Raw genomic sequence first — 52,425 nt, 5'->3', positions numbered from 1 at the left:
ACGTCATGGCCGAAATCCGAGAAACACACCCCCGAGACGAGCCCCACATAGCCCGTGCCGATCATCGCGATACGCATTAATCCAAGCCCTCCGGTCGCTTTCGCGCCCGGTTTAGCGTGCCGCGGCCCGCGGGGAAATCGGAATCTCTGCCACCCTCAGAAGATGAAATTGTCGGCCGTCAGCATGTCGGCCTCGAGGCGCCCCCATTTCGGCTCCACGCGCAGCATGTCGCCGGCATAGCTGACGGAAACGCCGTAGGAGCGGTCGACGATGTTCAGTTGATCCATCCCGTGCAGCCGCGGATAGGCCGAGAGATCGATCCGGTCGTCTTGCCGCATGAAATCGCGGATCACGTCCAGGTCGCGGTCCGGCGTCATCGCGAAGACGTCTTCCCCGCGTCCGCCGAAAAGCAGGTCCGCGCCGGGGCCGTCGATCATGCGGTCGTCGCCCACATGCCCCCGGATCACGTCGTCGCCGCCGAACCCGGTGATCAGGTCATCAGCCCAGATCCCGTTGAGCCAGTCGCGTTCGCTGGTCCCGCGGCGCAGCGGGCCGAACTCTTCGAGATCGACGTGAAACCGGCTGATCCCCGGCTCGGTCGCGGACCCGGCCAGCAACTCGAGCCCGTCGAACGGATCCGGCCCGGCCGGTGCCAGCGCGATCGCCGACACGTTCTGAAGCGCCGTCTCGGCCGTATCGACGGTATGGGTGAGGTAATGCAGGCGGCCGTCCGGCGAAAGCTCGAAGAGCGTGACGCCGTCGTCGCCGCCGCCGGCCGCCACCAGAACCCGGTGGCCGATCTTGATCGTGTCGAGCGCCGTCGGCGCGCCGAAGCGGGTCTCCCCGGAATCGATCAGGTGATCGGTGACCGAAAGCCCGCCCCAGGGCACCACCTGAACGACGGAAAGCGACTGCGAGTCCGTTGCGGCGAGCACGAGGTAGGTGATCCCGCCCGACACCGCCACGTCCAGCGCGGCAGGCGCCGCGACGTAGAGACCATCTTCCGGCGACACGGTATCGGCCGCCGACAATTCGCCCGACCCCCAGACCCGGTAGGAGGTGACCGCGTTCCGGCTGCCGGATGCGGCGAAGACGAAGTCATGCCCGTCGATTCGCCCGGACGCCAGCGTCGTGACGTCGGTGGCATCGGTCATGCCCAGGTCCCGCGGGGCCATGTCGGGCGTCAGCTCCAGCCCGCCGATGCCGTCGCCGTTGCGATCGGTGTGGTATATCCGCGCCCCGTCTCCCGACGGCAGGACCGCGAGCCCGGCGAGCCCTCCCGGCAGGTCGGCGCCGGCGAAGCCCTGGACGGGCGCGAAACTGCCGGCCTCCGTCAGCGGGTGGAACGCGATCCGGTCATCGGCGCGGCCGGCGGGGATCACTGTCTCGACACCGTCGACCGTCGCCACGCCAAGCCCGGCCAGCCCCGCCGTCCCGGCTTCGGGTCCTGCGCCGCGCTGGTCGAGCATCCGGGCCGGGCCGCCGGACTCCAGCGCGATGACGCTCAACCCCCCGTCCGCGCCGGATCCCGCGAAGACGCGGAGTTCCGCCTCTGCCGGGCCGGTCCGGACCTCCAGCGCGGAAATCGAGGCCATGTAAGGCAGCGTGTCGCCGCCGATCGTCTCGCGATGCGTGATACGAGCCACCCCAGCCCCCATTACCCTTTTCCCCGGCACCAGCGTTGCGCGTGCGGCTTAGCGAAACCCTACCGGCCCTCTCCCCGGATAGGGTGCAGTTCGCGGTGGATTTTACCGGTTCGCGCGCCTGGGGGGGGGTGCGGCCGGTGGCGCACCGCCAGGACCCGGCCGGGCACGCCCGCGGCGGCTCAGGCCGTCAGGAAGGTAACCGTGCCGCCCGGCCGGATGGCCGCGGCCGTCAGCCGCCCGGTGAAGACCGCCCCGGTATCGACCGCGATGCGCCCGCGCGCCGCGACGGGTTCGGGCACGACGTCGTGACCGTGGACGATCCAGATACCGTCCCGCCGCCGGCGACGGGGGAACTCCGGATGTCCCCAGAGAACGGCCTTGGCCGGTTGGGCCGCGGGGGGGCGCCGGGGATCGGCCCCGGCATGAACCGCGCAAAGCGTGCCGCTCTGCCAGAGCAGCGGACGCGCCCGCAACCATGCCTCGGTCCCCGCGGGCAGGGCCTGTCGCAGATCCCGGGCGAGGGCGGCCAGCCTGCGGGCCGTGGGTGCCGCGCCCGGGGCCGTGCGCACCCCGAAGCTCGCCAGGGTCTGAAGCCCGCCATGCCGGAGCCAGCGCGCCCCGCGTCCCGTGGCATCATCGAGGAAATCGAGCAGCATGCGTTCGTGGTTTCCCATCAGGCAGACCGCCTGGCCGGGCCGGGCGGCCTCCAGTGCACGCAGGCGGGCCAGGACCCCGGCGCTGTCCGCGCCGCGGTCGATGTAGTCGCCGAGAAACACGATCCGTGTCGGTCCGGGCGCGGTGGCCGCGATGTCCGCGTCGATCCGCGCAAGCATCCGGTCGAGCAACCCGCTGCACCCGTGGAGATCGCCGACCGCGTAGACGGGCAGCGCCGGGGCCGGCGGCACGCTGTCCGGGCGCCGAAGCCCCAGGATCTCGGCGAGCCGCCGCATCCGCTCAGCCACGATAGTAGTCACCGGCGGCACCGTAGCCGTCATCGCCGCGCGACGCGGCCTGTGTCAGCACCATCCCGGTCACCTCGAGCCGCGCCGTCTGGAAAAGACGCAGCCCCTCGGCCACGCTCTCGCGGGGGGTGCGGTCATATTGCACCGCGTAGAGGATCGCGTCGGCCGCCCGCCCGATCACCCGCGCATCGGGCACGAGCAGCACCGGCGGGCTGTCGATCACCACGATATCGTAGGCGGCACGCGCGGCATCGATCAACGCGGCGAAACCCGGCCCGGAAAAGAGATCTGCGGCATTCCCGCCGGGCTCGCCCCCCCTGAGCAGGTCAAAGCCCCGCCCGCCCGGGTCGTGCTCCACCGCGGTGTCGAGCCCGCCGCCGTCAGCGTCCAGGGCCGCCACAAGGCCCCGCTCACGCGGGTCCCCGAAATACTGTCCGAAGACGCGCCGGCGCACGTCGCCCTCGATCAGCAGCACGCGCCGATCGAGCCCGGAGAGATTGCGCGCCAGCGCGATCGCCAGGGTGGTCTTGCCCTCTCCCGGCAGGGACGACGTGCAGAGCACCACCTGCGGCTGACGGATGCCCGCCATCATGAGCGAGGTGCGCAGGTTGCGCACCGCCTCTGCCGCGGCGGATCCGGGCCGGGCGACGATGTGGTCGAATACCCGGCGGCGCCCCTTCCGCCGAATGCGCGGGATACGGCCCAGTACCGGCACCCCGGTCGCGGTCTCCAGATCGGCTGCGCTGCTGTAGCCGCGGCGCAGCATCGCGCGCGCGACGACCGCGCCGCCCCCGAGACAGAGCCCGAGCATCCCGGCCATCACCGTCAAGAGACCGCGCTGCGGCGCGGACGGCACACGCGGCGGGACCGCCCGCGAGAGGATCCGACTGTCGGGTTGCTGCAGCCCTTGCTGAACGCTGGTCTCTTTCAGCCGCCCGAGGAAATACTGGTATATCGTCCGGCTGGCCTCGGCCTCGCGGCGGAGTTGTTCCAGTTCCACGAGGTCGGCGGACTGACGCGCGATCCGCGCCTCGAGCGGCGGGACGGCCGCGGCGAGGGCCGCGCGGCGGGCCCCGCCTGCACCGGTGCCGGGCGGGATGGCGTCAATGCGCTCGCGCAGCGCCTTCAGCCGGCGGCGCTGGGTCTCGAGCGCCGTGGCATCCACGAGTTTCGTGCCCGTCGAGAAGGTCTCGAGCCGCTGCGACCGGGCCACCAGGTCGCGACGGAGCCCTTCGACCTGGTCGGAAAGCCAGGCGGTGGCCCGCGCGGTCGCATCGGCCTTCACGGCCAGTTGCGCACCCATGTAGGCGTCGGCGATCGCGTTGGCGATCCGGGCCGATTTCGCGGGGTCCGTCGTCGTGACGACGACCTGGAAGACGACGCTGCGGGGCAGGACGGTGATGCGCGTTCGCCGGCGAAGCGTGTCGATCCCCGCCTCGCGCGGGGCAACATGCGCCGCCCCGAGGCCGGGCCAGAGCGGCCGGCCGAACTGCGCCGCGCTCCAGTCGGACAGTCGCGCGGCCAGACGGGCCAGGCGCCCGGGGGGGCGCAGCGCCGGGTTGAACTCCGGGTCGCGGCCAAGCTCCAGGTCATCGACGACGCGTCCGAGCAGCCCGCGCGAGCGCAGCACCTCGATCTCGGAATTGACCACCAGATCGTCGCCCGACAGGCCCGACATGACCGATTGCAGGTCCACGACCCGCGCGGTGCGGGTTTCGATCATCACCACGGCGGCCGCCTCGTAGCGGGACACCGACACGAAGGTCAGCCACGCCCAGGCCGCCAGCGCGGCGCAGAGACCGCCGGCCAGCACCGCACCCCGGCCGCGCCAGAGAAGCTGCGCGATACCGGGGGCATGCGACCCCGGCCGCGCGCGCGGCCGCGGCGGGGCGATAGGTGCGGGGCGTTGGTTCACGGCGGCTCTCCGGTCTGCGCGGTCGCTGCCAGTCTGCGGGGCAGGGCTTGTCGCCCGGTTAGCGGCCCGGCCGTGCTTGACCTCCCTCGCCGATAACGCCCGGTTCAGGGCACGGGCGCTATGCCTTGGTAAATGCTGCCCGGTCGCGGCGGCGCCAGCCCGGAGATCGCCATGCACCCCCATGCCGCAGCCGACCGCCTGAGCCTCGCCCCCGGCCGCCGGACCGCCCGCTCCCGGGGCTATGCCGGCAAACGCGTTTTCGATATCTGCGTCGCCGCGGTCCTGCTCGGGATCGCGGCGCCCGCCATCGCGCTGCTCTGGGCGCTGGTGCGGGCCGATGGGGGGGGCGGCTTCTTCGGACATGCGCGAGTAGGGCGCGATGGCCGCGTCTTCCGCTGCTGGAAGCTCCGCAGCATGGTGCCCGACGCCGAGTCGCGCCTCGCCACGATCCTGGCGACGGATCCCGCCGCGGCAGCGGAATGGGCCCGGCGCCAGAAACTGTCAAACGATCCGCGGGTGACCGGACTCGGCCGGGTCCTGCGCCGTACGCGTCTCGACGAACTGCCGCAGCTCTGGAACGTGCTGAGGGGCGAGATGAGCCTCGTGGGCCCCCGTCCCGTCACCCGCGCCGAACTCGGCCGCTACGGGTCTGCGGCGCCGCTCTACCTGGCCTTGCGCCCGGGCCTGACAGGGCCCTGGCAGGTCTCGGGCGAGGATGGCGGCGACTACGCCGCCCGCGTGCGCCGGGACGCGGCCTATGCCCGGCAATGCAGTCTCGGCGGCGACCTCTGGCTGCTGATCCGGACCTGCGCCGTGGTCCTGGCCCGGACCGGCGAATGACCCACAGGCGAAAGGACAATCACATGGCACCTACGGCACTGGTTTGCGGCGCGGGCGGGTTCATCGGCCATCACCTGGTCCGCCGCCTGAAATCCGAAGGGTTTCGGGTGCACGCGGTCGACCGGAAACATCCGGCATTCTCGCCCAGCGCGGCCGACGCATTCGTGCTGGGCGATCTGCGCGATCCGGACGTGGTGGGCGCGGTCGTCGACCGGCCGTATGACGAGGTCTACCAGCTGGCCGCCGACATGGGCGGGGCCGGGTATATCTTCACCGGCACGCATGACGCCGAGATCCTGCGCAACTCCGCCACGATCAATCTCAACGTCCTCGAGGCCTGCCGCCGCCAAGCCGTCAGCCGTGTCTTCTTCGCGTCCTCGGCCTGCATCTACCCCGCCCACGGCCAGGCGGACCCGGGCGCGGCCGGCTGCCACGAAGACAGCGCCTACCCGGCCGATCCCGACAGCGCCTATGGCTGGGAGAAGCTCTTTTCCGAACGCCTTTATCTTGCCTATGCCCGCAACCATGCAATGACCTGCCGCATCGCGCGCTACCACAACGTCTTCGGTCCCGAGGGCACCTGGCAGGGCGGGCGCGAGAAGGCGCCGGCCGCCATCTGCCGCAAGGTCGCCGCCGCCCCGGAGGGCGGCAGCATCCGGATCTGGGGCGACGGTCGGCAGACCCGATCCTTCCTGCACATAGACGAATGCATCGAGGGCACGCTGCGGCTGATGCGATCCGATGCCGACCTGCCGCTGAACATCGGCTCGGAGGAAAGGATCACGATCAACGATCTGGCGCATCGGGTCATCGGCCTGTCGGGCAAGACGCTCTCGATCGAGAACGTCTCCGGATCGCAGGGCGTGCGCGGCCGGTGCTCGGACAACGGCCTGATCCGCGCCCGGTTGGGCTGGGCGCCCACGCGTCCCCTGGCCGAGGGCCTGGCCGACACCTATGCCTGGATCGCACGCCAGGTCGCGCAGGCCCGCGACCCCCGGGCCGCCTGAGCCGGACAGCCGCATGCGGATCCTGGTCCACGACTATGCAGGGCATCCCTTTCAGGCCGGTCTCTCGCGCGAACTCGCGCGGCGCGGACACCGGGTCACACACGCATGGTTCGCGGGCGATCCGGGGCCCAAGGGACGCCTGGCCCGGCAGCCGGACGATCCCCCCGGGCTGGCGTTCCGCCCCGTGACGATCGCGCGGCCCTATTCCAAGGCCCGGCTGCTGCGCCGTCTCCTGGCCGACCGTGCCTATGGCAGGGCTCTGGCCGACACGATCCGCGCGGTCGCGCCGGAGCTGGTGCTTTCGGGAAACACCCCGGTCGCCGCGCAGGCCGGCGCGCTCGCCGCCGCGCGGCAGGGCGGCGCGGGATTCGTGCACTGGGTGCAGGATCTGCAGGGGCGCGCGGCGCAGCGCCTGCTGGCGGCGCGCCGGCCAGTGCTGGGCCGGGTGGCGGGATACGCGCTCGGCCGCTGGGAGGCGGACCAGATGTGCCGGGCCGACCACGTCATCCTGATCGATGAGGCGTTCCGGCCCGCCGCGCAGGCCATGGGCGTTGCCCGGGCCAGGACCACCGTGATCCCGAACTGGGGGCCGCTCGAGGACGTTCCCGCCGTCGCCCGCGACGCCCCGGCCGTCACGGCCTGGGAGCGGGACCGCGGGATCGGACCCCGGCCGCGGTTTCTCTACGCCGGCACCATCGGGCTGAAGCACGACCCCGCCCCCCTGGCCGCGCTGGCACGCGCGCTCGAGCTTCGGGACGCGGGACACCTGGTCGTCGCCGCGTCCGGGACCGGCGTCGCGTGTCTGGAAAGGATCCGGTGCGCCCGGCTGCACCTGCTGCCGCTGCAGCCGGCCCGGGATTTCCCGACAATGCTGGGCGCGGCCGACGTCCTGCTGGCGATGATCGGCCCCGAAGCCGCCGACTGCGCGGTGCCCTCCAAGCTTCTGAGCTATCTCTGCGCCGGCCGGCCCGTCGTCCTGGCGGCACCGCCGGACAGCCCCGCAGCCCGGATCGTCGACAGCGCCGGCGCCGGGTGCGTCGTGCCACAGGGCGACACGCGCGGCTTCACCGAGGCCGCGCTCGGCCTGGCACGGCACCCGGCCGCCGCCCGCCGGGCCGGTGCGTCGGGACGTGCCTGGGCCGAACGGCATTTCGCCATCGGCCCGGTCGCCGACAGCTTCGAGGCCGTGTTCCGCGCCGCGGCCGCCCGCCGGGGGCGGGTCGCATGAGCCCGCGCGTCGCCATCGTCGCCGGCCAGTGGGGCCAGAATGTCGGAAACGCCTTTTTCAATCTCGGCGGGCGCCACCTGCTGGGACAGGTCTTCGGCCCCGCGGAGGTCGGCTTTTTCCAGGATCAGCCGAACTATCGAACGCTGCACGACAAGCGCCGCGGCAATCCTGCCAACCACGCCGAGCTGGTCGCGGATCTCGACATCGACTGGCTGGTTCTTCAAGGCCCGGTGCTGAATGCCTGGATGGCCGCCAGCTGGGAAAGCGCCTTTCGCCGGCTTGCCGCGCGCGGCGTGCGGGTGATGCTGCACTCGGCCGCCTTCTTCAAGTTCACGCCGCGGGAAATCGCCGCCGTCCGGGCTTTTCTCGAGGCCTATCCCCCGGCCCTGATCGTCACCCGCGACCCGCGCAGCCACGCGATCCTCCGGGACCGGGTCCCGGGGGTGCCGAGCCATGACGGGATCGACGCCGGGTTCCTGCTGCCCGAGGTCGCGCGGCCCTTCGCCCTGGCCCCGGGGACGGCGCCGCACATGGCCTTCACCTTCGACCGCTACCCCGAACCGGCGATTTCGGACCGGCCCTTCGACCCGGCACGCCACACCACGCGGCAGGTCACGCTGCTGGGCAAGCCCCGCCACCTGGGCGTCCCGCGCCGGCTGGACCGCTTGGCGCACGCCTCGAAGATCCGGGCCTATCTCGGCGACCTGACCGATTTCCGGCGCCTGCCCGCGACGCTGGACGGTCACCGCATCCTTCGGCCCGAGCATCGCTTCTACCCGCATGTCACGCACAAGATCTACCGCCGCCCCGGCGCCCTGGCGTCCGACGAACCCTGGAGCTATGCGACCGTCTATGCCGGGGCACGGCTGACCCTGTCGGACCGGGTGCATGCCTGCGTGGCAGCACTTGCCTATGGCAACCCGGCGATGCTCTTCACGCCCTCGCCCCGCGCCGCCCTGTTCGAGCGGCTGGGGCTCGACGCGATCCGCCGGCAGCCGGTCTCGCTGCCGCGTGAGCGGCTGGACGCGGCCGTCGCCGCCCAGATCGCCTGGCTCCGCGCCAATGTATAGCCGGCCGCGGCTTCACATGGCCGTGGTCCTGCCGCCGCCGGTCACCGGCCAAACCCTGGCGAGCCGTGCCCTGGTGCGGCACCTTGGGCAGGCCGCGCCGCCGGGCGCGGTGGCGATCCACCCGGTCTCGGGCGGGGGCGCGGCCTGGCGTGTCCACAAGCAGACGGCGCTGCTTGCCGCGATCCTGCGGGCTGCTGCAGCCGGCAGGGGGCGGGACGCGCTTTATCTCGTGGTCGACTCGGGCGCCGGGCTCTGGGCCCAGGCGGCGGCAGCGCCGGTTCTGCGAACCGGGTTTTCGCGGGTCGTCCTGCATCACCACGGTTTCGCGCCGCTGCGGCGTCGCGATCCCCGTCTTGCGGCGCTCCTGTCCGGGCTCGGCGACCGGGCGCGGCATATCGTGCTCTGCCCGGGGATGGCCACGGCGCTTGTCCGGCACTACGCCGTCGCACCCGACCGGATCCGGGTTCTCGGCAACGCCGCCCTGATCCCGGCCCCGCCGCGGGCGCCCGCACGCCCGGCCGACATCCCCCTGACGCTGGGTTTTCTCGGCAACATCACGCGGTCCAAGGGCATCGGGGCCTTCATGGCGACCCCGCGCGCACTGGCGGAGGCGGGCCGGCCCGTGCGCGCCCTGATCGCCGGTCCGGTCACCCGGCCGGACCTCGAAGCCGAGATCGCCTGGTTCCTGGCCGAGGATCCCGCCGGCCGGTCGGCGCTGGGGCCGGTTTCCGGCCCGGCCAAACGCCGCTTCCTCGCCGGGATCGATGCCCTGCTCTTTCCCTCCGCGTACCCCAACGAGGCGCAGCCCTTCACGATCTTCGAGGCTCTGGCAGCCGGGCGGCCGGTCCTTGCCACGCCCATCGGCGGTATTCCAGGCCAGATCGAGCGTGCCTGGTGCCTGCCGGCGCCCGGCTTCGCCGCCGCCGCGGCCCGGATCGTCGCCGGCTGGCAGGACCGCCCGGAGACCCATGCCGCGGCCTGTGCCGCCGCACGCGCGCGCTTCGAGGCGGCGCAGGCACGGGACGTTGCAGCGCTCTGGTCCGTGACCCGCTGGCTGCTGGAGGGCGCGGAATGATCTTCACCTCCGAGGCGTTCATCATCTTCGCCGCGGTCTTCTTCCCGGCCTATTTCGCGATGCCCGGCGCGCGGTCGCAGAACGCGGTCGCGCTGGCGGGCTCGGCCGTCTTCTACGGCTGGTGGGACTGGCGGTTCCTGGGCCTGGTCGGGGCCGTGACGCTGGCGAACTTCCTTCTGGCGCCGCTTGCCCGCCAGGGGCGGGCCTGGCTCTGGGCCGCGGTGGCGTTCAACCTCGGTCTGCTCGGGCTCTTCAAGTATTTCGGCTTCTTCGTCGAGCAGGCGGTCGCCGGGCTTCAGGCGCTGGGTCTCGCCGCGCACCGCCCGGCCCTGTCCCTGATCCTGCCGGTCGGCATTTCCTTTTTCACCTTCCAGGCGCTTTCCTACACGCTGGACGTCGCGCGCGGCCGCGTGGCGCCGGAACGCGACCCGCTGCGCTTCGCCACCTATATCGCGCTTTTCCCGCAACTCGTGGCCGGCCCGGTGGTCCGCGCGCGGCGGCTCTTGCCTCAGCTGGCACGTCACCGTCGCTTCACCTGGGCGAATTTCTGGCTCGGCACGGAACAGGTGCTGACCGGCGCGGTGCTGAAGATCGTTATCGCCGACCGGCTGGCGCCGCTGGCCGACAGGGTCTTCGTCGGCCCCGAGGCCTACGGCCCGGCCGGGATCGCCTTCGGCGTGCTTTGTTTCGCCGTGCAGATCTATGCGGACTTCGCCGGCTATTCGCTGATCGCCATCGGGCTCGGTCGGATCATGGGGCTGCGCTTTCGCGTGAATTTCCGCCGGCCTTACATGGCACGCGATCTCCGGGGCTTCTGGCGGCGCTGGCATATCTCGCTTTCCACCTGGCTGCGCGACTATCTCTACATCCCGCTCGGCGGCAGCCGGCGCGGGGCGGCCCGGCGCGATCTCAATCTCGTGCTGACGATGGGGCTCGGGGGGCTCTGGCACGGGGCCGGCTGGCCCTTCGTGACCTGGGGGCTGCTCCACGGGGCCGGGCTGGTCGCGACCCGCCGCCTCGGCATGGCGCCGGTGGCGCGCTGGCCCGCGCGGCTCGGCCTTTTCGCAACCGTGTGCCTGGCATGGGTTTTCTTCCGCGCCCCGGACCTGGCCACGGCCGGGGCGGTCCTGGCCGGGATCGCCGGGGCGGGACCGGGCCAGGGCCTGCCCGGCGATGCGGTTTCACGCGCCCTGGCGGCCGGCCTGATCGCGTCCCTTCTCGCCGCCGAGGCCCTGACCGAGGACAGCGCAACCGCGCGGCGGCTGACGCGCCATCGCGCCGTCCGCCTGGTCCGGGCGGGCGCCTTCGTGCTGGCCCTGCCGCTGCTCGGCGTCTTCACGGGAGAAGCCTTTGTCTATTTCCGGTTCTGAAAGGCCCCGTCCGCTGGCTCCGCTGCTGCTGCTGGCGGGCGTCGCGCTCGCGGTGCTGATGGTCGACCGGGCGATCCACGCGCTGGCGTTCCGGCTGCTGGCGGCCAGTGAGCAGCCCCATGCGCGGCTCTACCTGGGTGATCCGGCAGGCGCTGAACCCGGCACGCTCCTGGTGCTCGGTCACTCCCGGGCGCGGCACGCCTTCCCGGCCCGGCTGCTGTCCCGTCACCTATGCCGGCCGGTTCTCAGCCTGGCCCATGACGGCCTCGGCATGGAGAGCGTCGCGGCGCTCGGTGCCGATGCGCTGGAACGCAGGCCCGGGCTGGACGCCGCCCTGATCGAGGTGTCGGCCCTTTTCGGCCGCGACCTGAGCCGCACCGATCTCGCGCTTTATGCCGGGCAAAGCCCGCGGCTCGCGCGGCTGGTCGCGGAAGGAACCGAGGCGCGGTTGCCCTGGACCCGGCTTTTCCGGTCGGCGGTGCTGAACGGCCAGTTGTTCTGGCGTGGTCTTTACCACATCGGCCGCGGCGCGGAGCCGGCCAGGCCTGCCGGCGCCGCCCCGGCGCCCGGTGTACTGGCCGCGTTCCGCGCCGCGCCCCCGCGGCGGCTCATCCCGGCGCCCGACGCCGTCGCGGCGCTGCGAAGCCTGGTGGCGCGTCTGGACGCTGCGGGGGTCCGGACCGTCCTGATCGTCGCGCCGCTTCACCCGGTCGCGCGGGCGCATTGGGGGCCGGCCGACTGGCCCCGGACGCTGGCAGCCCGGCTTGGCCGGCCGGTGCTGGATCTGGGCGGCGTGCTCGATGCCGTGCCCGCGGGGTTCACGGACCCGCTGCACACGAGCGTGCAGGGCGCGCGGGCCACGCTCCGTCACCTTCCGGGAGATCTTTCGCGCTGCGGGGACGGGCCCGGGTGACGGGCCTGCTGGCAAGTCTCGCCCGGACCGGCGCCGTGGCTGGGCTGGCCCGTGTCGCGGGCCTTCTGGCGGCCCTGGTCCTGGCCCGGCGCCTCGGCGTGGAGGGATACGGGCTTTTGGCGGCGACACTCGGCGCGGCGGCGCTCGGCGGCCGGATCGGGACGCTTGGCTGGCCCGCCTTGCTGACCCGTGCCCTGCCGCGCTACCGGTCCAGGCGCGCGGGCCGGGCGCCGGCCCGTTTGCAGGCGACCGGCGACCGCATGGTGGCCCGCGGCAGCCTGGGACTCGCCGCCGGGATGGCGGCCGCCGGCGTCCTGGCGGGTGGAACGGTCGGGCTGGTGCTGGTCGGCGCGGCGGTGCTTGTCCCGGTCATGGCTTTCCGGGCCATGTCCCGCGCCGCGTTGGCCGGCCTCGGGCGACCGGGACGCGCCATCGCCGCGGATGAACTCCTGCCCCCGCTCGGCGTCCTGTGCCTGGCAGTGACACCGCTCCTGTCCAGCCCGGCCGCGGCGGTCGCCGCCCATGCGGCCGCGGGACTGGCCGCGGTGGCCTGGGCCAGGCACACCCGCTGGTCCCTTGCGCCGCGGGCGCCCGGCGACACCCCCCCGGCCCGGCTGAGACGCGCCTGGCAGGTCGCCGCGCTGATCGCCCTGACCGGCCTGTCCGCACGGCTCGCCCTGCTGCGGGCCGATATCGTCATGCTGCCGCTTCTGGCCTCTGTCGCGGAAACCGGCCTCTACGCGGCGGCGCAGAAACTGAGCCTGCTGCAATCCGCGCCCGTCGCGGTGCTGGTGACCGTCGCGGTGCCGCGGATCACCGCCGCGCTGGCGGCCGGGCGGCTGCGCCATGCGCGTCGGCTCTACCGCGGTGCGGTCGCCGCGGCTGCCGGCAGTGCGGCGATCGTCGGCGCGGTCCTCTGCCTTGCCGGGACACCGGCCCTGGTCGCGGTCTTCGGCACCGAGTTCGCCCTGGCGATGCCGGCACTGACCTGGCTTGCAGTTGCCCAGGTGGCGGCCGCACCGGGGCTCGTGGCCACCGGCATTGCCCTTGCGCTGGGCCGGGGGCGCGCCGCGGCCGCGCTGGCCTGGACGGCGCTGCTCTTCGGCGTTGCGGCGAACCTCGTGTTGATCCCCGTCCACGGGGCGGCCGGCGCCGCCGCGGCGACGGCAGCGGCGATGACGCTGCTGACGGCCGGTCAGCTGATGCTCACGGCGCGGGTGCTCCGGCCCGCCGAGACCAGAGCCGGCCGGAACAACAGCGCCAGCCCTAGCACGAAGGCCAGCAGTTCCGGCAGGGCATAATTCCCGCCCTGTCCGCCAAGCTGGCTGCGCAGCAGCGGCAGGATCGGCAGCGCCGCGAGCGCCAGCAGATCCGGCCGGCGTCTGAGGACCGCCACCCGCCCGAGAAGCAGCCAGAGCGCGGCCAGGGTCATGGCCAGCGCGAGCGCGAGACCCGCGGCGCCGGCCTGGACCCAGGCCCCCAGCAGCAGGTTGTGCACCATGTTCCGGGCCCCGGGGCGAAACTCCTCCACATGGCCGGTGCCGTGCCCGGTGAGCGGCGCGGCCGCGATGCTGTCCAGCGTTCGCGCATATTGGTGAAGACGGCCGTCGGCGCCGATGTCCCCGTAGCGGGCGCCGAGAAGCTCGAAGATCCCGGCGGTCGCGCCGGCCAGCCAAGCCAGCCCGACCCCGGCGGCGACCACCAGCCCCGCGAAAAGAGCTGCCTGCGCCCGGCTTCGGACAAGCCCGGCCGCCACGAGAATCCCCGAGAGCACGAGCACCAGCGCGAGGCTTCGGCTCAGGCTTGCCAGGACAAGCAGAAGCGCGGCGCCGAGCCCGGCGGCACCGGCCAGGCGGGCCGCGGTCCCGCGCGCCGGTGCGACCAGCGCCGCCGCCGAGAAGAGGCCGGTGATGCAGAAGAACCCGAGCGAGACCTGCCGGAGCGACGCCGGCGTGCGCGCCCCGCCCGCCGCCCAGTCGCCCGCGTTGAAAAGCGTCAGGAAAAGCCTGAACTGCAGAGGCGCCGGGCTGCCCGTGGCGAGGGCCTCCGCCACGAGGCCCGGCAGGGACTGTCCATGCGCGGCAAGTGTCATCCAGGCCAGCGCGACAAAGACGCCCGCGCCCATCAGGCCGCCCGCGACCACGCTGTCGCAGATCCGGCGGACCGGCAGGCGCAACAGGTAGAGGAACACGCCCGCCGCGAGGACCGCCTGAAGCCAGAGCTTGGCGACCAGCGCCGCCCCGCGCCCGGGATCATCCGCGGGGAAAACCCCGGTCAGAAGCACGGCGAGATAGGCGACGTAGACCAGCGCGAGCGGCCCTGCGGCGGCGACGCTGGCCCGCGCGGCCGCACCCTGGGCTCGCCCGGCCCGCGCAAAACCAGCCAGGGCGCAAAGGATCACCGGCAGATGCACGGGCTTCAGCGCGAGCCCGGTATCGACCAGGGTGACCCACTGCACCGGCCCCAGCACGAAGACCATGGCGAGCGGCCAGTCGATGGCGGACGCCCGGATCACGGGGGGGCGATCCCGTCGGGCAGGGCGATCTCGGCCGGGACGGACATGCCGCGGCGGAGCGCCCCGGCCCTTTCCCCTGCCCGCACCGCCAGCGCGTCGTCGGCCAGCGCCGCACGCAGCGCCGCGGCCGTCGCCGGGGCAAGCCCGGCACGGGCTACGGCGGCCGGCGCACGCGGCAGCGCGACGGCTTTCAGCGCGGCGTGGAGCCGGGGCGGCAGGCGCGGCTTGACCCGGTAGAGATAGCTCCGCGACCGCGCGACGCGACGCAGGACCGAGCCGGGCCGCGTCACGCGCCGGCACGCGCTCGCGTTGGCGGGGAGCGCCCCGGCCGGGACGGCGTCGACGCCCAGGAAAGCGCAAACCCGGTCGAGCCCCGCCTGCCGGCGCGCGGCATAGACCTCGAAACTGAGGACAAGCACCTGCGCGGGACCGAGCCGCGCCAGCCAGGGTTCGATCTGCCATCCGTAACGGCTATAGGCCAGGTAGCTCGGATCGGCGCGCACGGCGATGTCGGGTGGCCGGGTCTCGTCCCCGAGGCTGGCGGCATGGCGGAATTGGCTGGTGATCCGGTCGACCGGATCGCGCACCAGGTAGATCACCCGCAGCCGCGGGCCGAGGACCCGCACCGCGCGGTGCGCGACGCCCTCGTGGTCGGGGCGCTTCGCGTAGGCGGTGGTCGCCTCGCCCGGACGGCAGCCTGCCGGCGCCGCGGCGAACTTGGCCGCGTAGCGCGCCCGCCCTTCCGGCGTCTCGACGGCCGGGTCCAGCAGATCCCCCGGCTCTTTCTCCGGCGGCAGCCAGAGCCCCGGCACCCGGCGCAGGTCATGATAGAGCGTCGTCGTTCCGGCCTTCATCGCGCCGATCAGCAGAAAGGCCGGCAAACCCATCGCTCAGGCCCCGACGATATCGGCACCGAAGGCGGCGCGCGCCGCTTGGGCCCGGGCGCGGGCGCGGGCCGCCCCGGGCGCCGCGATGGCCGCACGGGCGGCGCGCAGGCGCGCGCCATGCGCGGCGTCGTGGCCAAGGGGGTTGGACCGCGAGGCGGCGCCCCGCGCCAGACCCGCGGCACGGGCATGCGCATCCATCGCGGCCAGCACCGCCGCGCGGGTCGCGGGGCAGGCATCGTCGAACGGCGCCAGGCCCAGCGCGAACCGTGCCTCGAGCGCCGCCACCACCTGGCTCATCGCCCGTGTGACGGCCGCGAAATCGGCGACCAGCAGTCCAGGGCCGCGCCAGGACGCCAGGGCCTCGTAGAAGGCGGCGTAGTCGAGGAACGCCCCGCGCACCGTCACCGCGCCCGTGCCCATCGCCAGGCGCGAGGCCACCGCCGCATCCGGGTCGCGGATCACCACCAGCACCGGGATATCCCGCGAGAGCGCCCGTTTGACATGGGCGGCGGCATGGGAATGATGCGCGAGCCGGAGATCCGGACGGCACCGGCGGAGCGCGAATTCGGCCCAGGTGTTGCCGCAGCGGGGGGCGCCCTCGATCACCAGATCGGTCCGGGCATCCAGCACCGTGCCCGGCCGGCGGCACGCGCGGATCGGCAGGTAGACCGCGGGCCGTGCAGCCACCACGCGGCGCAGGGACTGGCGGATCCCGCCCAGGGCCGGCGGTCGCGGCAAAAGGATCGGGGACGGCACCGGGATCATATCCGCGCCCCGGCGGGGAGATGCGCGGCCGCGCCCTGCGCCTTGGGCAACGGCAGATGCAGGATCAGCACGTTGCAGCCCGCCACGCGCAGATAGCCGAACTCGCTGGTCAGGCCGCGGATCAGGCGCCAGCCGAAGCCGCGTTCGGGCAGGGCATGGGGGCGCAGAGGCGTCGGGCGCGGCGGCGCGCCTTGGGGCATCGCGAGGCCATCATCGAAGACGACGCAGGAGACACGGTCGCACCGGATCCAGAGGTCCAGGCCGATGCGATGATCGGCGCGGTCGGTACAGGCATGCTCGAGGATATTGTTCAGAACCTCGGCGAGGACCAGTTCCACCGTCAGCCGCGCATGCCGCCGGTCGATCCGGTCGTCCAGCGCATCGGCCACCGCGGCGAGCGCGGTCCGGACCGCGGCGGGGCCTGCGGCGAAGCGGCAACTGAGATCCGCGGCCGCTGTCACTGGCCGTTCCCGACCCCGAGCGCGGTCGCGAGATCCGGGTGAATCCGAAACACTTGGTCCATGCGGGTCAGCCGGAAAACCTTGTCGACCGCGGGGGTCAGGCCGGCCAGGGCAAATCCGCGGTCCGGGCCCGCGAATTTCATCACCGCCACCACCGCGCCAAGCCCGCTGCTGTCGAGGAACTCCACGCGCGACAGGTCGAGGATCACACGCCGCGTGGCATCCGTCAGCCGCGCGCGCACGGCGTCCTTGAACTGAATCGCCACGGCCGCGTCGAGCCGCGGTTCGGCCGGGCGAAGGACGAGCACGTCGTCATGTTCTTCGCTTTCCAACTGCATCCTGTCACCTTTCCACAAGGTCGGGGCAATCTAGGCACACCGGGGTTACCAAGCGGTGATCGCGACCCTTGCGAAGCCGCGCGAAGGCTGGAATAGGAAAGGGAACACCGGGAAAGGGAGGTAAGCGCATGGACGAGGTAGTCATCGCGGGCGCGGCACGCACGCCGATGGGCGGTTTCCAGGGGGCGCTGGCCGATGTGCCGGCGGCGGACCTCGGCGGCACCGCGATCCGCGCCGCGCTGTCCGATGCGGGGGCCGGCGCCGGAACCGTGCAGGAACTCCTGATGGGTTGCGTCCTGCCGGCCGGCCAGGGCCAGGCGCCGGCGCGCCAGGCCGGCTTCGCCGCCGGGCTGTCCGAAGACGTGCCCGCGACGACCGTGAACAAGATGTGCGGATCGGGCATGAAGACGGTGATGATGGCCCATGACCAGCTGGCACTCGGGGCGTCGGACCTGCTGGTGGCCGGCGGCATGGAGAGCATGACCGGCGCACCCTACCTGCTGCCCAAGATGCGCGGCGGAGCGCGGCTGGGCCATGCGCAGGTGATCGACCACATGTTCCTCGACGGGCTGGAGGACGCCTATGACAAGGGCCGCCTGATGGGCACCTTCGCAGAGGACTGCGCGGAGAAATACCAGTTCACCCGCGCCGCTCAGGACGGCTACGCGCTGCAATCTCTCGAGAACGCGCTGGCGGCGCAGGAAACCGGCGCCTTCGACGCCGAGATCACGCCGGTCACGGTCACGACACGGACCGGCGCGCGCGTCGTGGCCGCGGACGAGCAGCCCGGCCAGGCCCGCCCCGACAAGATCCCGCAGTTGAAACCCGCCTTCCGGAAGGACGGCACCGTGACGCCGGCCAACGCGTCGTCGATTTCGGACGGGGCGGCGGCGCTGGTGCTGGCGCGGCGCGCGGCCGCGGACGCCGCCGGGCTCAAGACCCGCGCCGTGATCCGCGGGCATGCGAGCCACGCCCAGGCGCCGGGCTGGTTCACCACCGCGCCGGTCCCGGCGACGCGGAAGCTGCTCGACCGGCTGGGCTGGACAGTGGACGATGTCGATCTCTGGGAGGTGAACGAAGCCTTCGCCGTGGTGCCGATGGCCTTCATGGCCGAGATGGGCGTCCCGCGCGAGAAGCTCAACGTCAACGGCGGGGCCTGCGCGCTCGGCCACCCGATCGGGGCCTCCGGCGCACGCATCATGGTGACCCTGCTGTCCGAGATGGAACGCCGGGACGTCAGGCGCGGCGTCGCGGCGATCTGCATCGGGGGCGGCGAGGGCACGGCCATCGCGCTGGAACGGATCTGAGCCGGCCCGGGCCGGGGTCCCTTTCGAAAGGAGCGTCATGCGCGTCGACTACCCGACCCTTCGCAAGACCGTCGCGGCCCTGACCGCGGGCGAGACCGACACCGTCGCATTGATGGCGACCGTCACCTGCGAAGTCTTCCACGCCGACGACCGTTTCGACTGGGTGGGGTTCTACCGCAATGTGGGCGGCGAGACGCTCAAGATCGGCCCCTACCAGGGCGGGCATGGCTGCCTGGTCATTCCCTTTTCGCGCGGGGTCTGCGGCGCTGCCGCGCGCAGCGGCGAGACGCAACGCGTCCCGGATGTCGAGGCCTTCCCCGGCCATATCGCCTGCGCCGCCTCGACCCGGTCGGAACTGGTCCTGCCGGTGTTCGACGGATCGGGCGGGCTGCTGGGCGTGTTCGACCTGGACAGCGACCGCCCCGACGCGTTCGACGAGACCGATGCACGGGAACTGGCCGACATGCTGGCGGATGTTTTCGCCCGGGCGTCACATGGCTGACACCGCCGCGCCCGATCCTGCCGTGCGGATCGGCTTGCCCCGGCCGCGCGAGACGTGAAAGACTGCCCCATGGACAAACGACCCCCGATCAAGACCTGGGCCGAGGCCGCGCCGCGACTGGTTGCCGTGGCCGCCGGCCGTGCGCCGGCCGACATGGTGATCACCGGCGGCACCTGGGTGAACGTCCACAGCCGCGAGATCCTGCCCGCCCAGGATATCGCCATCGCCGAGGGACGCTTTGCCTATTGCGGCCCGGATGCCAGCCACTGCATCGGCGACGAGACAGAGGTGCTCGACGCCGACGGGCTTTACCTGGTGCCCGGTCTCTGCGACGGGCATATGCATATCGAGTCGGGCATGCTGACACCGGCGCAGTTCGCCCGCGCCGTGATCCCGCACGGCACCACCACGATGTTCACCGACCCCCACGAGATCGCGAACGTGCTGGGCCTGCGCGGTGTGCGGCTGATGCATGACGAGGCGCTGCTGCAACCGATCAACATCTTCACGCAGATGCCCTCCTGCGCGCCCTCGGCGCCGGGGCTCGAGACGACGGGCCATGAAATCACCCCCGAAGACGTGGCCGAGGCCATGTCCTGGCCCGGCATCGTCGGGTTGGGCGAGATGATGAATTTTCCCGGCGTGGTGGCCGGGGACGGGAAGATGCTGGCCGAGATCGCGGCGACCCAGGCCGCCGGCAAGACCGTGGGCGGGCACTACGCGAGCCCCGACCTCGGCCCGGCCTTCCACGCCTATGCCGCCGGCGGGCCCGCCGACGACCACGAGGGCACGCGCGAGGAAGACGCCATCGCACGCGTCCGGCAGGGCATGCGCGCGATGCTGCGGCTCGGCTCGGCCTGGTACGACGTCGAATCCCAGATCACCGCGATCACCGAAAAGGGTCTCGATCCGCGCAATTTCATCCTCTGCACCGATGACAGCCATTCGGGCACGCTGGTCGAAGACGGGCATATGAACCGCGTCGTGCGTCACGCCATCGACTGCGGCTGCGATCCGTTGGTGGCGCTGCAGATGGCGACGCTGAACACCGCGACGCATTTCGGGCTGGAACGCGAGCTCGGCTCCATCGCGCCGGGCCGGCGGGCCGACGTGATCCTGACCTCGGACCTGCGCGCGCTGCCGGTCCACGGCGTCATCGCCCGCGGCCGGACCGTGGCGGTCGACGGCCGCATCACCGTCGAGACGCCGCATCTCGACTGGCCGGAAGACGTGCGCTCGACGGTGCATCTGGGCAGGACCCTCGCGGCGGCGGATTTCGAAGTGCCGGCGCCGGCCGACGCGGCACGGGTGACGGCCCGGGTGATCGGCGTGGTCGAAAACCAGGCGCCGACACGGGCCCTGACGGCGGATCTTCCCGTGCGCGGCACCGTCGACTGCGATCCCGAGAACGACATAGCCCAGATCGCGCTGGTCGAACGCCACCGCGGCACCGGGGGCGTGGTCAACGCCTTCGTGTCGGGCTTTGGCTACGGTCCGGGCATGGCGATGGCCTCGACCGTGGCGCATGACAGCCACCACATGATCGTGGTGGGCACCGACCGCGAGATGATGGCCGCCGCGGCCAACCGGCTGGGCGAGGTCGGCGGCGGCATCACCGTCTGGAAGGACGGCGCCGAGCTGGCGCTGGTCCCGCTGCCCATCGCCGGGCTGATGTCGGACGCCCCCGCCGAAGACGTCGCCGCCGCCGCGTCCCGCATGGGCGAGGCGATGGCGGCATGTGGCTGCACGCTCAACAACGCCTACATGCAGCACTCGCTGCTTGCGCTGGTGGTGATCCCGGAACTCAGGATCTCCGACAAGGGGCTCGTGGATGTCACGCGGTTCCAGCTGACCGATCTCTTCGAGGCCGGCCCGGAGTCCGGATCGTGAAGGCGCCGCTCCAGAACCTCCCCGTCGAGAGCCCGCCCGCCGAGCCGCCGCAGAGCTTCCGGGACGCGGAAGCGGCGGTCGCGCATCTGAACGCGCTTTACCACGCCGCCACGGCCTTCCTGCGCGAGAAGTTCATCGACAGCCTGACCGGACCGGCGCCACAGACGCGGTTCCGGGCCTTCTATCCCGAGATCCGGATCATCACGGCAAGCTTCGCCCATGTCGACAGCCGCCTCGCCTTCGGCCACGTGGCCGAGCCGGGAACCTATTCGACCACCGTCACGCGGCCGGATCTCTTCGAGACCTACCTGCGCCAGCAGATCGGGCTCTTGCTGGAAAACCATGACGTCCCGGTCGAGATCGGTCTTTCCGACACGCCGATCCCGGTGCATTTCGCCGTCGCGGCCGAGGACAACATCACCGTCCCGCAGGAGGGCGTGCTGAACTTCACGCTGCGCGACGTGTTCGACGTGCCGGACCTGACCACGACGGACGACGACATCGTCAACGGCTACGGGTTCAAGAACCCCGACGGCTCGGGCGCGCTGGCGCCGTTCAAGGCGCAGCGGGTGGACTACTCGCTGGCGCGGCTGGTTCATTACACGGCCACGGCGGCCGAGCATTTCCAGAACCACATCCTGTTCACCAACTACCAGTTCTACGTCGAGGAATTCGCCGCCTTCGCCCGCGAGATGCTGGCCGACCCGAATTCCGGCTACACGGAATTCGTGATGCCGGGGAATGCCGTCATTTCCGCCCCCGACGATCCGCTGCCCGAACCCGGCAAGATCCCGCAGATGCCGGCCTATCACCTGAAGCGCGACAAGCAGGCGGGGATCACGCTGGTGAATATCGGCGTCGGCCCGTCCAACGCCAAGACCGCCACCGACCATATCGCGGTGCTGCGCCCGCATGCCTGGCTGATGGTGGGCCATTGCGCCGGGCTTCGGAACAGCCAGCGCCTGGGGGATTTCGTGCTGGCCCATGCCTATCTGCGCGAGGATCGCGTGCTGGACGCCGACCTGCCTGTCTGGGTGCCGATCCCGGCGCTGGCCGAGATCCAGATTGCGCTGGAGGAAGCGGTCGGCGCGGTGACCGAATTCGAAGGCTACGACCTCAAGCGGATCATGCGCACGGGCACGGTAGCGACGCTGGACAACCGCAACTGGGAACTGCGCGACCAGTCCGGGCCGGTGCAGCGGCTGAGCCAGTCCCGCGCCATCGCGCTCGACATGGAATCCGCCACCATCGCGGCCAACGGCTTCCGGTTCCGGGTGCCTTACGGCACGCTTCTCTGCGTCAGCGACAAGCCGCTGCACGGCGAGCTGAAACTGCCCGGAATGGCCACCGAATTCTACAAGACCCAGGTGAAACGGCACCTGCTGATCGGCATCCGCGCGCTCGAGACACTGCGCGACATGCCACTCGAACGCATCCATTCCCGCAAGCTGAGGAGCTTCGAAGAGACCGCATTTCTGTAATCGGGCAGAAAAAACCGCACAAAATGGCGTTTTTTGCTATGCTGATCGCCACTAACGATTGTGTGACACCACGATATTCAGTTAGATTCATGGATTGTAACCCCAAGAACGAGGGGCAAGCGAAGGAGCAGTCGAATGGCACAAAAACCGATGACCAAGACCCAACTCGTGGCCGCGCTGGCCGAGAAGACCGGCATGGACAAGAAAAGCGCCGGCGGCGCGATCGATGCGCTGACCGAGATCATCACCAGCGAAGTTTCGGGCGGCGGCGCCGTCACCCTGCCCGGCGTCGGCAAGGTGTACTGCCGCGAGCGGCCGGCCCGGATGGTCCGCAACCCCGCCACGGGCGAGCAGATCCACAAGCCGGCCGACAAGGTCGTCAAGATGACCGTCGCCAAGGCGCTCAAGGACAGCGTCAACAGCTGAGCGTTGTGAGCCCGGGGGCTTAACGCCCCCGGCCCCATCGTCTAGGGTCGCCTGCGGGCGGCCTTTTCCTTTTCAGGGGGACTTCATGGACATTCGCGCGATCCTTATGGGGGTGGCCTTTGCCGTCATGTGGTCCAGCGCCTTCACCTCCGCCAGGATCATCGTCCAGGACGCGCCGCCCCTGTCCGCCCTTGCCGTCCGGTTCCTGATCTCGGGCCTGCTGGCCGTGGGCATCGCGGCGCTGCTGGGCCAGCGCGCCCGGCTCACCCGCGCGCAATGGGGCGCCACGGTGCTCTTCGGGATCTGCCAGAACGCGCTTTACCTCGGTCTCAACTTCGTCGCCATGCAGACGATCGAGGCCTCGCTTGCCGCGATCATCGCCTCCTCCATGCCGCTTCTGGTGGCCGCCGCGAACTGGGTCGTCTTCGGCGAAAGGGTCCCCGCGCTCGGGATCTTCGGGCTCTTCGCAGGGTTTGCAGGCGTCGCGATCATCATGGGCGACCGGCTCTCGGCCGGGGTGGACGGCTTCGGCCTGACGCTCTGCCTCATGGGCGTGCTCGCGCTGACCTTCGCGACGCTCGCGGTGCGCGGGGCATCCTCGGGCGGGAACGTGCTGATGATCGTCGGGGTGCAGATGCTGATCGGCAGCGCGGCGCTCTTCCCGGCGGGTCTCGCGCTGGAAAGCTGGCAGGTCACCTGGTCCTGGCAGCTCGTCGCGGCCTTTGCCTACACGACGCTGGTGCCGGGGCTGGCGGCGACCTTCACCTGGTTCGTCCTGGTCCGGCGGATCGGCGCGACGCGGGCGGCGACCTTCCACTTCCTCAACCCGTTCCTGGGCGTGGCCATCGCCGCCGCGCTCCTGGGCGAGGCGCTCGGCGCGGGAGACCTGCTCGGCGTCGCCGTGATCATGGCGGGAATCCTGGCGGTGCAGATCTCGAAACAGGCCAAGGCGGCCGAGGCCGCCCCGCGCTAGCCGATCGCGCCGCGGTTCGCGCCCACCTGGCCGCGGTGCAGCAAAAGGTGATCGAGCAGGACGCAGGCTGCCATCGCCTCGCCCACGGGTACGGCACGGATTCCGACACAGGGATCGTGCCGCCCCTTGGTGACGATCTCGGTTTCCGCGCCGGACCTAGTGATGGTGCGCCGCGGCGTCAGGATCGACGAGGTCGGCTTCACCGCGAAACGCAGGACGACGTCCTGGCCCGTCGATATCCCGCCGAGGATGCCGCCGGCATGGTTCGAGGAATACACCGGCCCGTCAGGCCCCATCGCGATCTCGTCGGCATTGGCCTCGCCGGTCAGGTCCGCCGCGGCCATGCCGGCGCCGATCTCGACGCCCTTCACCGCGTTGATCGACATCATCGCCGCCGCGAGATCGGTGTCGAGCTTGCCGTAGACCGGGGCGCCCAGCCCCGCGGGAACGCCGCGCGCCGTCACCTCGATCACCGCGCCGACGGAATTGCCGGACTTGCGAAGCGCGTCCAGGTAGCCGGCCCAGTCCTCGGCCGCCTGCGGATCGGGCACCCAGAAGGGGTTGCGGTCGATCTCCGCCCAGTCGAAGCGCGCACGATCGATCGCATGCGGCCCCATCTGCACCATGTAGCCGGTGATGGAGATCCCGGGCGCCAGCGTCTCCAGCGCCGCGCGCGCCACGCCGCCGGCCGCCACCCGCGCCGCCGTTTCCCGCGCCGAGGATCGCCCGCCGCCTCGGTAGTCGCGGATCCCGTATTTCTGCCAGTAGGTGATATCGGCATGGCCTGGGCGGAACTTGTCCTTGATGTCACCGTAATCCTTGGACCGCTGGTCGGTATTGCGGATCATCAGCTGGATCGGCGTGCCGGTGGTCTCGCCCTCGAAGACGCCCGACAGGATCTCGACCTCGTCGGCTTCGCGGCGCTGGGTGGTGTAACGGTTCTGCCCCGGCTTGCGCCGGTCGAGCCAGCGCTGCAGCCCGGCCGCGTCGAGCGCGATGCCCGGCGGGCAACCGTCGACGGTCGCACCCAGCGCGGGCCCGTGGCTTTCGCCCCAGGTCGTGACCCGGAAAAGATGCCCGAAACTGTTGATCGACATGCGCGTTTCTCCTCTGTCCCCGCGGTCTAGCGGGCGGGACGGCGCGCCTCAAGCGGTTTCACCTTGCCGAAGCCCCGTGCCGCAACTAGGTTCGCCCCTACCTCGGGGTGCCCCGACAAGGGCTGAGATGCGCCGCCGCGCGAACCCGTTGAACCTGAACCGGCTCACACCGGCGTAGGGAAGGTGACCAGGGCAAGACGCTCCACCTGACCGCGCCTGTAGCGAAAGGAGGAGCGCATGAAACCGATTTCCATCCTGGCTGCGGGTTGTTTCCTGGCATTGGCGGGCGCCGCCGCTGCGCAGGACACCCCGACGCTGACCGTCTACACCTATGACAGCTTCGTCACCGAATGGGGGCCCGGCCCGCAGGTGGAGGCCGCCTTCGAGGAGACCTGCGGCTGCGACCTCGAATTCGTCGCGGCCGGTGACGGCGCGGCCTTGCTGGCGCGCGTGCGCCTCGAGGGCGCGCGCAGCGATGCCGACGTGGTGCTCGGGCTCGACACCAACCTGATGGCGGCCGCGGCGGAAACCGGGCTCTTCGCGCCCCACGGGCAGGACGCCCCCGCCTTCGATCTGCCCGTCACCTGGGACGACCCGACATTCCTGCCCTATGACTGGGGCTACTTCGCCTTCGTCTACGACGAGACCCGGACCGGGGACGCGCCCGCCAGCTTTCGCGAGCTGATCGCCGACGAGGATCTCAAGGTCGTGATCCAGGATCCGCGCAGCTCCACCCCCGGGCTAGGTCTGCTGCTGTGGGTCAAGCACGCCTATGGCGACGAGGCCGGCACGATCTGGGAAGCGCTCGCCCCGCGCATCCTGACGGTGACGAAGGGATGGTCCGAGGCCTATGGCATGTTCCTCGAGGGCGAGGCGGACATGGCGCTCTCCTACACCACCTCGCCGGCCTATCACCTGATCGCCGAGGAGGATCCGACAAAGGCCGCCGCGCTGTTCGAGGAAGGCCACTACATGCAGGTCGAGGTCGCCGGCAAGCTGGCCGGCACGGACCAGCCGGAGCTGGCCGACGCGTTCCTCGCCTTCATGACGTCGGACCGCTTCCAGTCGGTCATCCCGACCACGAACTGGATGTATCCCGCCGTCACACCCGACTCGGGTCTGCCCGAGGGCTTCGAGACGCTGGCCACGCCGGACAAGGCCCTGCTCTTTCCCCCCGAGGAGGCAGCCGCGATCCGTGACGCGGCGCTGAACGAATGGCGCGACGCGCTCAGCCGCTGAGCCCGGCGCTCGCGCTTGGCTGGGGCGCGGCGGCGCTGCTGCTGGCGCTGACGCTCGGCACCATCCTCGCCGTCGCCTGGCGGGCCGAGGCCGCGGCGCGGCTCGGTGCGGCCGACTGGGCGGCGATCCGCTTCACCGCCTGGCAGGCGCTGCTCTCGGCCGCGATCAGCATCGCGCTGGCGATCCCCGCGGCGCGTGCCCTGGCACGGCGCCGGTTCCGCGGCCGGGGCGTGCTGATCACGCTGCTCGGCGCGCCGTTCATCCTGCCGGTGATCGTGGCCGTCCTGGGCCTGCTGGCGGTGTTCGGCAGGGCCGGGCTGGTGAGCGGGCTGATCGCGCCGCTCGGCCTCGGGCCGCTCTCGATATACGGGTTGCAGGGCGTGGTGCTTGCCAATGTCTTCTTCAACCTGCCGCTGGCGACACGGCTGATCCTGCAGGGCTGGCACGCCATCCCGGCCGAGCATTTCCGGCTCGCCGCGCAGCTGGGCATGGGACCGGCCGAGATCGCGCGCCACCTGGAACGCCCGATGCTGCGGGCCGTGGTGCCCGGCGCCTTCGCGGCGATCTTCCTGATCTGCATCACCAGCTTCGCGGTCGCGCTGACGCTCGGCGGGGGGCCGCGCGCCACCACGGTGGAGCTGGCGATCTACCAGGCGTTCCGCTTCGATTTCGACCTCGGACGCGCCGCGCTGCTCGCCCTGGTGCAATTCGGGCTCTGCGCGATCGCGGCCGCGGCAGCGCTGATCGTCGCGGTGCCCGTGGCCTTCGGTGCCGGGCTCGACCGCACCGTGCAGCGCTGGGACGCGGGGGGGCGCGCCTATCGCTGGGGCGATGCCGCGCTGCTGACATTGGTCGCGGGGTTCCTTCTGTTGCCGCTGGCCATGGTGGCGGCGGGCGGGCTGGCCGCGCTGCCCGGCCTGCCGGCCAGCGTCTTCGAGGCCGCGCTGCGGTCGCTCGCGGTGGCGCTGGCCTCCACGGCCCTTACGCTCGGGCTCGGGATCGCGCTGGCCTCGGCCATCGTGCGGCTCCGGGACCGCCCGCGCCGCGCCGGTTTCCTGGAAGCCGTCGGCTACCTCTCCATCGCGGCCTCGCCCATGGTGATCGGCACCGGGCTGTTCATCCTGCTGTTCCCGGTGGCCGACCCGGTCGCGCTGGCACTGCCGGTCACCGCGCTGGTCAACGCGGCCATGAGCCTGCCCTTCGCCTTGCGGGCCCTGATCCCCGCGATCCGCGACGTCTCGGAGACCTATGGACGGCTCTCCGAAAGCCTTGGCATCGGGGGGTGGACGCGGTTCCGGTTGGTGACGCTGCCGCGGATCCGCCGGCCGCTCGGCTTCGCGGCCGGGCTGTCGGCCGCGCTGTCGATGGGCGATCTGGGCGTGATCGCGCTCTTTGCCGACCCCGACCAGGCGACGCTTCCCCTGCAGCTCTACCGGCTGATGGCGGCCTACCGCATGGAGGACGCCACCGGCGCTGCGCTGCTGCTGCTCTGCCTCAGCCTCGCCCTGTTCTGGATCTTCGACCGCGGAGGACGCGTTGGGACTGACACTTGAAAAACTCCTGATCGAGATCGACGGCTTCTCCATCGCGGGCGATCTGACCGTGTCGACCGGGCGGCGCGTGGCGTTGATCGGGCCTTCCGGGGCGGGGAAAAGCACGCTGGCGGCCGCGATCGCCGGTTTCATTACCCCGGCGCGGGGCCGCATCCTTTGGGAAGGCCGGGACATCACCGCCCTGCCCCCCGGGGACCGGCCGCTGACCCTGCTCTTCCAGGATCACAACCTGTTCCCGCATATGAGCGTGGCCGACAACGTGGCGCTGGGGCTGCGCCCGAGCCTGCGTCTCTCGGCGGCGGAAAGCGCCCGCGTGGACCGCGTGCTGGACCGCGTCGGCCTGGCAGGCCAGGGCGCCAAGCGTCCGGGGGCCCTGTCGGGCGGACAACAGAGCCGGGCGGCGCTGGCGCGGGTGCTGCTGCGGGACCGCCCGCTCCTGCTGCTCGACGAACCCTTCGCCGCGCTCGGCCCGGCGCTGAAGGCGGAGATGCTGGCGCTCGTCGAGGAAATCGCCACCGAGGCGGGCCTCACCGTGCTGATGATCACCCATGATCCCGCCGACGCGGAGCGGCTGGCCCAGGAGACGATCCTGGTGGCCGATGGCCGGGCCGCACCGCCCGTGGCGACCGGGGATCTCTTCGCCGACCCGCCGCCGGCGCTGCGCGCCTATCTCGGCTGACCCGGTCCGGTTGGCCCGGGTATCCCCCGCGCGCCGCGGCATCTTCGAAACGAAAAGGGCGCGCCCGTCGGGCGCGCCCTCGTCTCGTCCCGGGAACCCGGGTCAGGCCTGCTTGCGCTTGACCGGGGCCCAGAGCCGCTTGTTCGTCAGGTAGAGCAGCACCGACAGGAGCGTCAGCAGGATCACGGAGCTGAAGCCCATCTGCTTGCGCGCCATCATCTTGGGTTCGGCGGTCCACATCAGGAAGGCCGAGAGATCCTTGGCCTGCTGCTCGATCGTGGCCTCGGTGCCGTCGGCAAAGGTCACGTCGTCGCCGTAGAGCGGCGGCGCCATCGAGATCCAGCCACCCGGGAAGGCCTCGTTCTCGTAGAGCACGGTGCCCGCCTCGAACTTCTCCTCGCCGGTGTAGCCGGTCAGGAGCGAGGCGATGTATTCCGGACCGCCCATCCCCTTGAGGAACTGGTTGATGCCCAGGCCATAGGGGCCGTGGAACCCGGCCCGGGCCTTGGCCATCAGGCTCAGGTCCGGCGCGCCGGCGGCGGTCACTTCCGGGAACTTGTCCGACGGCCGCGCGGTGCGCATGTCGCCGGGGAAGGCGTCGTCGCTGTCGTCCGGAACCTCGTAGAACTCGGCATACGCCCGCACCTGGTCGTCCGGCAGGTCTGGACCGCCGGAATCCCCGAGGTTACGGAAGTAAAGCTGCTTCAGCCCGTGACAGGCCGAGCAGATTTCCGTGTAGACCTGCAGCCCGCGCTGGAGCTGCATCTGGTCGAACGTGCCGAACGGCCCCTCGAAGGAGAAGTCGTAATCCTTCACGTAGCCCGCGCCACCGGCTGCCAGGGCCGGGCCCGCGCCGAGGCCGAGAGCGACAAGCGCTGCGATCGTGGTCTGTCTGATCATCGCGTGTGTGTCCTTTCGTTCACTCGGCCGGGGTCGGCGTTGTGCCCGCAGTCTCCGACTTTTCCGGATAATGCGCGTTGAAGTCTTCCTCGATCGTCGCCGGCTGCGGCAGCGGTTTCTCGATCACGCCGAGCAGCGGCAGGATGACCAGGAAATAGCCGAACCAGTAGGCCGACCCGATCAGGGCGATGTAGGGATAGATCCCCTCGGCCGGCATCGCACCGACCCACATCAGCACCATGAAGTCGACGATCAGCAGCCAGAACCACCACTTGAACATCGGACGGTACCGGCCCGAGCGCACGCTCGAGGTGTCGAGCCACGGCGCCAGCGCCATCACGAGGATCGAGCCGAACATCGCCAGCACGCCGAAGAACTTGGCGTCGATGATGCCGCCGGTGATGAAGCCGGCGAACTGCACGATCCAGACCGAGTCGTCGAAGGCGCGCAGGATCGCGTAGAACGGCAGGAAGTACCATTCGGGCACGATATGCGCCGGCGTCACCAGCGGATCGGCCTCGATGTAGTTGTCGGGATGGCCGAGATAGTTCGGCATGAAGCCGACGATCGCGAAGAAGACCAGCAGGATCACCGCGAGCGCGAAGAGATCCTTGATCACGAAATAGGGCCAGAAGGGCAGCGTGTCCTTCTCGGCCTCGGCCTTGGACTTGCGCCGCACCTCGACACCGGTGGGGTTGTTGTTGCCCGTGGTGTGGAAGGCCCAGATATGCACCGCGACGAGCGCCGCGATGATGAACGGCAGCAGGTAGTGCAGCGACAGGAAGCGGTTCAGCGTCGCGTTGCCGACGGCCGGCCCGCCCAGCAGCCAGGTCTGGATCGCCTCGCCGATGCCGGGGATCGCGCCGAAGAGCCCGGTGATCACCGTGGCACCCCAGAACGACATCTGGCCCCAGGGCAGCACGTAGCCCATGAAGGCCGTGCCCATCATCAGCAGGTAGATCAGCATGCCGATGATCCAGGTCACTTCGCGCGGGGCCTTGTAGGACCCGTAATAGAGGCCGCGGAAGATGTGCAGATACACCGCCACGAAGAACAGCGACGCGCCGTTCATGTGCAGGTAGCGGATCGCCCAGCCGCCGTTCACGTTCCGCATGATGTGCTCGACCGAGGAGAAGGCCATGTCGACATGCGGCGTGTAGTGCATCACCAGGACGATGCCGGTGATGATCTGCAGCGCCAGGCAGAAGGTCAGGACGATGCCCCAGATCCACATCCAGTTCAGGTTCTTGGGCGTGGGGATCATCAGGGTGTCATAAGCGAGGCTCGCGATCGGCAGACGCCGATGAAGCCACTTCTCGAACCCCGACTTGGGCTCGTAGTGATCGTGCGGGATACCGGACATGGGTTTCTCCCTTAACCGAGTTTGATCGTCGTTTCGTCGACGAACGCCGCGACCGGAACCGGCAGGTTCTCAGGCGCGGGACCTTTGCGGATTCGGCCCGACGTGTCGTAATGCGAGCCGTGGCAGGGGCAGAACCAGCCGCCGAACTCGCCCGCCCCGTCGCCGAGCGGAACACAGCCGAGATGGGTGCAGACACCCATCTGCACCAGCCACTCGCCGCTTTCGTCGAGCGCCCGGTTTGCGTCGGTCGCCGGCACCTCGCCGTCGATATTGGCGTTCCGCGCCACCGGGTCGATGAGATCGTCGATCTCCACCTGGTTGGCGGCTTCGATCTCTTCGGCGGTGCGGCGGCGGATAAAGACCGGCTTGCCCAGCCATTTCACCGTGATCTGCGTGCCGGGTTCCAGCCCGGCCACGTCCACCCGGATCGAGGACAGCGCCTGCACGTCGGCCGAGGGGTTCATCTGATCGATCAGCGGCCAGACAGCCGCGCCGGTCGCGACGGCGGCCGTTCCGCCGGTCGCGTAATAGAGGAAATCCCGGCGGGTGCCCGAATTGTCTTCTGCGTGGGACACGAGGCATTCTCCCTTATCTGGCCCGAGGCTTGGGCCAATGATAGATCGCAAGCCTCGGTCGCCCAAGGCTTTCCGCGCGCATACTTAGAGCCGCGGGCCGTCGGCGTCTATCGGACAATCGGGCGCAGTTGGAACAGAATGTCGCACCCTGTGGCCTAGCCGCCGCGGCCGGGCCGGTCTTGCGGCCCGCGCCGGGACCCGCGCAAGCTTCCCCGCGCACGCCATCCCGATCATTGCGCTGGACATGATAGCCCGCGCCCGACCGGAGTCGAGGCCTTCCCGCGATCGGCCGCTCCCATGCCCGGATCGCGCCCGCAGGCGGCCGGCCGGCAGCGGCGGCGCGGGTCAGGCCGGCAGGGTCGCGGCCATGCTGTCGCGCTCGGAGATCTTCAGGAACCAGGCCGCGAGCGACTCGCGCCCGCCGCGCCAGTCGCGGTCGCCATGGCGGAAATCGAGATATCCCAGCGCGCAGCCCACCGCGATCTGGCCCATGCCGAAAGGCCCGTGCAGATGCGCCATCCAGCGCGCCTCGAGCGCGTCCAGCGCGCGGGTGATCTTTTCCCACTGGCCCGCGACCCAGGGCGCATGGCGGATCTCCTCGGGACGGCAGCGGGCCTCGTAGACCATGAGCACCGCCGCCTCCATGATCCCGTCGGCGGTCGCTTCCAGCACCAGCGTATCCCAAAGCGCGGGCGGCTCCGGGTAGAGCCCCGCCCCGGCCCGCTGATCGAGATAGCGGCAGATCACCCGGCTGTCGTAAAGCGTCGCACCGCCCGGCCGCACGAGGGCGGGGATCTTGCCGAGCGGGTTCTCCGCGACCGGCATCTGCTCCGGCGCCGTCGGGCTCCCCACCGCGAAACGCGGCGTCACCTCGTCGAGCTGCCCCGTCTCGCGCAGGACCACCTGGACCTTGCGGCAAAAGGGCGAGGCCGGATTGTCGTAGAGTTCCATTCAGACCCTCCGGATCGCGATCCGTCCAAGCGCGGCCATGTCGACCTCCACCCCCGGCCCGTCCGCGCCGAGCCGGATCACGCGGCGGAACCGCACCGCCCCGTTCACCTGGTCGCGATCCTTCGGGCGATGGGCGCTCAGGCCCTCGGCGAGGGTGTCGAGCGAGTCCTCGGCGCGCTGGTCGGTCTGCGAGACCTGTATCCGCCGGCTGAGCGCATAGGCGGCCAGGGCGACTGTTCCGTAGCGCAGGGCAACCCCGGCGATGGGGGCAAGGGGCAGGGCCATCGTCTCGTCCTCCGAATTCCTGACCAGAGACTAGGCAGCCCCGGCCGCCCTGTCCACAGGCGCGGCTCCAGGCTTCCAAGTGGCGGAAATATCCCCGCGCGCAGCGCGGAGAATCGCACGAAGTGCCAGACGGCTTGCGCCCGCAGGGCGCTCAACCGGCCGGAACGGCCGACAGTTGCACCCCGTCATGGCCGGTGATCCGGGCCGGGACGATCGCGCCTTCCTGCTGATCGGCCGCGAAGCGGACCTCGGTGAATTGCGGGGTGCGCCCCATTCGCGGGGTCTCCATCAGCACGTCGTGCCGCGCCCCCTGCTGTCGGTCGAGATGCGCGGCGACCCGCGCCGCACCGGCCGCGCGCAAGCGGGCGGCACGCGCCTTGACCGTCGCCCCGTCCGGCTGCGGCATGCGCGCCGCGGGGGTGCCGGGCCGGGCCGAGAAGGGAAAGACATGCAGCCAGGTCAGCCCGCATTCTTCGACCAGCCTGAGCGAGTTTTCGAACATCGCCTCGGTCTCGGTCGGAAAGCCCGCGATGATGTCGGCGCCGAAAACGATGTCGGGACGCAGACGCCGGGCCTCGGCACAGAAGCGGATCGCGTCGTCACGCAGGTGGCGGCGCTTCATCCGCTTCAGGATCATGTCGTCGCCGGCCTGCAGGGACAGGTGCAGATGCGGCATCAGCCGGGATTCGGTCGCGACGGCCCGCATCAGGTTGTCGTCCGCCTCGATCGAATCGATCGACGATATGCGCAGCCGTGGAAGGTCGGGTACGAGACGCAGGATCCGCATCACCAGGTCGCCCAGCCGCGGGGCGCCCGGCAGATCCGCGCCCCAGCTGGTCAGGTCCACCCCGGTCAGCACCACCTCGTTGAAGCCCTTGTCCACGAGCCGCCTGATCTGCGCGACCACCACCCCGGCCGGCACGCTCCGCGAATTGCCGCGGCCATAGGGGATGATGCAGAAGGTGCAGCGGTGATCGCAGCCGTTCTGCACCTGGACATAGGCGCGGCTGCGCGTCCCGAACCCGTCAATGAGATGGCCGGCGGTCTCGGTCACGGACATGATGTCGTCCACCTGGACCCGCTCGGTTTCACCCACGAAATCCGGCCCGCGCGCCAGCCGGTCCCAGGTGGTGCGCTGCATCTTCTCGGTATTGCCGATGACGTGATCGACCTCGTCCATCGCGGCGAAGGTTCCGGGTTCGGTCTGGGCGGCACAGCCTGTGACCACGAGCGTCGCGTCCGGATTCTCGCGGCGCAGACGGCGGATTTCCTGGCGGGCCTTGCGGACCGCTTCCGCCGTCACCGCGCAGGTGTTCACCACGACGGCATCGCCGAGACCGGCCGCGCCGGAAAGCTCGCGCATCGCCTCGGTCTCGTAGGCGTTCAGCCTGCAGCCCAGCGTGGTGAAGCGCGGCGCGGTCACGAAAGCCCCTCCAGGAAGGCGGGCGTCAGCACCCCGTCGAAGACATGCGCGGTCGGGCCGGTCATCCAGACGCCGTCCTCGCGCCAGTCGATCTCCAGTTCGCCGCCATCGAGCACCACCGTCGCGCGGGGACCCGTGAGACCGCGGCGCACCGCCGCCACGACCGTCGCGCAGGACGACGAGCCCGAGGCGAGCGTGATGCCGGCGCCCCGCTCCCAGACCCGCAGCCGCAGCCGGTCGGGGCCGATCCGGCTGACCACCTGGACATTGGTGCGCTCGGGAAAGAGCGGATGGTGCTCGTAGCGCGGTCCGAACTGCGCCAGCGGGATCGCCTCGGCATCCTCGACGAAAAACGTGCAATGCGGGTTGCCCATGGCGGTGGCGACGGGGGCGCCCTCGATAGGCAGCTCCAGCGTGTCCATTTCCTCGGCCAGCGGGATCTCGCGCCAGCCGGTCTGCGGCGGTCCCATGTTGACCCGGGTGAGCCCGCCGCCGGCGTCTTCGCACGCCAGCAGACCGCGCGCCGTCTCGAGCGTCAGCCGGTCGCGGCCGGCTTCCTGCATCAGATGCCGGGCGACGCAGCGGGTGGCGTTGCCGCAGGCCCCGGACTCTGAGCCGTCGGCATTGTAGAAGGTGAGCGCGGCGGCCGCCTGCGCCGAGTCGCCGATGACGGCGAGCTGGTCGAAGCCCACCCCGCGATGGCGGTCGCCCAGCGCACGCGCCAGCGCCGGCGTCACGGGCGCGCCGCCGCCCCGCCGGTCGATCACGGCGAAATCATTGCCGAGTCCGTGCATTTTCATGAACGGCAATCCGTCCATCCGCGCCTCCTTCCGAACAGGCGGCATATATACATGAGCCGGGCGTTTGACCATATGTGCGCCATGCTGAAAAAATCCGCGGAAATCCCCCTTGACCGGCGCAGACGCCCCGTATACCTAGCGGCTCTCGAGTGGGCCGTTAGCTCAGTTGGTAGAGCAACTGACTTTTAATCAGTGGGTCGCAGGTTCGAATCCTGCACGGCTCACCACTTGATCCCGGACAGTTTCACGCCCCGCACAGCCGCACCGGACCGGGCACCGTTTCGCGCCCTGCCGCGGGCGCCGGGTGCGAAAGACGCTTAGAAAAACACGGCATCGCGGGCGGGGCTGCCCATTCCCCGGGCAACTCCGGGCAAAGCCCCCGGCGTGGAGCGATGTCGCGGCGGCCGGTTTGACAGCGGCGCGCAAAGGTCGCCAACTGCGGCAAAGACCGCCCAGCCCGGAGCCGCTTTGAGCGTGACGACCAAGGATCATCTCTTCCAGGCCCGGCTGACCGAACTGGTCAGCCGAATATACCCGGATGGCGCGCCGGACCTCCTGGCCGAACGGATCACCGCGGCCTTCTGGCCCGAGGGCACGCACCGGCGCAAGCGGGCGCGCGCGCCGAGCAACAGGCTCTGGTCGGAACGCGACGCGGTGCTGATCACCTATGGCGACTCGATCCGCGACGGCCAGCACAAACCGCTGGACCTGCTGGAAGATTTCCTGACCCGGCACATGAGGGGCGTGGTCAACGGCGTGCATATCCTGCCGTTCTTCCCCTTCAGCTCCGATGACGGGTTCGCGGTGACGGATTACCGCGCCGTCAACCCGCAGCTCGGCGACTGGGTGGATATCGAGCGGATCGCGGCGCAGTTCCACCTGATGTCGGATCTCGTGCTGAACCACGTCTCCAGCCAGGGGCCGTGGTTCACCGCCTACCGCCAGGGCCAGGCGCCGTATGACCGCTTCTTCTACGAGGCGGATCCCGCGGACGATCTCTCGCAGGTGGTGCGCCCCCGCACCACGCCAGTGCTGCAAAGGATCGAGACGCGCCAGGGCGACCGCCACGTCTGGTGCACCTTCAGCCACGACCAGGTGGACCTGGATTTCTCCAACCCCGAGGTCCTACTGGAAATCCTGCGGATCATCCGCCTGCATATCGACAAGGGGGTGCGTATCCTGCGGCTCGACGCGGTGGCCTTCATCTGGAAGGAACCCGGGACGAGCTGCATCCACCTGCCCCAGACCCATGCCATCGTGCAGCTGCTTCGCCTGCTCTGCGATTACGCGGTCGAGACGGTCGTGCTGCTGACCGAAACCAACGTGCCCCGCACCGAGAACCTCAGCTATTTCGGCAACGGAAACGAGGCGCACGCGGTCTACAATTTTCCGCTGCCGCCGCTGATCCTGCATGCGATGCAGTCGGGCACGGCGCGCTACCTTCATCGCTGGCAGTCCGCGATGCCGCCCGCACAGCTGGGCTGCACCTATCTGAACTTCACCGCCAGCCATGACGGGATCGGGATGCGCCCGGCCGAGGGCGTCCTGCCGCCCCAGGAACAGGACCGCATGATCGAAACCGTGCAGGCGACCGGCGGGCGCGTCTCGATGCGCTCGCGGCCCGGCGGGGGCGAGGAACCCTACGAGCTGAACTGCTCGCTCTTCGACGCGATGCGGCGCACCTTCCGGGGGGAAGACGCGCATCACGTCGCGCGCTTCCTCTGCTCGCAGACCATCGCCATGTCGCTCGAGGGCATACCGGCCTTCTATATCCATTCCTTCCTCGCGACCCCGCATGACCGCGACGCGGTCGAACGGCGCGGGATGAACCGGGCGATCAACCGCCACCGCTGGCACTATCCGGACCTGCTGGACCGCCTGGCCGATCCGGGATCCGACCAGGCGCGGGTCATGAAGGGCATGTCGGAACGGCTGCGCATCCGTGCCCGGCAACCGGCCTTTCACCCCAACGCGACCCAGTTCACCCTGCGCATGGACGACAGGCTCTTCGGCATCTGGCGCCAGAGCCTCGACCGGGACCAGTCGATCTTCGCGATCCACAATGTCAGCGACGAGACCGTGCTGGTGAGCCCCTCCTCGATCAACCTGATCGAGGACGACGTCTGGGTGGACCTGCTCACCGGGGACGAGATCCTCGCCGCCGGGCCGGAGATTCCCTTCGCGCCCTATCAGTGCCGCTGGATCGCGAACGGCGGCTGAAGCCGGTTGTCAGCCGTATTCCTTGCTGTCCTCGAGCGCGGCGCGCAGCAGGTCCGAAAGGAACGCGGGATCTGCCGCGTGGACACGGTTCCAGGTCGGGATGAACGGGCTTTCATGCGGGTTCTCCAGAAAGATCTGGCCGGCCCGGATGATGTTCTCGGCGAAAAGCTCCACCGATTTCTCTTCCTTGTGGCGGTCGACCGACAGCCCGTTCATCTTGGCGTCGTTGTAGTAGCTGTCCAGGAGATCGAGGGCCGCGCGGTAATAGGTGGCCTTGAGGGTGCGGAAAAGGTTGGCTGTGAAGACCGTCCCGTCCGCCGCCAGCTTGCGGAAGATCGCCTTGCAGATGTCGGTGGACATGCGGCTCAACCCGCGCGAGGCATCCTCGGGCGACAGGTCCTGGTGCTTGTGGTCGTAGGAATCGGCCAGTTCCACCTGGCAGACGGACCCCGGCGCGAGGTTGCGCCAGGCTTCCGACAGCACGCCGACCTCCAGACCCCAGTCCGAGGGAATGCGCAGATCCGGCAGGGTCAGGGTCCGCATGGCGAACTCGCCCGACAGCGGGTAGCGGAAGCTGCGCAGGTAGTCGAGGTAGTCGCGGTCGCCGACCACCCGCTTCAGCGCGATGAGAAGCGGGCTGACAAGCAGCCGCGTGACCCGGCCGTTCAGCTGGTGGCCGTCCGTGCGGGGATAGAACCCCTTGGCCATCTGGTAGGAAAAGGCCGGATGCGCCACCGGGTAGACGAGCCGGGCCAGCATGGAGCGGTCATAGGTCAGGATATCGCAATCATGGATCGCCATGATGGAACTGTCGGCGCGCGCGATCAGGTAGCCGATGCATCCCCAGACGTTCTTGCCCTTGCCGGGTTCCTGCGGCGCGAGCCCGAGTTCCTCCAGGCGGGCGCCAAGCGCCTTCATCCGCGGGCTGTCGTTCCAGATCACGATATGCTGCTGGGGCAGGCGCGCGAAGAAGTCCCTGGCGTGGCGGAACTGCGCCTCGTCCGCCCGGTCGAGCCCGATCACGATACGGTGCAGGTACGGCACTTCCGAAAGCTCGTCGAGGATGTGCGGCAGCGCCGGGCCTTCCAGCTCGGAATAGAGGCAGGGCAGGATCAGCGTGATCTTGCGGGTCTCCGCGAAGGTCACGAGTTCGTAGGTCAGATCCTCGAGGCTCCGGGTGCGAAGGTTGTGCAGCGTGGTGATGTTGCCGTTCTGGTGGAAATCAGCCATGGCGCATCGGCTCCCTGGTCGTGGACAGCGCGTCCAGCAGGGCGGAAACGGCCGCCGCCCACCCCTCCGGACCTTCGTTTTTCGTGCGACGGATGCGCCCGTCGGCCTCGCCGGGCAGCGTGGGCAGCGGCGGGGCCGCGCGGTTGGCGACGATGACGCCGTAATCGGCCGCCTGGAGCATCTCGACGTCGTTCGGCGCGTCGCCCAGCGCGATGCTGTGCGCCGGCGCGAGCGCCCGGATCAGTTCGCGCATCCGGTCGGCCTTGGTCCCGCCGAAGGACAGCGTCAGGAACCGCCCGCCACGGCGCGCGTGAAGCCCGATGCGCGCCGCGGCGGCCAGGAAATCCTCTCGCGCGGCCGCGGTGCCGGTCCAGAGCCCCGGCTCGCTGAAGCCGCGCCGTTTCGCGCGCGCCGCCGCCTCGGGCGCCAGCCCGGTGATCCGGGCCACCTCGGCGACGGTCATGTCGCCGAAGCCGCGGAAACCGCCGGGCAGCCCGCGCAGGATCGCGCGGATATCGGGATAGACCGACGCCGCCCCGACCGACTCGCTCCCGGCCGGCAGGACGCCGCCGCCGTTCTCGACGATGGCCGGCCAGTCCGGAAACCCGAGCTCCGCGCGCAGCGGCGCGACCTCGGCCGCCGTCTTGCTGGTGGCCAGGATCAGCCCCGCACCCAAGGCGCGCAGCCGGTCGAGCGCCGGGCGGGCCGGCGCCCAGGAATAGGTGGTGTGATCGAGCAGCGTGCCGTCGAGATCGGAAAAGACAAGAATGCCGGAACCGCCAGTCATGCAGGAAAGGTAGCCGACAATTGCCGCCTAGGCGACACCCGACAGCGTCCCGGGCGCGGTTGTGGCATCTCGCCGCGATGCCGCGCCGGGCGCTCAGTCGCGGCGCGGTGCCTCCCCCCTCAGCGTGAGCACGTCCAGCCGCTGCCAGTAGGGCAGGTAGTGGCCCTGCGCGTCGCTGCGGCACGCGGCGTGAAACGCGGCCTCGAAGGCGGGCCGGTCGGCCGGATCGAGCCGCCGGCATGGATCGACCGCCAGCATGTCGTCCAGCAGGGCCTGCGGACCGGCGGCGCGGTACTTGGCGGCATAATGCAGCGGCGCCGCCCGCCATGCGCGCCCCGCAGCGACCAGCGCCGCCAGCGCCCGCGCGGCGTCGGCATAGACCGGCGCCTCGTCGTCGACGAGGCACGCCGCGGCATGGATCGGATCCCCTGCCTCGGGTTCCAGCACCGCGATCCGGCCGCCCGGGCGGACGATCCGGGCTGCCTCCGCCAGGGCGGCGTCCCGGTCGTCGGCGTGGTGCAGGCTCTCCGCGAAAAAGGCCAGGTCGAAGGCGGCCGTGGGCAGGCCGGTCGCCTCGGCGGGGGCCACGAGATAGCGGGCACCGCCCCGCGCACGGGCCGCCGCGACGGCCTCGGCATTCGGGTCGAGCCCCGTGACCTCCGCGCCCATGGCCGCGAGCACGCGGGCCGCGCGGCCTGCGCCGCAGCCCAGATCGACGGCCCGAAGCCCGGCGAGATCGCCCAGCGCAGCCGTGATCGCCGTATCGAGATCGAGAAAGTCGCGGTTCATCATGTCTCTTCCGGTTTCGCACCACAGAGCGGCGCGCACGAGGCTACAACATATCCGTCGCACTTGGCGCCCCGGCAGACCGAAACCCGGCCTACCGCGGCAGCAGGTCCGCACAATTCGGCGCGACGGTGTAAAGGCTCACCATGCGCCCGGCATAGGCGCCGGTCTCGACGGTCCAGCGCCCGGCCAGGGCCGACGGGCAGCCGGGCGGCCTCTCGCCGAAGGTTGCCAGCAGCACCGGACCGCTCTCGGCCCCGGTATAGGGGTAGCTCATCTCGTAGTGGTGCCGCGCCGGACCGGGCAGGTCGATGGCGCGGAACGTCAGGCCGCTCTCCCGCCCGGTATGGAAAAGATCGGCCAGCACGTCGCGGTGGGTCGCGACCACCGTGTCCGCGCCCTGCGCCCGCGCCGTGTCGATGATCCGCTCGCTCAGCGCCGCGCGGCCCAGCACCCGTGCCAGAAGCAGGTTCTCACCATCGAGGCTCAGCCGGTCGGCGGTGATGCTGGCCAGCGGCAGCGCCAGGGCGATCAGCCCGTGCACCGCGAAGGACACCCACAGCCAGCGCCGCGCCCGGTGCCAGAGCAGCGGCACGACCGCGAGCGTGCCGCCCAGATATGCCACCGCCGCCCAGTTCGCATAGGCCCGCGAAATCAGCGCCTGTCCGCAGATGATCAGGATGACCGGCAGCGCGAAGACCAGCATCAGCGCCTCCCAGCGGCCGGCGCGTCCGCGCCCCCAGCGCCATGCCGACCAGAGCAGCGCGCCCATGACGACCGGGCCGAAGAAGAGGAACTGCGCCGCAACGAACTCCGCCAGCCCCGGCAGGTTCAGCCCGGCCCGTTCCGCCGGGTCGCGCACCCAGTCGGCATTGTCGAGCGTATGCGAGACCGTGCTGCCCCCCGTGGCGATGTTCCAGATCAGGTTCGGCGCCGCCGCCACGAGGAACCCCGCCCCGAAGAGCGCGGCCATGCCCCATCCCGGCCGCCACTCGCGGTGCAGCGCCGCCGCGAGCGCGGCGGAGATGAGGAAGTAGATCGCGGCGTATTTCGACAGGAAGCCAAGCCCGAGGCAAAGCCCGCCCAGCACCGCGTCGCGGGCCGCGGGCCGGTCGAGAAGGCGCACCCAGAAGAAAAGCGCGCCGGCGAAGAACGGGAACAGCATCGTGTCCGTCGAGATCACCAGGCTGCCCGCCGTCGCCAGGGGCAGGGTCACATAGGCCAGCGCCGTGACCGCGCCCACGCGGTCGCCATGCAGCCGGCGCGCGACCGCCATCAGGATGAGCCCGGTGGCCGCGTGAAAGACCGGCCCCGGCACCCGGACCCAGAACGGCGCGTCGCTGCCGCCGATCTCGGTGGCCAGGCGGATCACCCAGGCAATCATGGGCGGCTTCGAGTAATAGCCGAAATCGAAGCTTTGCCCCCAGAGCCAGTACTGGGACTCGTCGACGAAGAGATCGGTGGCGTTCAGGGCCTGGAGCGCGATCCGGACCGCGGTGATGGCAAGCACGCCGAGAATGGCGAGGCTGATGGCCCGTCTGTCGCGATCCTGGGCGGTCTGCATTGGAACTGTCCTGACTTGTCGCGCCCCGGCGCGGGGCTCCGTGAAGCCGCTACACCGTCCGGGCGGCGGCGATCAAGCCCGATCCGGTGCGGGGCGCAGGGTCTCGCCGCGGATCAGCTTCGGGTCCAGCTCGATGCGGGCCGGCAGGTCGGTCCGCCCGTCCAGCGCGCGGCCCGCGACGATCTCGGCGGCCTTGACGCCGATCTCCATGCGGCAGGCGTCCATGGTCGTCAGGTGCATCGGCAGGCCGTCCAGCAGGTCGACCCCGTTGAACCCGGCCAGGCCGACCCGGTTCGGCACGTCGATCCCGGCCTCGAGGCAATGCAACAGCCCCCCGGCGCCGATCAGGTCGTTCGAGAAGTAGAGAAAGTCGAGATCCGGCTCGCGGGCCAGCGCGGCAGCCGCCATTTCGCGGCCCTTCCGAAGGCTGGATCCCCCCGAGTAGAATTCCGTCGCGGCAAGGGCGAGACCGGCCTCGGACAGGCCCTGCTCGAACCCTTCGAGCCGCTTCCGTGCCCGGTGGTCGTCGGGCATCTTGCTGCCGAGAAAGGCGATCCGGCGATAGCCGCGGCGCGTGATCTCGCGCGCCATATCGCGACCCGCGCGGTGGTGGGAAATGCCGACATTGGCGTCGACCGCCGCGCCGTCCACATCCATGATCTCCACCACCGGGATCGCCGCGTTGCGCATCATCGCGCGCGCCGCGTCGTTGTGCTCGAGCCCGGCCACGATCAGCCCGGAGGGCCGCCAGGACAGCATCTCGTAGATTACCTTTTCCTCGGTCTCGGGCGCGTAATGCGTGGCGCCGAAGACCGGCTGCAGCACGGTTTCGTCCAGCACCCGGGAGATCCCTGTCAGAACCTCCGGGAAGACCATGTTCGACAGCGACGGGATGATCACGCCCACCAGGTTTACCCTGTTCGAGGCCAGCGCGCCCGCGATCTTGTTCGGCACGTAGCCCAGGCTGCGCGCGGCGGCGAGCACCTTCTCGCGGGTGCGGGCGGACACGTCGCCCTTGTTCCGCAGCACCCGCGATACCGTCATCTCGCTGACACCGGAGGCTTCCGACACGTCGCGAAGCGTCAGATGCACCTTCCCGTCTTCCGTCAAACCCGGCCCTTTCGATACCCTGACCCCAAGTGTTAGCGGTAAAAGAAACCCTTGTATATGCCCCGGACGGCCGCTATTGTTTGCGCTAACAAAAGCATTCCGGGCGTCCTGCAAGCTCTCTTACTGACGTTCCTGGAATACCGGGGGGAGCGGTGGGCCAATTTCGCTCCCCCCAACTCTTTCCGACCGCTCGACATCTTGCGAAACCGGGTCAAAACCCGCATGAAAGAGGCGCGTGGCCCCGTAGCTCAGTGGATAGAGCAACCGCCTCCTAAGCGGTAGGTCGGAGGTTCGAATCCTCCCGGGGTCGCCAGAGCCCCGTCAGAGCATGCGGATGACGTCCTTCTCGATCGCCAGCATGTAACCCTTTCGGCTGATGTGGCGGATCAGCAGCTCCGTCACGATCTGGTTGCCCAGCTGGTCGCGGAGCCGCTTGATCCGGGTCGCGCCGGACGCTTCCTCGCAATCCTCGGCGGTGCGGCCCGAGATCATCGCCTCGATCTCGGCGCCCGAGAGAACGTCGTCGTCCATGCGCGCCTCGCAGAGCACGGCCAGCGTCTCGCAATTGGCGCCGGTCAGGTCGAATTCCATGTTGTTGAGATAGACCTTCCGCTCGTCGCGGCTGACCAGCAGGCTGTTGATCTGGATGCCCGCGCGCTCGATCTCGGACATGCGGCGGTTCAGCCCGATGATGGTCACCAGGAACACCAGCGCCGCCACGAGCAGGGCGGTGGCGAAGACCAGCAGCACGAAGATCACGAAACGGTAGCTGGCCAGGGTGTCGGAAAACGCGGTGCCCGATTGCGCGAGGATCTCGAGAAGCTTGATCTCGGCATTGGAGGTCAGGTCGGCATTCTCGACGAAGAGCCGTTCGACCCGGGCGTTGAACGCATTCGCATCGGGCAGGTTCAGGAAGAGCGCCAGCGCCGCCAGGCCGAGAATGGCGACGATGGCCGCGATCCCGGCCAGAACCAGCCGGCTGCCCGCCTGCGGGCGGGAACGTCTGGGCTGGTTTTCCGGCATGCTCACGCGGCGGCTCCTCCTCTGTTCCTTCTCCCCGCGGCCGGAAGGCGCGTCAAGGATGCGCGCTCCGGCCTAGTACCTGAGGAAGTTCCCGCCGGCTTCCGCGCGGCGCTCGGCGAGCCCCTCCTCGCCGAAGAGGGAAACCACCGACAGCAGCGTCCAGCCGTCGCCCGCGATCCGGCCCGCCACCGCCTCGGCCGCGGCCGCACGGTCGGCGCAGGCCGCGTCGGGCAGGGCGATCACCCCGTAATGAAGCCGGAGCGGATCGTCCTTCTTGGCCTTGTAGTCGGCATAGCAATCGGCCGCCGCCGGCAGCGGCGCCAGGATCAGCCCGACAAGGGCAAGACTGCGGAGAAGACCTGCGTTCATGCCGCGAGAGTGCCGTTTGCGGCGCGGTTATTCAATATCACCGCCTCCTTGCACCGTCGCTATCCGATAGCAGCGCGGTGATATTGCCTGTCTTCCGCGACCCGGCCCAGCCTCGGTCCATCGACATGTCGCGCCGCGGGGCGCGCCGTCACAGGAAAGGATCGAAACCATGCTCAGACAGATCACACTTGCACTGGCCGCGGGCGCCGTGGCGCTGGCCGGGCTGACCGCGACGGCGGCACCGGCGCGTGCCGACGGCGAGGACATCGCCAAGGCGCTCGCCGGGGTTGCGACCATCTTCATCATCGGCAAGGCCATCGAGCAGGCCAAGGACGACCGCCGGGACAAGGCCAAGAAGCCCGCCCGGAAGGCCAGGCATCACGGGGGCGGCGATCGCCAGTGCCTGCGCCAGATCCGCCGTCACGGCGAATGGGTCAGCTATTATGACCGCAAGTGCCTGAAGCGCCAGGATCGCCACCGGGACCGCGCCGGCTACCGCGGCCGCGACCGCCACGCGGACCGCTATCCCCGTACCTGCCAGCGCAAGCGCTGGACCCGCCACGGCTGGGAATCCTACTACGCCCAGCGCTGCCTGCGGCGTCACGGCTTCTGAGCCGCCGGCCGCGCCCGGCGCGCGGGCGGCCCGTTTCGCCTTGCACACCGGGGGCGGGTCGGGGACTCTCTCGGGCATGGACGGGCCCGACGACAGTTTCGAAGCGGCCGCGCGACAGCGCGGCTGCCTGCGCGTTGCCGGCGTGGACGAGGTCGGGCGCGGCCCGCTGGCCGGGCCGGTCACCGCGGCGGCGGTCATCCTCGATCCCGCCTGCGTGCCGGACGGGCTGAAGGATTCCAAGCTGCTCCGGCCGGGGCGGCGTGCGGAACTGGCCGCGCTGCTGGCCGACTGCGCCGAAATCGCCGTCGCCCATGCCAGCGTCGCGGAAATCGACCGGCTCAACATCCTGCAGGCCGCGCATCTCGCGATGCGGCGGGCGGTGGCCGCCCTGCCGCGGGCGGCCGATCACCTGCTGATCGACGGCAACCGCGTGCCCGATGCGCTGCCCTGCCCGGCCGAGGCGGTGATCAGGGGCGACAGCCTCTGTTTTTCCATCGCGGCGGCGTCGATCGTGGCCAAGACGGCCCGCGACCGGATCATGGTGGATTTGGCGCAACAGTTTCCCGGCTACGGCTGGGAGACCAATGCCGGCTACGGCTCCCGCCAGCATCTCGAGGCGCTTCAACGTCTAGGGGCGACCCCACACCATAGGCGTTCGTTCAAGCCGGTATACAATATATTGTATCAAGGCAAAATTGTAACCCCTTGATTCAAAAAAGAAATTGACCGCGAATCGGCTTTGACTCATCTTTGTCCACAACAAGAACCGCGGATGCGGACGAAGGGGCAGAGATGGCGATACGCGAACAGAATACGGGGGCGGCCGCGCTCCCGCGGAACGAAATATTGGCCGGCGACTGCATCGAGATCATGCAGGGTCTGCCGGAAGAGTCCGTCGACCTGATCTTCGCCGATCCGCCCTATAACCTGCAGCTGCGCGGCGAGCTGCACCGCCCCGACAACAGCCGCGTCGACGCGGTGGACGACGCCTGGGACCGTTTCGCCAGCTTCCAGACATATGACGATTTCACGCGCGCCTGGCTTGCCGCCGCGCGGCGGATCCTGAAGCCGGGCGGCGCGATCTGGGTGATCGGCAGCTACCACAACATCTTCCGTGTCGGTGCCGCGCTGCAGGACACGGGCTACTGGATCCTCAACGACGTGGTCTGGCGCAAGTCGAACCCGATGCCCAATTTCCGCGGCAAGCGTCTGACCAACGCCCATGAAACGATGATCTGGGCGGCCAAGTCCGACGCCTCGAAATACACCTTCAACTACGAGGCGCTGAAGGCCCTGAACGAGGGCGTGCAGATGCGGTCGGACTGGGTTCTGCCGATCTGCAACGGGCACGAGCGGCTCAAGACGGAGGCCGGCGAGAAGGCCCACCCCACCCAGAAACCCGAGAGCCTGCTGCACCGGGTTCTGGTCGCCACGACCAATCCCGGCGACGTGGTGCTGGATCCCTTCTTCGGCACGGGCACGACCGGGGCCGTGGCCAAGAAGCTCGGCCGGGACTTCATCGGCATCGAACGCGAGGACGCCTATCGCAAGGTCGCCGCCAGGCGCATCGACGCCGCGCGGAAATACGACAGCGCCTATGTCGAGGTCACCACCTCGAAGCGGGCCGAGCCGCGCGTGCCCTTCGGCCAGCTGGTCGAGCGCGGCATGCTGCGCCCCGGCGAGGTGCTGACCAGCATGAACGGCAAGCGCGCCGCGAAGGTGCGGGCCGACGGCACCCTCGTGGCAGATGACATCAAGGGCTCGATCCACCAGGTCGGCGCCGCGCTCGAGGGCGCGCCAAGCTGCAACGGCTGGACCTACTGGTGTTTCCGCCGCGACGGCAAGACCGTGCCGATCGACGTGCTGCGCCAGCAGATCCGCGCCGAGATGGCCGACAAGCCCGCGGGCTGATCCCCGACACGAATACCGCCGGTGCCTGTGGCCTGACTGGCACCCGACTGCCCCGCCTGTCCGACAGGCGGGGCATTTTTTTCATGGCGCGCCGCGCGGCAGGGGCAGGCGGCCGGTATCGTAGGGGGTCCAGTCGGCGATCTCGGGGTAGAACTGCCGGCGCCAGCGGCGCACCCGCGGGTTCATCGCCCGCCGCCAAAGCGGCGGCACCATCGCCAGGGCGGCCATCGCCGGGTAACCCAGCGGCAACTGCGGCGCCTTGTCCGCGGAATAGGTCTGCAGCAGCGGGAAGCGGCGGTCGGGACGGGTGTGATGATCGGAATGGCGCTGCAGGTTGATCAGCAGCCAGTTGGAGACCCGGTGCGCCGCGTTCCAGCTATGATGCGGTCTGACATGTTCGTACCGTCCCTCGCCGAGATGCTTGCGCGTCAGCCCGTAGTGTTCGACGTAGTTGGTCAGTTCCAGCTGCCAGATCGCCACGAAGGCCTGCCACAGGAAAAGCGCGACCCCGGCCCATCCGCCGATCGCCCCAGCCAGCGCCAGGGCGCCGAGTTGCAGTGCGCCGTAACGCCAGAAGGGATTGCGCCGGCTCCACCAGGGCAGGCCGCGCCGCGCCAGCCGCGCGCTTTCGGCCCGGAAGGCCGAGCCCGGGGACTCGCTGAGCACCCGGGGGAAGAAGCGATGGAAACCCTCGTTGTAGCGGGCCGTTACGGCATCGCGCACCGTGCCGACCCAGGGGTGGTGAACCAGCAGGTGTTCGGACCGGAAATGGCTGTAGCAGACAAGCGCCAGGAGCAGGTCGCCAAGCCACCGCTCCAGCCGGCTTGGCTGGTGCAGAAGTTCGTGGGCATAGGTGATGCCCACCGATCCGGACATGACCCCCACCCCGAAGAAAAGGATCAGCGCCTCCCACCAGGACAGGTTGTCGGTCGTGCCGACCCACCAGATCGACCCGAAAATCGCCACCGCCTCGATCGGGACCCAGACGAGCGTAACGAGCCGGTACCAGAAAAGATCCGCGTCTGGCGTTTCGGTATCGGCGTTCTCGCGATTGACGCCGGCCACCATGTCGAGCAGCGCAACAAGCGTCCAGGCATGGAGGGGCAACAGGAAAAGCACCCAGCCGCCGAACCAGGCACCGAGGAGCCAGAGCGGCAGAGCCAGCAGGGAAACCCAGAAAGGCAGGGCGGATTTCAGCCGCATGACATCCTGCGACGGGATCATCGCCACCTCCGATACTCGTTACGCGCGCACCCTATCGGCGGAAGGTTATGCACAAGCGAATGCGGCGGCAATCATCATGTGCGGCCGCGGCGCCCGTCAGACAGCGTCCCGGGCGAGATCGAAAACCTTCCGCATCACGGTGGGCAGCGCCGCCGGGCGAAACTCTTGCGGGGCGAGGAACATGCCCCGCCCGGGGTCGGCCTCCTGCGGCAGGCGGGCCGTGAAGACGTGCAATCTGAGGTGGAAGTGGGTGAAGGTATGCCGCACCTCCGCGCCAAGGAGACGCCAGTCGGCCGCGACGGGCGGCGCCTCGTCCGGGGCGTCGCACCACGCGGATCCCGGCCATCCCAGCATACCCCCGAGCAGCCCCTTGTCGGGACGCCTTTCCAGCAGCCAGGCGCCGTCGGCACGACGCCCGACATAGGCATAGCCGAGCCGGACCGGCTTCGGCGCCTTCGGGCTCTTGCGTGGCAATCCTGGCGCGATCCCGGCGGCGCGCCCGGCGCAGGGCCCGCGCCAGGGGCAGATCCCGCAGGCGGGGTTCCGGGGCGTGCAGATCGTGGCCCCCAGGTCCATGACGGCCTGGGCATGGTCGCCGGGCCGCTCGGCCGGGGTCAGGCGGGCCGCGAGGCGGCCCAGCTCGCCCTTCACCGCCGGCAGCGGCGATTCCACCGCGTGCAGCCGGGCCATGACACGCTCCACATTTCCGTCCACAACCGTTTCCGGCCGGTCAAAGGCGATCGCGGCCACCGCGGCGGCGGTATAGGGCCCGATGCCCGGCAAGGCCTGCAGCCCGGCCCGCGTGTCGGGGAAACGCCCGCCATGATCGGCGACGATCGCCCGCGCGCATTTCAGCAGGTTCCGCGCCCGTGCGTAGTAGCCCAGCCCGGCCCATTCGGCCATGACCGCGTCGTCCTGGGCGGCGGCCAGGTCCGCCACGGTCGGCCAGCGCCACGTGAAGCGGTCGAAATACCCGCGGACGGCGGCGACGGTGGTCTGCTGCAGCATCACCTCCGACAGCCAGACGCGATAGGGATCCGGCCGCATGCCCGCGCGCCGCGCCGCCGGCCCGACCCGCCAGGGCATCTCGCGGGCATGGACGTCGTACCAGTCCAGCAGCGTCCGGGTCAGGTCCTCGTCACGCAATCTTTATCGCTCCCGTTCCGGCAAATCTCTGGCCCCTAGCCCGGCCGCGGTTACAATAGAGCCCGAGGCGAGGAAAGACAGAGATGGCCGGCAAGCAGCAGAGCAGAAAATCCCCCCCGGCGCGCCGCATGCGCGGCTTCGAACGGACCGCCGGGCTGATCCAGCCCCAGCTGCGGAACGCCGGCGAGAAGCGGGGATTCGCGGTGGCCCGCCTTCTGACGCATTGGACCGACATCGTGGGCGAGGAGACCGCGCGCATCGCCCAGCCGGTCAAGGTTTCCTATGGCCGCGAGGGGTTCGGCGCCACCTTGACGCTGCTGACCACGGGGGCCCATGCCCCCATGCTGCAGGCCGACCTTCCCAAGATCCGGGAACGGGTGAACGCCTGCTACGGCTATTCCGCGATCTCGCGCATCCGGGTCACCCAGACCGCGCCGACCGGTTTCGCCGAGGGCCAGGCCGCCTTCGCGCCGGCGCCGAAGACCGCGGGCGCGGCCGAACCCACCCCCGAGGTGCAGCGGCAGGCCGCCGCCACCGCGGCCGGGGTTGAGGACGACAACCTCCGCCAGGCGCTTGAAGCGCTGGCGCAAAACGTCCTATCACGCGACAGGAAATGAGACAGGAAAGGCCGATCTTGATGGCACGCAATTCTCTCTTCGCGCTCGTGGCCGCCGTTCTGGTGGCCGGCGGGGCGCTCTGGGCGCTTCAGGGCGGGCAGCCGGCAACCACGCCGATCCCGGCGGCGAACGCGCAATCCTCCGGCGATGTCGATACCTCCGGCATCGCCGAGATGACCGTGGGCGATCCCGAGGCCCCGGTCGAGGTGATCGAATACGCCTCCTTCACCTGCCCGCACTGCGCCACCTTCCACGAGACGGTCTTCCCGCAGATCGAGGAGAATTACGTGGACACGGGCAAGGTCCACTTCGTCTACCGCGAGGTTTATTTCGACCGCTACGGGCTCTGGGCGGGCATGGTGGCGCGCTGCGGCGGCGCGGATCGCTATTTCGGGATCGTCGACATGATCTACGAGCGGCAGCGGGAATGGACCCAGGGCGAGGACGCCGCCCAGGTGGTGCAGAACCTGCGCAAGATCGGCAAGGTCGCGGGACTCGACGACAGCCAGCTCGACGCCTGCCTGTCGGACGCCGGGAAGGCCGAGGCGCTCTACGCGCTCTACCAGAAGAACGCCGAGATGCACGATATCAACTCGACGCCCAGCTTCGTCATCGACGGCGAGAAGTTCTCGAACATGAGCTACGCGGATTTCGCCGAGACCCTGGACGAGAAGCTGGCCGAGTGATCCCATGAGCGACGCCCCCCTCGCCGGGCTGAAGGTTCTGGAACTGGCGCGGATCCTGGCCGGCCCCTGGGCCGGCCAGACCCTTGCCGATCTCGGCGCCGAGGTCATCAAGGTCGAGAGCCCCGCGGGCGACGACACCCGCCGCTGGGGCCCGCCCTTCGTCACGCGCGACGAAGACCGGTCAGCAGCGTATTTCCACAGCTGCAACCGCGGCAAGCAGTCGGTCACCGTGGATTTCCGCACGCCCGAAGGCCAGCAGATCGTGCGCGATCTCGCCGCCGAGGCGGACGTGCTGATCGAGAACTTCAAGGTGGGGGGCCTCGCGAAATACGGCCTCGACTACGACAGCCTCGCGGCGGTGAACCCGCAACTCGTCTACTGCTCGATCACCGGTTTCGGGCAGGACGGCCCCTACGCCCACCGGGCGGGCTACGATTACATCATCCAGGGCATGTCCGGCATCATGTCCGTCACCGGCGCGCCCGAGGGCCAGCCGCAGAAGATGGGGGTGGCGGTCACGGACATCCTGACCGGCATCTACAGCGCCACCGCGATCCTCGCGGCGCTGCACCAGCGCGAGCGCACCGGCAAGGGCCAGCAGATCGACATGGCGCTGCTCGACGTCGCCACCGGCATCATGGCCAACCAGGCGATGAACTACCTGACGACCGGCAGCGCCCCGGCGCGGATCGGGAACGCCCACCAGAACCTCGTGCCCTACCAGGTCTTCGACTGCGCCGATGGCTGGATCATCATCGCCACCGGCAACGACGCGCAGTACCAGCGGCTCTGCGGGCTGCTCGGCCTGGGCGAGATCGCGGACGCCCCGGAATTCCGCACCAACGCCGACCGCATCGCCAACCGCGAGAGGCTGACGGACAGGCTGACCGAGGCGACGCGCAGCTGGGCGAAGGACGCGCTGCTCGCCGCCTGCGAGGCCGCGGGCGTGCCCGCCGGGCCGATCAACGACCTGGCCGAGGTTTTCGACGACCCGCAGATACGCCATCGCGGCATGCGCATCGATCGCGACGGCGTGCCGGGGGTGCGGTCGCCGTTTCGCTTCTCGGACGCCGGGCTGGCGCTGAACCATGCCTCGCCGAAACTGGGCGAGCACACCGCGGCCGTCCTGGCCCGCCTGCGCGGCGAGACGCCGGACTAGTCAGGCGCGCAGAGCGCCTTGATACCCCTGAGCACCTCGGCATCGCCGGCCTCGGCATCGGCGGAGAGGTGCGCGATCTCGTCCTCGAGCGCGTCGCGCGCCACCACGCGGTCGACCAGGCCGAAATCATACGCCTCTTGCGCCGTCAGCCTGGCCCCGCCAAGCAGGACCATCTTGGTGCGGGCCGGCCCGATCAGCGCGGCCAGCCGGCCCGGATCGGAGGGCTGCGGCAGGAAGCCCAGCTTCATCACCGGGTAGAAGAACCGGGCCTCGGGCACCGCGAGGCGCAGGTCACAGGCCAGGGCCATCCCGAAGGCGCCGCCGGCCAGCGTGCCGTTCAGCGCCGCGATGGTCAGGCAGGGCAGCGCCGCGATCCGCGCCGAGAGCCGTTCCCAGACCGGGTCGGTGGCCAGCCCCGCGCGGGCCTCGGCCAGGTCGGCCCCGGCGCTGAAGACGCTCCCGGCGCCGGTCAGGACGAACACGTGAACATCCGCGTCCGCGGCTTCCGCGGCGATGGCCTCGATCCGCTCCAGCATCTCGCGGGTCAGCGAATTGGCCTTGTCCGGGCGATTGACCGTTACCGTCCAGCGTGCGCCCGCCTTCGCCAGCCCGATCACGCGATCAGCCCCACCCGGCGGCGGATCGACTCGTCGCGGAGCGAGATCTCTTGCCCGACGAACCCGTCCGCGTCCGGCCCGCACATCCAGAGCAGGGCCTCGGCCGGCCATTCAGGCGGGATATGCGCCGACCAGTCGAGCTGGCTGACAGGGTTGACCCCGCTCGACTTGATCTCGCGCTGCATCTCGGTGGCGACGGTTCCGGGCGAGAGCCCCATCGCGCGGATGCCGTGCGGGCGACCTTCCTTGTCGGCGCTCGCCGTCAGCATCGCCGCCCCGGCCTTGGACGCGCAGTAGGCGCTCCAGCCTTCGAGCGCGTTGTGCGCGGCCCCGGAGCTGACGGTCAGGATCGTCCCGCCCCCCTGCCGGCGCATCACCGGCATCGCTGCGCGCATGCCGTGAAAGACGCCCTTGAGGTTGATATCGATCAGCTTGCCCCAGGCCGCCGGGTCCACCACGTCCATCATGGCGATCGGCTCGATCACGCCGGCGTTGTTGATCAGGATGTCGACGGCGCCGAACTCGGCCTCGGCGGCGGCGACGGCGGCGGCCACGTCGTCGTAGTCCGCCACGTCGCAGCTGCGTGCAACGGCGCTGCCGCCCTCTGCGCGGATATCGTCGGCCAGGGCGCCGATCTCGTTCTTGGACCGCGCCAGCAGCATCACCTCCGCACCGGCCGTGGCGAAGCGCCGCGCTGCGGCGGCGCCGATCCCGCGGCTGGCCCCCGTGATCAGGGCCGATTTGCCTTTCAAATCCATCCCGTCGTCCTCTTCTGTCTCGTCGCGCAGCACCGCGCGTCCAAGGGGTAACCCGTCACGCCGCGCGGTGCCAGACCGCGCGGTCCGGGATTGGCCCTTTCCCGCTTGACCCTGTGCGGGGCAGGGCCGATCTTGAAGGGGAACGATATTCAGAAAGGGGTGACGATGA

General features: G+C 70.3%; 52 protein-coding genes, 2 tRNA genes and 1 riboswitch (1 of these 55 cut by a window edge). Of the genes, 27 read left to right on the top strand and 27 right to left on the bottom strand.

Going from position 1 to position 52,425, the window contains the following annotated elements; all coding sequences use genetic code 11:
* Positions 1–155: 155 nt before the first annotated feature.
* From ACQ5SP_RS15705 to ACQ5SP_RS15695, 3 genes are all read right to left on the bottom strand, one after another.
* The gene (locus ACQ5SP_RS15705; RefSeq protein ID WP_430939346.1) at positions 156–1,646 is read right to left on the bottom strand and encodes a hypothetical protein; all 1,491 of its coding nucleotides are present in this window, start codon (positions 1,644–1,646) and stop codon (positions 156–158) included.
* A gap of 179 nt (positions 1,647–1,825) precedes the next feature.
* Positions 1,826–2,608, bottom strand: a complete 783-nt coding sequence (locus tag ACQ5SP_RS15700) for a metallophosphoesterase family protein (RefSeq protein ID WP_430939345.1) — start codon at positions 2,606–2,608, stop codon at positions 1,826–1,828.
* The gene (locus ACQ5SP_RS15695) at positions 2,601–4,523 is read right to left on the bottom strand and encodes a GumC family protein (protein WP_430939344.1); all 1,923 of its coding nucleotides are present in this window, start codon (positions 4,521–4,523) and stop codon (positions 2,601–2,603) included. The genes ACQ5SP_RS15700 and ACQ5SP_RS15695 overlap by 8 nt, the downstream gene beginning before the upstream one ends.
* A 171-nt stretch (positions 4,524–4,694) precedes the next feature.
* On the opposite strand from ACQ5SP_RS15695, the gene ACQ5SP_RS15690 reads away from it, so the two are divergent.
* The 8 genes from ACQ5SP_RS15690 to ACQ5SP_RS15655 are packed head-to-tail and all read left to right on the top strand — an operon-like array spanning position 4,695 to position 13,327.
* Positions 4,695–5,363 carry a sugar transferase gene (locus ACQ5SP_RS15690; RefSeq protein WP_430939343.1) on the top strand — a complete coding sequence of 223 codons (669 nt, stop codon included), beginning with the start codon at positions 4,695–4,697 and terminating at the stop codon, positions 5,361–5,363.
* Between the two features lie 23 nt (positions 5,364–5,386).
* Entirely contained in the window at positions 5,387–6,370 is a 984-nt protein-coding gene (locus ACQ5SP_RS15685) for an NAD-dependent epimerase/dehydratase family protein (RefSeq protein ID WP_430939342.1), read from the top strand.
* A gap of 13 nt (positions 6,371–6,383) precedes the next feature.
* On the top strand, positions 6,384–7,598 hold the full coding sequence (locus tag ACQ5SP_RS15680) for a glycosyltransferase (RefSeq protein ID WP_430939341.1): 1,215 nt from the start codon (positions 6,384–6,386) through the stop codon (positions 7,596–7,598).
* Positions 7,595–8,668 (top strand): polysaccharide pyruvyl transferase family protein, encoded by a 1,074-nt coding sequence (locus ACQ5SP_RS15675; protein WP_430939340.1) that lies wholly within the window; start codon positions 7,595–7,597, stop codon positions 8,666–8,668. The genes ACQ5SP_RS15680 and ACQ5SP_RS15675 overlap by 4 nt, the downstream gene beginning before the upstream one ends.
* A gap of 16 nt (positions 8,669–8,684) precedes the next feature.
* Positions 8,685–9,743 carry a glycosyltransferase family 4 protein gene (locus ACQ5SP_RS15670; RefSeq protein WP_430939339.1) on the top strand — a complete coding sequence of 353 codons (1,059 nt, stop codon included), beginning with the start codon at positions 8,685–8,687 and terminating at the stop codon, positions 9,741–9,743.
* Positions 9,740–11,113: an MBOAT family O-acyltransferase gene (locus tag ACQ5SP_RS15665; protein WP_430939338.1), complete on the top strand. Its 1,374-nt coding sequence runs from the start codon at positions 9,740–9,742 to the stop codon at positions 11,111–11,113. The genes ACQ5SP_RS15670 and ACQ5SP_RS15665 overlap by 4 nt, the downstream gene beginning before the upstream one ends.
* The gene (locus ACQ5SP_RS15660; protein ID WP_430939337.1) at positions 11,094–12,026 is read left to right on the top strand and encodes a hypothetical protein; all 933 of its coding nucleotides are present in this window, start codon (positions 11,094–11,096) and stop codon (positions 12,024–12,026) included. The genes ACQ5SP_RS15665 and ACQ5SP_RS15660 overlap by 20 nt, the downstream gene beginning before the upstream one ends.
* Positions 12,023–13,327: a lipopolysaccharide biosynthesis protein gene (locus ACQ5SP_RS15655; RefSeq protein WP_430939336.1), complete on the top strand. Its 1,305-nt coding sequence runs from the start codon at positions 12,023–12,025 to the stop codon at positions 13,325–13,327. The genes ACQ5SP_RS15660 and ACQ5SP_RS15655 overlap by 4 nt, the downstream gene beginning before the upstream one ends.
* Here the strand turns inward: ACQ5SP_RS15655 and ACQ5SP_RS15650 are convergent.
* The 5 genes from ACQ5SP_RS15650 to ACQ5SP_RS15630 are packed head-to-tail and all read right to left on the bottom strand — an operon-like array spanning position 13,222 to position 16,992.
* On the bottom strand, positions 13,222–14,541 hold the full coding sequence (locus ACQ5SP_RS15650) for an O-antigen ligase family protein (RefSeq protein WP_430939335.1): 1,320 nt from the start codon (positions 14,539–14,541) through the stop codon (positions 13,222–13,224). The two genes, ACQ5SP_RS15655 and ACQ5SP_RS15650, sit on opposite strands and share 106 nt — an antisense overlap.
* Entirely contained in the window at positions 14,538–15,428 is an 891-nt protein-coding gene (locus tag ACQ5SP_RS15645; RefSeq protein WP_430939334.1) for a sulfotransferase, read from the bottom strand. The genes ACQ5SP_RS15650 and ACQ5SP_RS15645 overlap by 4 nt, the downstream gene beginning before the upstream one ends.
* A 3-nt stretch (positions 15,429–15,431) precedes the next feature.
* Positions 15,432–16,184: a hypothetical protein gene (locus tag ACQ5SP_RS15640; protein ID WP_430939333.1), complete on the bottom strand. Its 753-nt coding sequence runs from the start codon at positions 16,182–16,184 to the stop codon at positions 15,432–15,434.
* A gap of 5 nt (positions 16,185–16,189) precedes the next feature.
* The gene (locus ACQ5SP_RS15635) at positions 16,190–16,654 is read right to left on the bottom strand and encodes an ATP-binding protein (RefSeq protein ID WP_430939332.1); all 465 of its coding nucleotides are present in this window, start codon (positions 16,652–16,654) and stop codon (positions 16,190–16,192) included.
* Positions 16,651–16,992 (bottom strand): STAS domain-containing protein, encoded by a 342-nt coding sequence (locus ACQ5SP_RS15630; protein WP_430939331.1) that lies wholly within the window; start codon positions 16,990–16,992, stop codon positions 16,651–16,653. The genes ACQ5SP_RS15635 and ACQ5SP_RS15630 overlap by 4 nt, the downstream gene beginning before the upstream one ends.
* A gap of 128 nt (positions 16,993–17,120) precedes the next feature.
* Here ACQ5SP_RS15630 and ACQ5SP_RS15625 point away from each other — a divergent pair, with 128 nt between their 5' ends.
* From ACQ5SP_RS15625 to ACQ5SP_RS15600, 6 genes are all read left to right on the top strand, one after another.
* Entirely contained in the window at positions 17,121–18,299 is a 1,179-nt protein-coding gene (locus tag ACQ5SP_RS15625; RefSeq protein ID WP_430939330.1) for a thiolase family protein, read from the top strand.
* Positions 18,300–18,336: 37 nt separating this feature from the next.
* Positions 18,337–18,801: a GAF domain-containing protein gene (locus ACQ5SP_RS15620; protein ID WP_430939329.1), complete on the top strand. Its 465-nt coding sequence runs from the start codon at positions 18,337–18,339 to the stop codon at positions 18,799–18,801.
* 69 nt (positions 18,802–18,870) lie between these two features.
* Positions 18,871–20,691 (top strand): adenine deaminase, encoded by a 1,821-nt coding sequence (ade, locus tag ACQ5SP_RS15615; RefSeq protein ID WP_430939328.1) that lies wholly within the window; start codon positions 18,871–18,873, stop codon positions 20,689–20,691.
* A complete protein-coding gene (locus ACQ5SP_RS15610) occupies positions 20,688–22,172 on the top strand; it encodes an AMP nucleosidase (protein WP_430939327.1) in 1,485 nt (494 codons plus the stop codon). The genes ade and ACQ5SP_RS15610 overlap by 4 nt, the downstream gene beginning before the upstream one ends.
* 135 nt (positions 22,173–22,307) lie before the next feature.
* Positions 22,308–22,598 carry an HU family DNA-binding protein gene (locus tag ACQ5SP_RS15605; RefSeq protein WP_430939326.1) on the top strand — a complete coding sequence of 97 codons (291 nt, stop codon included), beginning with the start codon at positions 22,308–22,310 and terminating at the stop codon, positions 22,596–22,598.
* 85 nt (positions 22,599–22,683) lie between these two features.
* Positions 22,684–23,571 carry a DMT family transporter gene (locus tag ACQ5SP_RS15600; protein WP_430939325.1) on the top strand — a complete coding sequence of 296 codons (888 nt, stop codon included), beginning with the start codon at positions 22,684–22,686 and terminating at the stop codon, positions 23,569–23,571.
* Here ACQ5SP_RS15600 and aroC read toward each other — a convergent pair.
* Positions 23,568–24,668, bottom strand: coding sequence for a chorismate synthase (aroC, locus tag ACQ5SP_RS15595; RefSeq protein WP_430939324.1), 1,101 nt, complete (start codon positions 24,666–24,668; stop codon positions 23,568–23,570). The two genes, ACQ5SP_RS15600 and aroC, sit on opposite strands and share 4 nt — an antisense overlap.
* A 93-nt stretch (positions 24,669–24,761) precedes the next feature.
* Positions 24,762–24,866: riboswitch (TPP riboswitch) on the top strand.
* Positions 24,867–24,905: 39 nt separating this feature from the next.
* Here aroC and thiB point away from each other — a divergent pair.
* The 3 genes from thiB to ACQ5SP_RS15580 are packed head-to-tail and all read left to right on the top strand — an operon-like array spanning position 24,906 to position 28,139.
* The gene (gene thiB / locus ACQ5SP_RS15590) at positions 24,906–25,907 is read left to right on the top strand and encodes a thiamine ABC transporter substrate binding subunit (protein WP_430939323.1); all 1,002 of its coding nucleotides are present in this window, start codon (positions 24,906–24,908) and stop codon (positions 25,905–25,907) included.
* Positions 25,883–27,460, top strand: coding sequence for a thiamine/thiamine pyrophosphate ABC transporter permease ThiP (locus ACQ5SP_RS15585; RefSeq protein ID WP_430939322.1), 1,578 nt, complete (start codon positions 25,883–25,885; stop codon positions 27,458–27,460). Before thiB ends, ACQ5SP_RS15585 begins: the two co-directional genes overlap by 25 nt.
* Positions 27,444–28,139, top strand: a complete 696-nt coding sequence (locus tag ACQ5SP_RS15580; protein ID WP_430939321.1) for an ATP-binding cassette domain-containing protein — start codon at positions 27,444–27,446, stop codon at positions 28,137–28,139. Before ACQ5SP_RS15585 ends, ACQ5SP_RS15580 begins: the two co-directional genes overlap by 17 nt.
* 102 nt (positions 28,140–28,241) lie before the next feature.
* Here ACQ5SP_RS15580 and ACQ5SP_RS15575 read toward each other — a convergent pair whose 3' ends face one another.
* The 7 genes from ACQ5SP_RS15575 to dapF all read right to left on the bottom strand — a co-directional run bounded on the left by ACQ5SP_RS15575 (position 28,242) and on the right by dapF (position 34,454).
* Complete coding sequence (locus ACQ5SP_RS15575) at positions 28,242–29,039, bottom strand: cytochrome c1 (RefSeq protein WP_430939320.1); 798 nt, start codon at positions 29,037–29,039, stop codon at positions 28,242–28,244.
* A 19-nt stretch (positions 29,040–29,058) separates the two neighbouring features.
* A complete protein-coding gene (petB, locus tag ACQ5SP_RS15570; protein ID WP_430939319.1) occupies positions 29,059–30,402 on the bottom strand; it encodes a cytochrome b in 1,344 nt (447 codons plus the stop codon).
* Positions 30,403–30,413: 11 nt separating this feature from the next.
* Entirely contained in the window at positions 30,414–30,977 is a 564-nt protein-coding gene (gene petA / locus ACQ5SP_RS15565) for a ubiquinol-cytochrome c reductase iron-sulfur subunit (protein ID WP_430939318.1), read from the bottom strand.
* A 345-nt stretch (positions 30,978–31,322) separates the two neighbouring features.
* Positions 31,323–31,928, bottom strand: coding sequence for a glutathione S-transferase family protein (locus tag ACQ5SP_RS15560; protein ID WP_430939317.1), 606 nt, complete (start codon positions 31,926–31,928; stop codon positions 31,323–31,325).
* Positions 31,929–32,213 (bottom strand): hypothetical protein, encoded by a 285-nt coding sequence (locus ACQ5SP_RS15555; protein ID WP_430939316.1) that lies wholly within the window; start codon positions 32,211–32,213, stop codon positions 31,929–31,931.
* A 151-nt stretch (positions 32,214–32,364) separates the two neighbouring features.
* Positions 32,365–33,636: a tRNA (N(6)-L-threonylcarbamoyladenosine(37)-C(2))-methylthiotransferase MtaB gene (mtaB, locus tag ACQ5SP_RS15550; protein WP_430939315.1), complete on the bottom strand. Its 1,272-nt coding sequence runs from the start codon at positions 33,634–33,636 to the stop codon at positions 32,365–32,367.
* Complete coding sequence (dapF, locus tag ACQ5SP_RS15545; RefSeq protein WP_430939314.1) at positions 33,633–34,454, bottom strand: diaminopimelate epimerase; 822 nt, start codon at positions 34,452–34,454, stop codon at positions 33,633–33,635. Before dapF ends, mtaB begins: the two co-directional genes overlap by 4 nt.
* A gap of 133 nt (positions 34,455–34,587) precedes the next feature.
* Between dapF and ACQ5SP_RS15540 the strand changes: the two genes are divergently transcribed.
* Positions 34,588–34,663 (top strand) — tRNA-Lys (locus tag ACQ5SP_RS15540).
* A 247-nt stretch (positions 34,664–34,910) separates the two neighbouring features.
* On the top strand, positions 34,911–36,656 hold the full coding sequence (locus ACQ5SP_RS15535; protein ID WP_430939352.1) for a sugar phosphorylase: 1,746 nt from the start codon (positions 34,911–34,913) through the stop codon (positions 36,654–36,656).
* Between the two features lie 9 nt (positions 36,657–36,665).
* Here ACQ5SP_RS15535 and ACQ5SP_RS15530 read toward each other — a convergent pair whose 3' ends face one another.
* The 5 genes from ACQ5SP_RS15530 to ACQ5SP_RS15510 form a co-directional block, all read right to left on the bottom strand.
* On the bottom strand, positions 36,666–37,886 hold the full coding sequence (locus ACQ5SP_RS15530; protein WP_430939313.1) for a glycosyl transferase: 1,221 nt from the start codon (positions 37,884–37,886) through the stop codon (positions 36,666–36,668).
* Positions 37,879–38,673: an HAD-IIB family hydrolase gene (locus ACQ5SP_RS15525; RefSeq protein ID WP_430939312.1), complete on the bottom strand. Its 795-nt coding sequence runs from the start codon at positions 38,671–38,673 to the stop codon at positions 37,879–37,881. Before ACQ5SP_RS15525 ends, ACQ5SP_RS15530 begins: the two co-directional genes overlap by 8 nt.
* A gap of 93 nt (positions 38,674–38,766) precedes the next feature.
* A complete protein-coding gene (locus ACQ5SP_RS15520) occupies positions 38,767–39,465 on the bottom strand; it encodes a class I SAM-dependent methyltransferase (protein WP_430939311.1) in 699 nt (232 codons plus the stop codon).
* 88 nt (positions 39,466–39,553) lie between these two features.
* Entirely contained in the window at positions 39,554–41,023 is a 1,470-nt protein-coding gene (locus ACQ5SP_RS15515; protein ID WP_430939310.1) for an ArnT family glycosyltransferase, read from the bottom strand.
* 72 nt (positions 41,024–41,095) lie between these two features.
* Positions 41,096–42,133 (bottom strand): LacI family DNA-binding transcriptional regulator, encoded by a 1,038-nt coding sequence (locus ACQ5SP_RS15510; protein WP_430939309.1) that lies wholly within the window; start codon positions 42,131–42,133, stop codon positions 41,096–41,098.
* Between the two features lie 237 nt (positions 42,134–42,370).
* Between ACQ5SP_RS15510 and ACQ5SP_RS15505 the strand changes: the two genes are divergently transcribed.
* Positions 42,371–42,446: transfer RNA gene (locus tag ACQ5SP_RS15505), tRNA-Arg, on the top strand.
* Positions 42,447–42,454: 8 nt separating this feature from the next.
* On the opposite strand, the gene ACQ5SP_RS15500 is transcribed toward ACQ5SP_RS15505, so the two are convergent.
* The gene (locus tag ACQ5SP_RS15500) at positions 42,455–43,156 is read right to left on the bottom strand and encodes a winged helix-turn-helix domain-containing protein (RefSeq protein ID WP_430939351.1); all 702 of its coding nucleotides are present in this window, start codon (positions 43,154–43,156) and stop codon (positions 42,455–42,457) included.
* 72 nt (positions 43,157–43,228) lie between these two features.
* Complete coding sequence (locus ACQ5SP_RS15495) at positions 43,229–43,525, bottom strand: hypothetical protein (RefSeq protein WP_430939308.1); 297 nt, start codon at positions 43,523–43,525, stop codon at positions 43,229–43,231.
* 169 nt (positions 43,526–43,694) lie between these two features.
* Between ACQ5SP_RS15495 and ACQ5SP_RS15490 the strand changes: the two genes are divergently transcribed.
* The 3 genes from ACQ5SP_RS15490 to ACQ5SP_RS15480 all read left to right on the top strand — a co-directional run bounded on the left by ACQ5SP_RS15490 (position 43,695) and on the right by ACQ5SP_RS15480 (position 46,049).
* Entirely contained in the window at positions 43,695–44,138 is a 444-nt protein-coding gene (locus ACQ5SP_RS15490; protein ID WP_430939307.1) for a hypothetical protein, read from the top strand.
* A 76-nt stretch (positions 44,139–44,214) separates the two neighbouring features.
* The gene (locus ACQ5SP_RS15485) at positions 44,215–44,847 is read left to right on the top strand and encodes a ribonuclease HII (RefSeq protein ID WP_430939306.1); all 633 of its coding nucleotides are present in this window, start codon (positions 44,215–44,217) and stop codon (positions 44,845–44,847) included.
* 83 nt (positions 44,848–44,930) lie between these two features.
* Entirely contained in the window at positions 44,931–46,049 is a 1,119-nt protein-coding gene (locus ACQ5SP_RS15480; RefSeq protein ID WP_430939305.1) for a site-specific DNA-methyltransferase, read from the top strand.
* 81 nt (positions 46,050–46,130) lie between these two features.
* Here the strand turns inward: ACQ5SP_RS15480 and ACQ5SP_RS15475 are convergent, their stop codons facing one another.
* Complete coding sequence (locus ACQ5SP_RS15475; RefSeq protein WP_430939304.1) at positions 46,131–47,273, bottom strand: alkane 1-monooxygenase; 1,143 nt, start codon at positions 47,271–47,273, stop codon at positions 46,131–46,133.
* A gap of 96 nt (positions 47,274–47,369) precedes the next feature.
* Complete coding sequence (gene mutY / locus ACQ5SP_RS15470; protein WP_430939303.1) at positions 47,370–48,419, bottom strand: A/G-specific adenine glycosylase; 1,050 nt, start codon at positions 48,417–48,419, stop codon at positions 47,370–47,372.
* 83 nt (positions 48,420–48,502) lie between these two features.
* Here mutY and ACQ5SP_RS15465 point away from each other — a divergent pair, with 83 nt between their 5' ends.
* Genes ACQ5SP_RS15465 through ACQ5SP_RS15455 form a run of 3 tightly spaced genes read left to right on the top strand, consistent with a single transcriptional unit; the run spans position 48,503 to position 50,881 of the window.
* A complete protein-coding gene (locus tag ACQ5SP_RS15465; protein WP_430939302.1) occupies positions 48,503–49,036 on the top strand; it encodes a DUF721 domain-containing protein in 534 nt (177 codons plus the stop codon).
* A gap of 20 nt (positions 49,037–49,056) precedes the next feature.
* The gene (locus ACQ5SP_RS15460; RefSeq protein WP_430939301.1) at positions 49,057–49,722 is read left to right on the top strand and encodes a DsbA family protein; all 666 of its coding nucleotides are present in this window, start codon (positions 49,057–49,059) and stop codon (positions 49,720–49,722) included.
* Positions 49,723–49,726: 4 nt separating this feature from the next.
* On the top strand, positions 49,727–50,881 hold the full coding sequence (locus ACQ5SP_RS15455; RefSeq protein ID WP_430939300.1) for a CaiB/BaiF CoA transferase family protein: 1,155 nt from the start codon (positions 49,727–49,729) through the stop codon (positions 50,879–50,881).
* Here the strand turns inward: ACQ5SP_RS15455 and ACQ5SP_RS15450 are convergent.
* Positions 50,878–51,498: an enoyl-CoA hydratase/isomerase family protein gene (locus ACQ5SP_RS15450; RefSeq protein ID WP_430939299.1), complete on the bottom strand. Its 621-nt coding sequence runs from the start codon at positions 51,496–51,498 to the stop codon at positions 50,878–50,880. The two genes, ACQ5SP_RS15455 and ACQ5SP_RS15450, sit on opposite strands and share 4 nt — an antisense overlap.
* Complete coding sequence (locus ACQ5SP_RS15445; protein ID WP_430939298.1) at positions 51,495–52,256, bottom strand: SDR family oxidoreductase; 762 nt, start codon at positions 52,254–52,256, stop codon at positions 51,495–51,497. Before ACQ5SP_RS15445 ends, ACQ5SP_RS15450 begins: the two co-directional genes overlap by 4 nt.
* A 165-nt stretch (positions 52,257–52,421) precedes the next feature.
* On the opposite strand from ACQ5SP_RS15445, the gene ACQ5SP_RS15440 reads away from it, so the two are divergent.
* A protein-coding gene (locus tag ACQ5SP_RS15440; RefSeq protein WP_430939297.1) for a DUF2125 domain-containing protein crosses the window boundary here: on the top strand, positions 52,422–52,425 show its 5' end (the start). Its footprint extends 1,502 nt past the window's final position; only the first 4 of its 1,506 coding nucleotides appear in the window; the start codon lies at positions 52,422–52,424; the stop codon falls past the right edge of the window.

This window comes from Rhodovulum sp. YNF3179 (assembly GCF_050586465.1).
In the GTDB taxonomy this organism is placed as follows: Bacteria; Pseudomonadota; Alphaproteobacteria; order Rhodobacterales; family Rhodobacteraceae; genus CAJXYS01.
This window is presented reverse-complemented; position numbering and strand designations above follow the sequence as displayed.

What these genes read in the sequence shown, in the direction of transcription:
- ACQ5SP_RS15500 (WP_430939351.1), bottom strand. Translation starts at nt 43,156, where the DNA reads ATGCCGGAAAACCAGCCCAGACGTTCCCGCCCGCAGGCGGGCAGCCGG.
- ACQ5SP_RS15490 (WP_430939307.1), top strand. Translation starts at nt 43,695, where the DNA reads ATGCTCAGACAGATCACACTTGCACTGGCCGCGGGCGCCGTGGCGCTG.
- ACQ5SP_RS15495 (WP_430939308.1), bottom strand. Translation starts at nt 43,525, where the DNA reads ATGAACGCAGGTCTTCTCCGCAGTCTTGCCCTTGTCGGGCTGATCCTG.
- petB (WP_430939319.1), bottom strand. Translation starts at nt 30,402, where the DNA reads ATGTCCGGTATCCCGCACGATCACTACGAGCCCAAGTCGGGGTTCGAG.
- ACQ5SP_RS15520 (WP_430939311.1), bottom strand. Translation starts at nt 39,465, where the DNA reads ATGATGAACCGCGACTTTCTCGATCTCGATACGGCGATCACGGCTGCG.
- ACQ5SP_RS15525 (WP_430939312.1), bottom strand. Translation starts at nt 38,673, where the DNA reads ATGACTGGCGGTTCCGGCATTCTTGTCTTTTCCGATCTCGACGGCACG.
- ACQ5SP_RS15630 (WP_430939331.1), bottom strand. Translation starts at nt 16,992, where the DNA reads ATGCAGTTGGAAAGCGAAGAACATGACGACGTGCTCGTCCTTCGCCCG.
- ACQ5SP_RS15485 (WP_430939306.1), top strand. Translation starts at nt 44,215, where the DNA reads ATGGACGGGCCCGACGACAGTTTCGAAGCGGCCGCGCGACAGCGCGGC.
- ACQ5SP_RS15605 (WP_430939326.1), top strand. Translation starts at nt 22,308, where the DNA reads ATGGCACAAAAACCGATGACCAAGACCCAACTCGTGGCCGCGCTGGCC.
- ACQ5SP_RS15530 (WP_430939313.1), bottom strand. Translation starts at nt 37,886, where the DNA reads ATGGCTGATTTCCACCAGAACGGCAACATCACCACGCTGCACAACCTT.
- aroC (WP_430939324.1), bottom strand. Translation starts at nt 24,668, where the DNA reads ATGTCGATCAACAGTTTCGGGCATCTTTTCCGGGTCACGACCTGGGGC.
- ACQ5SP_RS15675 (WP_430939340.1), top strand. Translation starts at nt 7,595, where the DNA reads ATGAGCCCGCGCGTCGCCATCGTCGCCGGCCAGTGGGGCCAGAATGTC.
- ACQ5SP_RS15445 (WP_430939298.1), bottom strand. Translation starts at nt 52,256, where the DNA reads ATGGATTTGAAAGGCAAATCGGCCCTGATCACGGGGGCCAGCCGCGGG.
- thiB (WP_430939323.1), top strand. Translation starts at nt 24,906, where the DNA reads ATGAAACCGATTTCCATCCTGGCTGCGGGTTGTTTCCTGGCATTGGCG.
- ACQ5SP_RS15625 (WP_430939330.1), top strand. Translation starts at nt 17,121, where the DNA reads ATGGACGAGGTAGTCATCGCGGGCGCGGCACGCACGCCGATGGGCGGT.
- ACQ5SP_RS15600 (WP_430939325.1), top strand. Translation starts at nt 22,684, where the DNA reads ATGGACATTCGCGCGATCCTTATGGGGGTGGCCTTTGCCGTCATGTGG.
- ACQ5SP_RS15585 (WP_430939322.1), top strand. Translation starts at nt 25,883, where the DNA reads ATGGCGCGACGCGCTCAGCCGCTGAGCCCGGCGCTCGCGCTTGGCTGG.
- ACQ5SP_RS15685 (WP_430939342.1), top strand. Translation starts at nt 5,387, where the DNA reads ATGGCACCTACGGCACTGGTTTGCGGCGCGGGCGGGTTCATCGGCCAT.
- ACQ5SP_RS15560 (WP_430939317.1), bottom strand. Translation starts at nt 31,928, where the DNA reads ATGGAACTCTACGACAATCCGGCCTCGCCCTTTTGCCGCAAGGTCCAG.
- ACQ5SP_RS15465 (WP_430939302.1), top strand. Translation starts at nt 48,503, where the DNA reads ATGGCCGGCAAGCAGCAGAGCAGAAAATCCCCCCCGGCGCGCCGCATG.
- ACQ5SP_RS15480 (WP_430939305.1), top strand. Translation starts at nt 44,931, where the DNA reads ATGGCGATACGCGAACAGAATACGGGGGCGGCCGCGCTCCCGCGGAAC.
- ACQ5SP_RS15665 (WP_430939338.1), top strand. Translation starts at nt 9,740, where the DNA reads ATGATCTTCACCTCCGAGGCGTTCATCATCTTCGCCGCGGTCTTCTTC.
- ACQ5SP_RS15515 (WP_430939310.1), bottom strand. Translation starts at nt 41,023, where the DNA reads ATGCAGACCGCCCAGGATCGCGACAGACGGGCCATCAGCCTCGCCATT.
- ACQ5SP_RS15475 (WP_430939304.1), bottom strand. Translation starts at nt 47,273, where the DNA reads ATGATCCCGTCGCAGGATGTCATGCGGCTGAAATCCGCCCTGCCTTTC.
- ade (WP_430939328.1), top strand. Translation starts at nt 18,871, where the DNA reads ATGGACAAACGACCCCCGATCAAGACCTGGGCCGAGGCCGCGCCGCGA.
- ACQ5SP_RS15680 (WP_430939341.1), top strand. Translation starts at nt 6,384, where the DNA reads ATGCGGATCCTGGTCCACGACTATGCAGGGCATCCCTTTCAGGCCGGT.
- ACQ5SP_RS15690 (WP_430939343.1), top strand. Translation starts at nt 4,695, where the DNA reads ATGCACCCCCATGCCGCAGCCGACCGCCTGAGCCTCGCCCCCGGCCGC.
- ACQ5SP_RS15670 (WP_430939339.1), top strand. Translation starts at nt 8,685, where the DNA reads ATGGCCGTGGTCCTGCCGCCGCCGGTCACCGGCCAAACCCTGGCGAGC.
- ACQ5SP_RS15460 (WP_430939301.1), top strand. Translation starts at nt 49,057, where the DNA reads ATGGCACGCAATTCTCTCTTCGCGCTCGTGGCCGCCGTTCTGGTGGCC.
- ACQ5SP_RS15455 (WP_430939300.1), top strand. Translation starts at nt 49,727, where the DNA reads ATGAGCGACGCCCCCCTCGCCGGGCTGAAGGTTCTGGAACTGGCGCGG.
- ACQ5SP_RS15555 (WP_430939316.1), bottom strand. Translation starts at nt 32,213, where the DNA reads ATGGCCCTGCCCCTTGCCCCCATCGCCGGGGTTGCCCTGCGCTACGGA.
- ACQ5SP_RS15575 (WP_430939320.1), bottom strand. Translation starts at nt 29,039, where the DNA reads ATGATCAGACAGACCACGATCGCAGCGCTTGTCGCTCTCGGCCTCGGC.
- ACQ5SP_RS15620 (WP_430939329.1), top strand. Translation starts at nt 18,337, where the DNA reads ATGCGCGTCGACTACCCGACCCTTCGCAAGACCGTCGCGGCCCTGACC.
- ACQ5SP_RS15645 (WP_430939334.1), bottom strand. Translation starts at nt 15,428, where the DNA reads ATGGGTTTGCCGGCCTTTCTGCTGATCGGCGCGATGAAGGCCGGAACG.
- dapF (WP_430939314.1), bottom strand. Translation starts at nt 34,454, where the DNA reads ATGGACGGATTGCCGTTCATGAAAATGCACGGACTCGGCAATGATTTC.